The organism is Abyssibius alkaniclasticus, assembly GCF_020447305.1.
Taxonomy (GTDB): Bacteria; Pseudomonadota; Alphaproteobacteria; order Rhodobacterales; family Rhodobacteraceae; genus Abyssibius; species Abyssibius alkaniclasticus.
This window is the reverse complement of sequence record NZ_CP095732.1, coordinates 2658163-2712561: the sequence shown is the minus strand read 5'-3', so window position 1 is coordinate 2712561 and position 54399 is coordinate 2658163. Positions and strand designations below refer to the sequence as shown.

Sequence of the window (54399 nt, the reverse complement as noted above, 5' to 3'; positions counted from 1 at the left end):
CTCATCGCGCGGCAGGGTTTCGGGCAGGTGCATCGGGTTGGCGCGCATCCGCGCGGATTGAAACATTGAAACGGCGGTTTGCGCGACAGTGCTGCCAGCAATGGTAACGCCGGGCGTTGCACCATCAAAGGCAAGGCGGAAAAAGCTGATCTTGTCGCGTGCCGCCCGTGCGCTTTGCGCGATCAGGTCCAATTCCGGCGAGCGGCCATTCACCTCGCTCAGCAGTTCAACGCCGTTGCTGATGGCCCCGATGGGCGAAATCAGATCGTGGCAGATACGCGCAATCGCTTGCGATTCAATGTTGGGTCTCGTCATATAGGCTTTGGTCCGCAATGGAGGGGTTGAATGTTTATCGTGCCGGGTGCCTTGGTCAATCATCCCTTGCAGCCTGCTTGGGGGGTGGGGCAGGTTCAATCTGTCATTGGCAACCGGGCGACTGTCAATTTCGAACATGCGGGTAAAGTAGTCATTAATACCGACCGGGTGACGCTGGATATTTTTGACGGGGTTGCACCTGATGGCAAGAGCGGGCAAACCGACAATGGATGAGCTGAAATATCGCATTGATTCAGTAAATGGAACGTGAATATATCCGCGCCAAACCCGAACCGCTTGCGCAAGGGCCTTCAATCGGGTGAAATTCGCCCCAAAGAGTTAGCCGAGCAGCCCGTGAGCATAGGCGATTTTAGTGTGAAGATGGATGCAAACAGATTTGAGGTGCGCCTGGCCAATGGCCCCGATGATTTGCGCGCCGCCCAGAAATTGCGCTATCGGGTTTTTGTGCAGGAAATGGGTGCCAAGGTCAGCGATGAAGACGCCGCCGAAGGTGTGGAGCGCGACCGGTTTGATGCCTATTTCGACCATTTGCTGCTGATCGACCGCACCTTGCCGCAAGATGCATCGGGCCAGCATGTTGTGGGCGTTTACCGCCTGCTGCGTGACGAGGTGGCGCGCAAGGGGCCGGGGTTTTACGGGCAGACCGAATATGACCTGACGCCGCTGCTCAACTCCGGCCGCCGTGCGGTCGAGCTTGGGCGCTCGTGCCTGGACAAGGCCTATCGTGGCGGGGTTGGAATGCATTTGCTGTGGGATGGGTTGGGCGATTATGTCACCGAACGCGGCATCGAGGTGCTTTTCGGTGTCGCCTCCTTCCACGGCACCGACCCCGATGAAATTGCGCAGGCGCTTTCATACCTGCATTACAACCACCTTGCGCCGGAAGATCTGCGGGTTACGGCCCATGCGAACCATTGTGTCAGCATGGCGCGGGTTGCGCCCGACAGCATTGATGCGCGCGCCGCGGTGCGCCAGATCCCCTCGTTGATCAAGGCCTATTTGCGGCTTGGCGGCTTTGTCGGGCAGGGCGCCTATGTTGACGCGGAATTCAACACGATCGATGTCTGCCTGCTGATGGATACCAGCCGCATGGTGCAGCGATACCGCGAGTTTTACGCACGAAAACGGGGTGGCTGATGGCCTGGGGTGAGGGAACGGAAGCGCCATTTGCGAAAATTGGCGTGCTGGGCGGGCTGCGCTTCGGGCTGTTTGCGGTAATCTTCGTGCTTGGCACGCTGCCGCTGATCAGCCTGACCTTGCTGTCATATATGGTCGAACGGTTGACCGGCGGGCGGGGGCTTTCAGATGTGTTCATCAAGACATGGGGCCGGATGGGGCGGCTGCTGTGCGGGCTCAAGCTGGAGATCCGCGGCACAGAACTGGCCCAGGGCGGCGCGATGGTCGCCAACCATGTCTCTTGGTCCGATATTTTTGTGCTGCATGATGCGGCGCATATCCATTTCGTTGCGAAATCCGAGGTGAAATCCTGGCCGGGCATCGGGTTTCTGGCCAATGCAACGGGAACAATCTTTATTGAACGCCGCGCGACCGAGGCCAAGCGCCAGCAGCAGCAACTGAAAGAACGGCTGCAAAAGGGCGACAAGCTGTGCTTCTTCCCCGAAGGCACAAGCAGCGACGGGCGGCGGGTGCTGCCCTTCAAATCGGCGCTGTTTTCAGCCTTTCACACGCCGGAATTGCTGCCGCATATGTGGGTGCAGCCGGTAAGCGTGACCTATTTTGCGCCAAAATCACAAGCGCCACGCTTTTTTGGCTGGTGGGGGAATATGAGCTTTGGCGGCCATATGCGCACGGTTTTTGCGCTGGGGCGCGGCGGGCGTGTGCGTGTTACCTTCCACGCGCCCGTGCGCGCCGCCGATTTTGCCGACCGTAAATTGCTGGCCGCCCATTGCGAAGCTGCGGTACGCGCCGGAATGGCGGCCGATCTGGCCGAAGTCGGGCAGGAAATGGCGGTGGATTAGGCCGCCATCATGCCAAAGCCGCGCAATAGGCTTTGAAGGCGGCAACAGGGTCATTGCTCCCCCAGATCTCGGCGCCAAGCGACACAAAATCGACCACGTCTTTTATGTCGGCAAGCGCGTCAAGCCCGACACCGCCCATTGCGACAACCGGCACCTCGATCATTTCCGACCACCAGGCGAATAAATCGCGCGGGGCAAGCGTGCCATCGCCAAGGCCGGTTGCATCGCTGAGCGGGCCAAAAGCAATGTAATCGGTGCCGATTTCAGCGGCGGTCATCCCCTCGTGGCGGCTATCAGCGCAAAAGGCACCGACTATGCCGTCGGCCCCCAGCAATTTGCGCGCCTCGCGCACGTGGCGCGCACCGTCGGTGAGGTGAACACCATCCAGCCCCAGCGGGGTGACAAGGCGGAAATGGTCGTCGATCACCATAGCGACATCGTGCTTGTGGGCCACGTCGCGGCAGGCATCGGCGGCGCGCGAAATATCTTCGCGGGCCTCGGCCACAAGGGCAAGGCGCAGGCAGGCCACCGGGCCGGCAGCCAGCACCCTGTCGAGCAGCGGCACAAATGTGGCAATGTCAAAGCTGGGCGGGGTGGCCAGATAAATCTGCGGCCCGGTGAAAGCGTCTTGCGCCATGTCGATTATCCTGAAAGCGGGGCGCGGCACGGGGCCGCGCCCGAAAGTTTAGCGGGGCAGAACCGAACGCCCGGCGAAGCGCGCCGCCGCACCAAGCTCTTCTTCGATGCGGATAAGCTGGTTGTATTTCGCCAAACGGTCAGAGCGCGACAGCGAGCCGGTCTTGATCTGCCCGCAATTGGTGGCCACGGCCAGATCGGCGATGGTCGCATCTTCGGTTTCGCCGGAACGATGGCTCATCACCGCCGTCATCCGCGCGCGATGCGCCATGTCAACCGCATCAAGCGTTTCGGACAGGCTGCCGATCTGGTTGACCTTGACGAGGATCGAGTTGGCGCAGCCCTCTTCAATGCCGCGCGCCAGACGCGCGGTATTGGTGACGAACAGATCATCGCCGACAAGCTGGCACCGGTCGCCGATCAGCCCGGTCAGGGCTTTCCAGCCCGCCCAGTCATCCTCGGCCATACCGTCTTCGATGGAGATGATCGGGTAGCTGTCGACCAGGGCGGCCAGATAGGCGGCATTCTCGGCGCTGCTTAGAACCTTGCCTTCGCCCTTCATGTTGTATTTGCCATCCGAAAAATACTCGGTGGCGGCACAATCAAGCGCAAGGTAGATATCCTCGCCCGGTTTGTATCCTGCCTTTTCGATAGATTTCATAATGAAATCAAGTGCGTCGCGGGTAGAGTTCAGGTTTGGCGCAAAGCCGCCCTCATCGCCGATGCCGGTATTGTGGCCCGCGGCGGAAAGCTCTTTCTTCAGCGTGTGGAACACTTCTGCACCCATGCGAATGGCCTCGGCGCAGCTTGTCGCGGCGACCGGCATGATCATGAATTCCTGAATGTCGATCGGGTTATCGGCATGTTCGCCACCATTGATGATGTTCATCATCGGCACGGGCAACACGCGGGCATTGGTGCCGCCGATATAGCGATACAGCGGCTGGCCGGTCGATTCTGCCGCCGCCTTGGCCACAGCCAGCGATACGCCCAGAATGGCATTGGCCCCAAGGCGCGATTTGTTCGGCGTGCTGTCAAGCTCGATCATCGCGGCGTCAATCTCGGCCTGCTCGGTGGCGTCCTGGCCCGCCAGCATTTCGTAGATTTCACCGTTGACCGCATCAACCGCGTTCTGCACGCCCTTGCCGCCATAGCGCGACTTGTCGCCATCACGCAGTTCCACGGCTTCATGCGCTCCGGTCGAAGCCCCCGAGGGCACGGCGGCGCGGCCAAAGCTGCCATCTTCCAAAATAACGTCGACTTCAACGGTCGGGTTGCCGCGGCTGTCCAGAATTTCGCGTGCGGTAATGTCCAGAATGGCGCTCATCTCTTGATGTCCTTTGCTTCGGGGCGGGCCTGTTGGCCTGCACATAGCGCATTCGGCGAAGGTGTGAAAGAGCGTTGATCAGGGGCGCGGATTGGTGCCAAGCGGCGAGCGCGCGGCGGGAATGAGGTTTTTGCGGCGCAAACGCTGCTCGCGCATGAAGGTATAAACGCCCGATACGATGATGATGGCCGCGCCAAGCAGCGTCCAGAAATCCGGGCGTTCGGCAAAGACGAAATAGCCAACCGCCATTGCAAATATCAGGCGCGAATACCGAAATGGCGCGATGACCGAAACCTCGCCCAGCCGTGTGGCCAGAATGACCGCGTAATAGGAAACAGCCCCGATTGCGACAGCCGCCAGCAGGTAAAGCGCATTGGTCGTGCCGGGCATTTTGGGCGTGCCGGTGAACAGGCTCAGCACGGCACCCGTGGGGATGATGATGATCAGCGCAACCGCCGCCAGCCGCAGGCTGGAGATGGATTTGGGCACTTGCCGCGTGGACAAATCGCGCATGGCAAGGCCCGCAACCCCGATCAGCGCGAAAATGGAATAGGCGTTGAAGCCTTCCAGCCCCGGGCGCACGATCATCATCACACCCATGAAGCCAATGGCAATCGCGCTCCAGCGCCGCCAGCCCACGGTTTCGCCCAGAACCAGCGCCGCCCCCAGTGTTACCGCCAGCGGCGTGGCCTGCAAAATGGCCGAGGCCGAGGAAATGGGCATGAGCGCCAGTGCCGACACAAAGCCGACCGAGCCGATCACCTCGCCCAGATTGCGCAGGTTCACGGCAGCCGACAGCAGGTCGCGGCCCCAGAACCGTTCGCCGCGAATGCGCAGCGCAAGCAAAAAGAAAACCGCACCGCCAATGCCGAGCGACATAAGGATCTGCCCGACCGGCACCTCGTTTGCGGCGAGTTTGATGAACATATCCTCAACGGCAAAGCCAGCCATCGAGGCGACCATCAAGATGATGCCGCGCAGGTTTTCCATGATATTCGCTCGTCTTTACAGAAGGTCGGGTTCGCGGTTCAAACGCCGTGCAAGGGGTGCAATTGTCAACCCCTGAACCACGATGGAAAACACCACAACGATATAGGTCATGGCCAGAAGCAGCGGTTTATACTCGCTTTCCGGCAGGCTCAGGACCAGCGCCACAGAAATGCCGCCTTTCAGCCCGCCCCATGTCATGATCGGCACAACATCGCGGCCGACCTTGCGCCAGCGCGCGAGCGCAAGCGTTGGCACCGCAACCGCGCCAAGCCGCGCCACAAGCGACAGACCAATCGCCAAAGCCCCGGCCAGAAGCGTGGAAGCCTCGAATGTCACGGCGAAAACCTCGATGCCGATAAGCAAAAACAGCAGGGCGTTGAGAATTTCGTCGATCAGCTCCCAAAACGCGTTGAGGTAGCGGCGCGTGGTTTCCGACATGCCGTGCTTTACCCCGACCTCGCCAATGAACAGCCCCGCCACCACCGCCATGATCGGGCCGGACAGGTGCAGTTCTACCGCCAGCGAATAGCCGCCCAGCACAAGGCCAAGCGACAGCAGCACTTCAAGCGCGTAATCGTCAATCCGCTTCATAAGCTGGAAGGTCAGCCAGCCGGCAAGCGCACCCAGAAGCGCGCCGCCCAGTGCCTCTTGGAAGAACAGTTGCAGGGCAGCGCCCAGCCCGCTTTCGGTGGCAGAAGCCGCCGGAAAGGCAAGGCTGACCAGCAACAGAAACACCACATAGCCGACACCATCGTTGAACAGGCTTTCACCGGCAATCTGGGTTTCAAGCGATTTGCGCAGGTTGGCCGTGCGCAGCACACCCAGCACGGCCACAGGGTCGGTGGGCGAGATCAGCGCGCCCCAGACCAGCGCCACAAGCATTGGCACGCCCAGTGCCCAGCTTAACCCAAAGCCGGCGATTGCCGTGGAAACGGCCACACCCAAAGTGGCCATCAGCGCAACCGAAACCCCCTGTTCGCGCAGATCGTCAATTTTGACATGCAGCGCACCGGCAAAAAGCAGCAGGCCCAACATGCCTTGCAGCAATGTGTCTGAAAACTCTGCCTCCAGCACCAGCGCGCGCGCGGTATCGCGTATGCCATAAGCGGGCACAAGCGTGTCGATCCCCATCATCACCAGTGACACGATCAGCGCGACGACCAGAATGCCGATAGACGAGGGCAGGCGCAAAAAGAAGTAATTCACGCAGCCGAAGGCCCCGGCCAGAACGATAAGGATTGAGGCGATCTGTAGCGCGTCCATGCGGGCTCCTGTTGTTCAGGCCTGCCTAGCACTCCGCGCGGCGCTGCGCAGCAAAAATTTGCCACGCCAAAAAGCAGCGGGCCAGAGTTTCCCCCGGCCCGCCAGCCAATTTGCCCTGAAGGCCTATTCGTCGAAATTGACCTGTTCGATCAGCCGCACGGCATCGGCGCGCTTGGCGGCAACCTCGGTCAGCGAAATCGCATCCGGCGTGAAGCTGCCCCAGCTTTGCACCAGTTCGCTTGGGCTGACCGCGGGGTTGAGCGGGTATTCATAGTTGACTTCGGCATAAAGCGATTGCGCCGTTTGCGATGTCAGGAATTCCATCAGCGCCAGCGCATCGTCGCGGTTAGGGGCGCTTGCAGTCATCGCCATGCCCGACACGTTTACATGCGCGCCACTTCCACCCATGATCGGGAAGACGATATTTGTGGAATTGGCCCATTCGGTTTGTTCAGGGTCTTCCAGCATTTTGCCCATGTAATAGGTGTTTCCAAGGGCAACATCGCATTCGCCAGCCCAAATCGCCTTGACCTGCGCACGGTCATTGCCTTGCGGGCTGCGGGCAAGGTTGGCCTTCAGGCCTTCCAGCCAAGCCAGGGTTGCCTCTTCGCCATTATGTGCAAGAAAGGCGGCAACCATTGCCACGTTATAGCTATGCAGGCCGGAACGCGTGCAAATGCGGCCCTGCCAGCGCGGGTCGGCAAGGTCTTCAAATGTGGTGATCTCGCCCGCTGCCACGCGCTCGTTTGAAACATATGCAACGCGGGCGCGCGAAGTCAGCCCGATCCAGTTTCCCTCCGGGTCGCGGAACTGGGCGGGGATATTGGCATTGATCAGATCGCTCACCACCGGTTGGGTCACGCCTGCTTCCGCGATTGCCGTCAGGCTGGCAATGTCGACTGTCAGCACAACATCGGCCGGCGAGCGCGCGCCTTCGGCTTTCAACCGCTCGATCATTCCGTCTTGCAAGAAAACGATATTCACATCGATGCCGGTTTCGGCGGTAAAGGCGTCGAGCATCGGCTGGATCAGCTCGGGCTGGCGGGCGGAATAGATATTCACCTCGGCAGAAAGCGGCAGGGCGGCCGCACAGACAAGGGTGGTTGCTAGGGTCAGATTGCGCATCAAAGTCTCCATCAGTTGATGGCGACTCAGTATCTGACTAATTTAGTCGGGTCAATAGTCGAGTGTTCTACTTTGTTATTTTTCCCGCACCCTTTCATCGGCCTTGACCGCATCCCAAAGCGCATCCATTTCCGCCAGGTCAGACTGGGCCGGGCTTTTGCCCATAGCGGCCAGTTTGCGCTCGACCCCCTCAAAGCGGCGGGTGAATTTGGCATTGGCGGCGCGCAAGGCGGCTTCGGGGTCGATTTTCAGATGCCGTGCTATATTGGCGATCACGAACAGCAAATCGCCAAACTCCTCGAACCGGTCTTCGGGGGTGGGGGCGGTGGCCAGCTCGGTGGCCTCCTCGGCCAGTTTGGCGATAACGGGCGTAATATCCGGCCAGTCAAACCCCACGCGCGCGGCGCGGTTTTGCAGCTTCACCGCGCGGGTCATTCCCGGCAGGCCCAGCGCCACGCCTGCCAGCGCGCCGGATGCAACACCACCACGTTCGGCCGCCTTGATCTTTTCCCAATCGCGGGTTTGCTGGCTGGCCGATTTGTCGCGGCTTTCATCGCCAAAAACATGCGGATGGCGGGCGACCATTTTATTGGAAATCTCCGTCACCACATCATCCCAGCCGAAATGCCCCGCCTCGGCGGCCATTTGCGCATGGTAAACCACCTGCAACAGCAAATCACCCAGCTCGCCACGCAGATCATCCATTTCACCGCGCGCAATCGCATCGGCCACCTCATAGGCTTCCTCAACCGTGTAGGGGGCGATGGTTGCAAAGGTTTGCTCGATATCCCACGGGCAGCCGGTTTGCGGGTCGCGCAGGCGGGCCATGATTTCCAGAAGCCGGGGCAGGCCGCCGGTTTCATCATGCACCAAGGCATCGGAATGCGGGGTGGGGCGGGGGCTGTGGGGAATCGGGTTTTTCATGGGCCAAAGGCTAGCGCGCGGGATTGACGCCGCCAATGGCCAAGGCTCATATGGCGCGGAAATTCAGGAGCCTTTATGCCAGTTACCAACCGCATCGCCGATTATGCCGCCGATATGAAGGCATGGCGCCGCCATTTGCACCAGCACCCCGAGCTTGGCTTTGACACGGTTGAAACCGCCGCTTTCGTGGCCGCGCGTCTGCGCGAATTCGGCGTTGATGAGCTGCATGAAGGCATTGCGAAAAACGGGCTGGTGGCGATTATCCGCGGGCAGGGCGATGGCCCCACAATTGGCTTGCGCGCCGATATGGATGCGCTGCCGATTGTCGAGGAAACCGGGGCCGCCCATGCCTCGCGCACCACGGGCAAGATGCACGCCTGTGGGCATGACGGCCATACCACCATGCTGCTGGGTGCCGCGCGCTATTTGGCGGAAACGCGCAATTTTGCCGGCAGTGTGGCGCTGATCTTCCAGCCCGCCGAGGAAGATGGCGGCGGCGGGCAGGTCATGGTGGCCGAAGGGATATTGGAGCGGTTCAACATCGCACAGGTTTATGCGCTGCACACCGTGCCGGGCCTGCCGCTTGGGCATTTCTTTACCAATCCGGGCGCGCTGATGGCGGCGGATGATACGTTTCACATCACCATAAAGGGGCGCGGGGCCCATGCCGCCTATCCCGAAGAGGGGATCGACCCGATTCCCGTTGCCATGCAGATGGTGGGTGCAATCTACAATCTGCGCAGCCGCGTGTTGGCGGGGCTGGACAATACGGTCATATCGGTCACGCAGGTCCATGCGGGCAGTGCTGACAACATCATCCCCGATACGGCTTTTGTGGGGGGCACATTTCGCACATTATCGCCCGAAACACGCCGAAAACTGGCCGAAATGCTGCCCGAACTGGTTGCCAATTGCGCGGCCAGTTTCGGGGCAACGGCCGAACTTGCCTTCATCCCCGGCTATCCGATCACCTATAACAATGCCGAAAAAACCGCTTTCGCGGTCGATATTGCCCGCCGGATTGCAGGGCATGACAATGTCGATGACGCTATTCCACCGGAAATGGGGGTGGAGGATTTCTCGTATTTGCTGGAACAGCGCCCCGGTGCTTACCTGTTTCTGGGGCAGGGCGATGGGCCGGGCTTGCACCACCCGAAGTTTGACTTCAACGACGAGGCCGCCCCGATTGGCGCAAGCTTCTTTGCGCAACTGGTCGAGGCGGCGCAGCCTGCCGCCCGCTAGGCGCTTGTCAGCATCAGCCGCTCCAGCCCATGAAAATGGTAGCGGTTGGCATATAGCGGCGCTGCGGCCAGTTGGAGCCTTGGCAGGCGGCTGAACAGAATGGGCAGCGCATAGGCCAGTTCCAGCCGCGCCAGCGGCGCGCCCACACAAAAATGCAGCCCAGCGCCAAAGCTGGTATTGCCAAGACCGCCGCGCACCGGGTCAAACGCATTGGGCTTGGCGTATTTTGTGGCGTCACGATTGGCACCGGCCAGCAGCAGGCCCACGACCTGCCCCTTGGCGAATTGCTGTCCGAATACCTCGATATCTTCCATCGCGAAGCGGGTGAACATGTGCAAAGGCGGGTCATAGCGCAGGGTTTCCTCGATCACGGCGTCGGAAATTTCGCCCCTGTATTCCAGCTCCAGCAGGGTTTTGGTGGCATTGCCAATGGCGTGGACCGTTGCTTCATGCCCGGCATTGAGCAGCAGCACCGATGTCGAGATCAGCTCATCTTCGCTGAGCCTGTCACCGTCATCGCGCGCGGCAATGAGGCTGGACAGCAGGTCGTTGCCCGGGGCTTTGCGGCGTGCGGCGATAAGGTCGCGCAGATAGGCGGAAAAGGCCAGCGTGGCGGCCACCGCGTCATCCTCGATCTTGCGGCTGCGCCCGGCCTGATACATGGCGACCATATCATGGCTCCAGCGCAGCAATTGCGGGGCCATCTCCTCGGGCACGCCCAGCAGCCGGGCGATCACGATCACCGGAATGGTTTCGGCATAGTGCTGCAACAGGTCGAATTGGCCATCAGGAAACCTGTCGACCAGTTCATGGCACAAAGCCTCTATTCCCGGCGCCAGTGCCGCAATCTGGCGGCTGGTAAAGGCGCGCACCACAAGGCTACGCAACCGCGTATGGGTGGGCGGCTCGCGCTCCAGCATGGAATGAGATTCAAAATCATAGAACGGTTTCAGGTGGTCGGGAATATCGCGCGACAGGCCCGCCGGAAGCTCGCGCCCAAAGCGACGATCGCGCAACAGGGCCGAGACGACCTCGTAACTTGCAGAACACAAGTGGCCATAATCGGCCCAGTCGAAGAAAGGGCCGGTCGGGCGCGCGCGGTCATAAAACGGATAGGGGTTCTGCACAAATTCCGGCGCGGTTGGCGATTGTTCAAAACGCGTGGTCATAGATGTTCCAATGCTTGTTCCAGATCGGCAATCAGATCATCCGCGTCTTCAATGCCCACCGAAAGCCGCAAAAGCGTGTCGGGCACAATGGAATGCGGCCCTTCAACCGCCTTGCGATGCTCGATCAGCGATTCAACCCCGCCAAGGCTGGTAGCGGGCAGGAAAAGCTGGGTAGAACGGGCAATATGGCGCGCATCGGCACCAGAATGCGCAAGCAGCGACAGCATACCGCCAAAGCCGTGCAGCATCTGGCGCGCGGCAATGGCGTGGCCCGGATGGCTTGGCAGGCCGGGGTAAAGCACAGCGGTGATTTTCGGATGCGCTTCAAAATACCGGGCGATGCGCAGCGCATTGGCCGAGGCGCGCTCGAACCGCACGAACAAAGTGCGCATCCCGCGGATCAGCAACCATGCCTCGAACCCCGCCATGACGCTGCCCATCAACGTGCGGATCTTGCGCAACTCATCCCATTCCGCGCCGGTTTTGGCGGTGGAAAGCACGCCGCCGGTAATATCGGAATGCCCGTTCAGGTATTTGGTGGCCGAGTGGAAGACCATATCCGCCCCAAGCGCGAGCGCCTGCGTGGTGCAGGGCGAAGCGGCCGTGCAATCCACCACCAGTTTCGCGCCAACCGCATGGGCGGCCTTGGCCGAGGCGGCAATATCGACCACATCCCAATTGGGGTTGATGGGGGTTTCTGTCCAGACAAGCGCCACATCGCCGCCCGCAAGCACGCGCGGCAGGGCCGATGGGTCGGCGGCATCAAAGGTGGTCAGCCGCAGAATGCCGCGCGCGGCCTGCCGGTGCAGCCATGTCAGCACGCCATGATACATGACATTCGGCGCCACGACATGCGCGCCAACCGGCAGGCTTTCAAACAAGGCCACCGCCGCCGCCATGCCCGAGCCGAACAGCAAACTGCCCGCAGCACCATCCAGATCGGCCAGAACCACCTCGGCATGTTCTACGGTCGGGCCACCGTCGCGCGCATAGATATAGCTTTGGCGCGGGTTGTATTCGGCATCGCGCGCAAAGGTCGAGGCCAGCGCGATATCGGGCACAACCGCGCCGGTAATCTCGTTGATGCGGTGCAGCGCCTGTGCGGCGCGTGTTGCAGGGGAAAGCTGCAATTGGCTTGGTTTTCTGCTCATTCTACCCTCGTATTTCGGGCCGGATCATGCGGCGCGAAACGGGGGAATGTCCAGCCTAGTCTGTGCCGCGAAACGGCTGGACATATTGCAGCGCCATATCCCAGGGAAAGAAGATCCAGGTATCCTGGCTGACTTCGGTGATGAAACTGTCAACCATCGGTTTGCCCGCCGGTTTGGCATAAACGGCAGCGAAATGCGCCTTGGGATACATCTCGCGCACCAGTTCCAGCGTTTTGCCGGTATCCACCAGATCATCGACAATCAGAATGCCGGTGCCATCGCCCATGATTTCGGCATCGGGGTGTTTCAGCACTTCGGCTTCGCGGCGCTGGTCGGCCGCGCCGCCGCCCGAATGGTAGGATTTTACCGAGATCGTATCGACCGTGCGAATATCCAGCTCGCGCGCCACAATCATTGCCGGTGCCATGCCGCCGCGCGTTATGGCCACAACCGCGCGCCAGCCACCCGCATCCGGGCCCTTGCCATCCAGCCGCCAGGCAAGCGCGCGCGCATCGCGGTGGATCTGGTCCCAGCTGATATGGAAGCCTTTTTCATGCGGCAGACGGTCGGTCATGGCTCAGTCTCCCAGCGCGATATCGGGGGCGTCTTCGGCCTTCATGCCCACAATATGATAGCCCGAATCGCAGTGATGGTTTTCACCCGTCACACCCGAAGACAGGTCGGACAGCAGATACATGCCCGATTTGCCCACATCATCGGTGGTGACATTGCGGCGCAGCGGCGAGTTCAGCTCGTTCCATTTAAGGATATAGCGGAAATCGCCAATGCCGCTGGCGGCCAGCGTCTTGATCGGGCCGGCGGAGAGCGAGTTCACGCGGATATTCTTCGGCCCCAGATCCATCGCCATATAGCGCACCGAGGCTTCAAGCCCGGCCTTGGCCACGCCCATAACGTTGTAATGCGGCATCACACGTTCCGAGCCGTAATAGGTAAGCGTGAGCATCGCGCCGCCATCGGGCATCATCTTTTCGGCGCGCTGGGCGACGGCGGTAAAGCTGAAAATCGAAATATTCATTGTCAGCGCGAAGTTATCGGCGCTGGTGTCAATGTAACGGCCACGAAGTTCGTTTTTATCGGAAAAGCCAATAGCGTGAACCAGAAAGTCAATCTTGCCCCATTTGGCTTGCAATGCGGCAAAAACAGAATCGATCGAGGCGCCATCGGTAACATCGCAAGGCAGCACAATTTCTGCACCAATACTTTCCGCCAGTGGCTTGACCCGTTTGCCAAGCGCATCGCCCTGATAGGTAAAGGCCATTTCGGCGCCCTGTTCGTGGCAGGCCCGCGCAATTCCCCATGCGATGGATTTGTCATTTGCCACGCCCATGATCAGGCCGCGCTTGCCGCTCATCAATCCTGCACCCATGGTTTTTCCTTTTTCTTGATGCCGTGTTGAATTGGGTTTACGTCAAAGCTGGGCGCGCATCAAGAATGTAAGACCCAAGGGAAAGGTTCATTTCATGGGTGACAAAACCGACCGTAGCGGAATTTTTGCCGGCGACGACCCGTTTGCCATTGCCCGCAACTGGCTGGCCGAGGCGGAACAGACCGAGCCGAATGACGCAAACGCCATTGCGCTGGCCAGCGTCGACGGGCGCGGCCTGCCCAATGTGCGCATGGTCCTGCTCAAGGAAATAGAGACCGATGCCTTTGTTTTTTATACGAATTATGAAAGCGCCAAGGGCCAGGAGCTTGCGCAGTCGGGCAAGGTCGCCTTCGTGATGCACTGGAAATCCTTGCGCCGGCAGTTGCGTGTGCGCGGGCTGGTCAGCCGCGAAGACGGGCCGCAGGCCGATGCCTATTTCGCCAGCCGTGGGTTGCAAAGCCGTATCGGGGCCTGGGCGTCGGACCAGTCGCGCCCGCTTGCCTCGCGCGCGTCTTTGGTGGCGCGGGCGGCTAAATTTGCGCTCAGCAAGGGGCCAAACCCCGCGCGCCCGCCCTATTGGGGCGGATTTCGAATCCACCCGCTTGAAATCGAGTTCTGGGCCGATGGTGCGCACCGGTTGCATGATCGCTTCCAATGGCGCCGCGAAGTTGTTTCCGCTTCTTGGGAAATAACCCGTCTCAACCCGTAACCGGCGGAAAATCCGCTCATAATCTCAAATATCTATGCAGCCCGCTTGCACCTAATGCACAGTTGCGCGATATTGCCTACTCGGTTGGCGTATCGTCGAGTTTGTAATGAGTGTGCTGCGCTGAAACAAATGCAAACAAGACAGGCACCTGCTATATGATTAAAGGACTGGTCAAATGGTTCGACGCCGGTAAAGGCTATGGCTTCATCCTTGTCGAGGATGATGGCGGCGATATTTTGTTACATGCCAATGTGTTGCGCAATTTCGGCCGTGGTTCTATCTCCGAAGGTGCCGAGGTCAGTTTTTCGGTTCAGCAAACCGAGCGTGGCCGTCAGGTTGCCGAGATTTTTGAAATTTCCGCACCCGTCGAGGCCGAGGCTGACGAAGAGGCCCGCATGACCATGCCCGATGTGGGCGATGCACCGCTTCTGCCGGCACGCGTGAAATGGTTCGACAAGGTCAAGGGGTTTGGCTTTGCCAATGTCTTTGGCAGTTCGGACGATATTTTCCTGCATATGGAAATTCTCCGGCATTACGGTTTTTCCGATCTGGCCCCCGGCGAGGCGCTGAGCCTTCAGGTGGTTGACGGGCCGCGCGGCCAGATGGCCGGCGCGATTTATTCATGGGACAGGCCCGTTTTGCTGGCCAGATCGGGGCAAAAATGAAAATACTTCCAGTCCTTGCGCTGCTGGTTGCGTTTGCCAGCAGTGCCGTGGCGCAGGTCTGCGATCCGCAATTTCTGGATGTGCGCGGCGATGGCGTTTCGGCACGGTTTGAAGTTGAGGTGGTTGAAACACCGCAAGACAAGGCGCGCGGGCTCATGTTTCGTGAAAGCCTGCCAATGTTCAGCGGAATGCTGTTTGTCTATGACCGTCCGCAGCGCGTTTCCTTTTGGATGCGCAACACGCTCATTCCGCTTGATATGATCTTTATCGGGGCCGATGGGGTTGTGCGCAATGTCCATGCCAATGCCAAGCCGGGCGATGAAACCGGCATTCCCGGTGGATCGGATGATATTCAGTTCGTGCTGGAGGTAAACGGCGGTTTGGCGCGGATGCTGAACATCGTGCCGGGCGTTGAAATCCAGCATCCGGCCATCGATGCCAGCCTTGCCGCATGGCCTTGCGAAATAGCCGCAGAATAGCCTTTTCATTCCGGCCCAAAGCCGCTAGATGATGCGCGTCGGGGCGTAGCGCAGTCTGGTAGCGCGGCGGTTTTGGGAACCGTAGGTCGTAGGTTCGAATCCTATCGCCCCGACCATTCCTTCATATCGTCAAAGCAAATCGGCCCCGCCAGCGCAGCCTTTTGCGCGCCACCTGCCAGTAAATCGGACTGGACTGAAACCCGTTATTTGGGTCTAATGCATCAATAGTCATGTATTCGTCGGTTTCGGAGCGGGCCGTGTCATCGCAGTGGTTTTTTGACAATATCTCGGTGCTGTTACGGCGGCTTTATGCCAGCATCAACACACCGCCCGTGCTGGATATGGAAGAATTCTTCCCCGCACATCGGCAGATTCTCGACAATTTCGAGGCCATCCGCGATGAGGCAGTGGCGATCTTTCAGGCCAACCCGAATGTGCCGCGATTTCACGACATTTCCTCGACACAATACCGTATTTCCGACAATGACGGTAAAAACTGGCGGATGTTCCTGGTAAAATCCTACGGGCGGCTGATCCGGGGCAATGCCGATATGACCCCGACACTTACCCGGTTTTTGCGCGCCAACCCGCATGTGACAACCGCCGCCTTGTCCTATCTGGACCCCGGCAAGCATATTCCGCCGCATAAAGGCCCGTTTCGCGGCATTTTGCGCTATCACATTTGCCTTATGGCGCCCGATACGCAATCCGACAATCCGCCCTGGCTGGCGGTGGATGGCACCCGCTACCCCTATGCCGAGGGGGGCGATCTGCTGTGGGACGATACCTTCCTGCACGAGGTGCTGAACCCCGGCCCCAACCCGCGGATTGCGCTTTTGCTGGACGTAAAGCGCCCCGTGCCGCGCCTGTTTCACAAGGCGCTGTTCAACATCACGCTGTTTGGCGGCTGGGTCTATACCCGCGTGAACGAGCGGAGCTTGCGCATCACGACCAGCCAACCCGCGCCTGAAAACGGTTGATCTGGCGGCCCCGCCCGGCTGCGGGGCCACCGGGGTTTACGCAGCGCCCAGCTTGCTTAACACCCGCACCCAACTGCGAATGCCCTTTTGAAAGCTGGCAAGGTTGTATTTCTCATTCGGCGAGTGAATCGCGTCATCATCCAGCGCAAAGCCGATCATGACCGAATTCATGCCCAGAATTTCCTTGAAATGCCCAACAATCGGGATGGAGCCACCACCGCCGGTGAACACCGACGCATTCGGCCATTCATCGCTAAGCGCCGCCGCTGAAAGCGCAAATTCGGCTGAATCGCTGGGCAAAACCGTGGCTGGTCCGCTGCCATGTTCTTTAAACGTGGCGGTGCAATCGGGCGGCAGCATGGCGTTGACATGCGCGCGAAAGGCGCTGCGCACTTTCGCAGGGTCTTGCGTGCCGACCAGCCTGAAGCTGACCTTGGCATGGGCCTTGGCGGGCAGCACGGTTTTGAAACCCTTGCCGGTATAGCCGCCCCAGATGCCGTTGATCTCTGCCGTGGGCCGCGCCCAGTTCTGCTCCAGCGCGCTAAAGCCCTGTTCGCCTGCCAAATGCGACAGGCCGACCGCGCCCAGAAAGGCGGCTTCGTCGAAGTTCAGGCTGTCCCATTGTGCGCGGGTGGCGTTGGAAATCGGCGCGACCCCGTCATAGAACCCGTCCAGCGTGACGCGGCCATCCGCATCATGCAGCCCCGCCAGAATATGCGACAGCACGCGCAGCGGGTTCACGGCAGGGCCGCCATAGCCGCCCGAATGCAGGTCGATATCGGCGCCCTGTATCGTGACCTCTTCGCCCACCAGACCGCGCAAAGTGGTGCAGATGGCGGGGGTATCGGCATCCCACATGCCGGTATCGCAGACCATTGCAAAATCGGCGCGCAGCTCATCGGCATTGGCCTTCAGAAAGGGGGTCAGCGAGGGCGAGCCGCTTTCCTCCTCACCCTCGAACAGAATGGTGATCTTGCAGGGCAGGGCGCCGGTTTCAGCCTTCAGCACGCGGCAGGCCTCGACAAAGGTCATCAACTGGCCCTTGTCATCGGATGCGCCGCGCGCGCGGATGACCTTGCCCTTCGGCGTGTCTTCCAATTGCGGGTCGAACGGGTTGGAGTTCCACAATTCCAGCGGGTCAACCGGCTGCACATCGTAATGACCGTAAAACAGCACATGCGGGCCGGGGCCATCATGATGGGCCACAACCATCGGATGGCCGGGCGTGTCGCGCCGGCTTGCGGTAAAGCCGATGCTGGTCAGATCCTCCACCAGCCAATCGGCCGCCGCACTGCAGGGTTCGGCAAAGGCGCTATCGGTTGAGATGCTTTGAATGCGCAGCAACTCGAACAAACGGTCAAGTGCTGCGGGCATGGCGGCGTCGGCGGCTTCAAGAATTTCGGGTTTCATGCGTGGTCCTTCCTGTGGTCAGTCTTTCAAAATGCCAAGCCCGCGCAGGTAGATGCCCGTGCCGCTTTCCAGCAATTCATCGGGCGAGAACGGGGCGCGGCCACCGGGTGTGCCGCGGGCGAAAAGCTCGACAATGCCGTGGCTCAGCGCCCAGATATGGTGGCTGACCATAATCGCGGGCGGGCGTTTGGCAATGGGGATATGCTCCATCAAGGCTTCGGCGGCGCGGGTCAGCACGGCCATAGCGCGGTTGGAGACATGGGTGAGTTCGGAGTTCCCGGCAATGGAGACACCGCTTTCAAACATCGCGATATAGTGGCCGGGGTAGCGGCGCGCAAAAGCCAGATAGGCGCGCCCAACCCGGTAAAACGCTTCCAGCGGCGAGCCGGTCGGCCCCTTGGTGAAGGCGTGTTCAAGCAGGTCGGCGAACATGTCAAAGCCGATCAGCGCAACTTCTTCGATCAGCTCTTCGCGACCCTTGAAGTGGCGGTAGGGCGCGGCGGCAGACACACCGGCATGGCGCGCGGCTTCGGCAAGGGTAAAGCCCGTTGGGCCCTTTTCAGTGATCAGCTCAAGCGTAGCATCCACCAGCGCGGCGCGAAGATTGCCGTGATGGTAGGATTTACGCTCACCCCCGCCTTCATCGCTCATGCCGTGCCGTCGCCTTCGAAGCCCATGTCTTCGGGCGCGCCAACAAGGGCAGGGTCGGGTGCGCCGATGAGGGATTCATCTTTGCCAGCATAGTCAAACTGCGACAGAACCAGTCTGATGATTGCCAGCCGCGCGCGGCGTTTGTCATCCGAGCGGACCACATGCCAGGGCGCGACGTTATGGTGCGAGCGCGCGAACATCATGGAAATGGCGGCGGAATATTCTTCCCACAGTGACAGGCCTTTCACGTCAATCGAGGAAAGCTTCCACTGTTTCAGCGGGTCGGATTCGCGCGCCAGTATCCGGCGCAACTGCTCGGCGCGGCCCACGGTCAGCCAGATTTTGACAAGGCGGATGCCGTCTTTCACGATCAGGTCTTCAAATTCCGGCACCTGCTCATAAAAAGCATCGCGCTGCGCTTCGGTGCAAAAGCCGAAAACCGGCTCGACCACGGCGCGGTTATACCAGCTCCGATCAAAAGCGATGATCTCGCCCTTGGTGGGCATATGCGCGATGTAGCGCTGGAAATACCATTGGCCCTGCTCGGCCTCGGTTGGTTTTTGCAGGGCGACCACATGGGCCGCGCGCGGGTTCAGGTTTTCGGTGAGCCGCTTGATCGAGCCACCCTTGCCCGCCGCATCGCGCCCCTCAAACACCACGGCCAGGCGTTCGCCGCTGTCGCGCAGCCAGGATTGCAGCTTTGCCAGCTCTATTTGCAGCGCCGCATAATCACGCTCATATTTTTTGCGCGACAGCCGTTCCCGGTAGGGAAAGGCCGGGTTGAGCATATCGTTTTTGTCGGCACGCTCAATCGCTTCGCGCACGGCTTTCGGCGCCTCATCGGCGTAGAATTTCGATATCGCCCCGTCAAACGGCTTTGTAAACGGCATGGCACGCTCCCTCTATCCAGGCCCAACTATGGACATTGCCAAAGACAGGGGCAAGCCAGCTACTGGCCGATTGCGCGCATATCGTAGGGGGTTGTCTGGTAAATTTCGTTGATCCAGTTGCCGTAAAGCAAATGCGCGTGGCTGCGCCAGCGGTTTTGCGGCGTTTTGCGCGGGTCGTTGTTCGGGTAGTAATTCGCAGGCACGTTGATCGCGGCATTTGCGGCGACATCGCGGTCATATTCTTCCTTGAGCGTGGTCGAATCATATTCGAAATGGTTGAAAATATGCAGCGCGCGGCGGGTCGGGTCATCGACCAGGCAAATGCCGCTCTCATCGGAATTGAGCAAAATTTCAAGCGGCTTGCCCGCCAGATCGGCGGCACGGATTTCGGTCCAGCGGCTGACCGGCACGACGAATTCATCGGAAAAGCCGCGCAGATGCGGGTTGGCGGGGGCAAGGTTCTGGTGGCGGAAGCAGCCAAACAGCTTGGCGTCGAGCATATGCTTTGGCACACCGTGGAAATGGTTGATCAGCGCCATGCCGCCCCAGCACACACCAAAGGTGCGATGCACATTGGTTTGTGTCCAGTCCATCACCTCGCGCAGCTCGTCCCAGTAGGAAACTTCCTCAAACGGGAGGTGTTCGATTGGCGCGCCGGTTATGACCAGCCCGTCGAATTTCTCGTCCTTCACCTCGGCAAACGAGCGGTAGAAGGCGTCCATATGTTCTGACGGTGTGTTGCGGGTCTGGTGTTCGCTCATCCGTATCAGATGCAGGTCAATCTGCAGCGGGCCTGCACCGATGAGCCGCGCAAACTGCGTTTCAGTCTGCACCTTCTTCGGCATCAGGTTCAGCAGGCCGATCTTGAGCGGGCGGATATCCTGATGGTCGGCCAACTCATCCGCCATAACCATAACGCCCTCGCGCGACAGCACGTTATAGGCGGGCAGGGTCGAGGGCAGGCGAATGGGCATGGTTTCAGGCTTTCTTGCGCGCGATGGCCGCGCCGATCAGGGTGTCAAAGTCTTGGGCGTCACGCAGGGCGGCCGCCTCGGCGGCTTCAATCGTCACACCCCAGTTTTGCGCCATTCTGGCGTAAATGGGCAGGCGATGTTCCAGCAATTGCCGAAAGCCCCAGCGAATGAAGTCATCCGGGTCAACGGCATCGGGGGCGACATCGCGCGCTTTGCAGTATTCGGCCCATTTTTCGCGCAGGAACGCCTCGTTGTAATACATCGGCTTGGGGGCGGCGGAAAAACGTTTGACCAGCTCGTCGACCAGCGTTTCCGTGCCGCGAATCCAGACCGGCAGCGCCGTTTGGCTGAGCGCGGTCAGCACAGGGTCGGCGGCATCATCGGGGGCCACGACCTCGCAGAGCGAGCCGGAACAATCGGCGATGAAATGCGCATAGCCATAGATATCGGCGGCTTTTCTGGCGAACAGGCCCGCATCGATCGTAGCGGCGATTTCGGCGCTGCGGTGCTGGCGCTGACGGGCGATATAGGTTTCCAAGTCAATGCCGCCGCGCGCCGTATCGCCGGGTTTGCCTAGATAGGTGGAAAGCGGCGCCAGATTGTTGAAGCTGATATTGGAGGCGATATAGATGGAATCGCTCATCAGAAGCTCGCGCAGAAACGCGTCTTGCATGGCGTGATGCTTGAAATTATCGACGATATGCTCGCCCATATAGCGCGTGCCAATGCGAAAATCGACCGAGTAGTGGAACCAATCCCCCGTGGCGCGCAGCATGGTGGCGATATGGGTTTTCCCAAGGCCGGACATGCCGAACAGCGCCACGCGGCGGTGGGGGGCATCGGCCCAGGCGGTTTCATTGGCATAGATCATTGTGGCACCCGGTTTGTATGTCTTGTGACATAGACGAGCGGCGCGCGCTTGAAAAGACCATGCAGGCAGTTCAGCGGAATAGCCCGTGCCGGGCTATGCTGCTTTTAGCGCGCAAGCGCGCGGCGGGCAAGGCGGCGCAGGAAGCGCCCGTCAAGCACCAGCATCCCAAGCGCAATGAGGCCAAGGCCGGCATAGGAGCGCAGCGGCAGGCGTTCGCCCAGCACTGCCGCGCCGAAGATGATGGCGAAGGGTGGAATAAGCAGGGTGACGAGCATCAGGTTTGCCGCCCCGGCCCGCGCCAGAATGCGGTAGTAAAGCAGATAGGCGCCCGCCGTGGCGATGAGCATGATGAACAGCAGCGCGGCGATGCTTTCAGGGGCGGGGATTTTCGCGGGCAGCCCGTCGTAAGCCAGCGCGAGTGGGAGCATGATGAGCGTGGCGGCGCTGAGCATCCCCGCTGCGGCAAGTTCGGGGCGCAGATGGCCAAGGCGTTTGCGCGCCCAGACACCGGCACATGCGTAAGACAGCGTGCCAGCGATGACCGCAAGCTGGGCGAGGCTGCGGATGTCGAAACTGCGCAGGCTTTCCCAGCCAAGCGCGATGACAACGCCGCCAAGGCCAAGCAGCACGCCACTGGTTTTGCGCGCGCTCAGCCGTTCATCGGCCAGCATGGCGGCGGCGGTGATCACGCCGAAGAAGGCGGTCGAGGCATTGAAAATGGCGGTGAGGCTGCTTTCGATATGGGTTTGACCCCAGGCCATGAGCGCGAAGGGGATGACATTGTTGAGCAGGCCCATGCCCAGAAACCCGACCAGTTCCGCCCGGCCCAGTTGGATGGGAATGCGCCGGATGAGCAGATAGGCCCAAAGCGCCAGCGCGCCGCCACCAACCCGCGCGGCAACCAGCGTGAATACCGGAAGGTCGCGCAACACGATGGCTGTGGCCAGAAACACCCCGCCCCAGATGGCGGCGAGCAGCAGGATTTCTGCCCAGTCGAGTGAGGTCATGGTTTTTTGCTGTGTCATGGGGCAGCCTTGCCACAGCTTCGGCGGGCGTGCGACCCGGTTCATGCGCAAACTAGCGCGACACAGCGGCAAAGCGCAGGGCTTCGTCCAACTCCTCGTAGAGGGCGAGGCGCTCTTCGGGGGTGAGATAGGCGCCCAGCTCGATGCGGCGGTTGTTGCCTGCCAGCGTCAGATAGTTTTCGGGCGGACCATCGGGGCTGATATGCAGGCGCAATTCTTGCGGTTTGGCGCACCAGTGGCGCTGCGTTCCATCGGGCTCGTAGCGGGTGACTGACAGGCAATCGGGCCAGAGGCGCACTATTTCACAAAGCCGCGCATCGCGCATGTTGCGTGCAAAGGCAATGGCCAGTGCGGCCAGTGTGAGCCCGGCAAAGAGCAGCACAAGGCTTGCCGCCCCTTGCAGCATGAGCGGCAGAATCGGCAGGGCGAGGCCCGCCACGGCAAACCACACCACCTTGCGCTGCGCATTCGCGCCCAGCGAGCGGTGCGGGGCGAGCCGCTTTACATAGCGCGGCGGCGCGCCGTCTTTCGGGCAATGGCAAAGGGCCGGGGGTTGCGCCCCGGCCCTTGCTTCACTGTCGCCATCGCGCGGCATCAGTGGCGTTGCTTGTCCCACATATCGGGTGTGGGCAGGGTTTCGAATGTATGCTCGGCAGGCGGGTTGGACAGGGTCCATTCCAGCGTGTCGGCATATTCGCCCCAATAGGCGGGCTCGGTAATCTTTTTGCCCCAGATCAGCGAATAGAACATCACGCCGATGAAGAAGACGAACGAGGCAAATGTCAGGAAGGCGCCATAGGACGAGATTTCGTTCCAAAAGGCATATTCCACCGGGTATTCGATGATCCGGCGCGGCATACCCTGCAAGCCAAGGAAATGCTGGGGGAAGAAGGTGACATTCGCGCCGATGAACATGGCCCAGAAATGCACCTTGCCGGCCCATTCCGGGTATTGGCGGCCCGACATTTTTCCGAACCAGTAATAGATCCCCGCGAAGATACAGAACACCGCGCCAAGGCTCATCACATAGTGGAAATGCGCAACGACATAATAGGTATCATGCAGCGCCCGGTCGACACCGGCTTGCGACAGGATGATGCCGGTCACACCGCCAACGGTAAAGAGGAACAGGAAGCCGAAGGCCCAGAGCATGGGGGTTTTGAATTCGATCGAGCCGCCCCACATGGTTGCGATCCAACTGAAAATTTTCACACCCGTTGGCACCGCAATGACCATTGTCGCCAGCATGAAGTAGCTTTGCTGGGTCAGCGACATGCCCACCGTATACATGTGATGCGCCCAGACCACGAAGCCAAGCACGGCAATCGCAACCATTGCATAGACCATTGGCAGATAGCCGAAGATCGGCTTTCTCGAAAAGGTCGAGATCACATGGCTGATAACGCCAAAGCCGGGCACGATGATCATATACACTTCCGGATGGCCGAAGAACCACAGGATGTGCTGATAGAGGATCGGGTCACCACCACAGCTTGCCTGGAAGAAGCAGGTGCCGAAGTTACGGTCGGTCAGCAGCATGGTAATGCCACCGGCCAGAACGGGCAGGGAGAGCAGGATCATGAAGGCTGTGACGAAGATCGACCACGCAAAAAGCGGGGTTTTATGCAGTGTCATGCCCGGGGCGCGCATGTTCAGGAAGGTGGTGATCATGTTGATCGCACCCAGAATGGAGGACGCGCCCGAGATATGGACCGCAAAGATTGCAAGGTCCATCGAATAGCCGCCTTCAGCGGTGGAGAGCGGCGCATACAGCACCCAGCCAACACCCGAGCCAAGCTGCCCGTTGCCACCCGGCGACAGAAGCGAGGCTACCGCAAGCGAGGAGCCAGCAACATACATCCAGTAAGACAGGTTGTTCATGCGCGGGAAGGCCATGTCAGGCGCGCCAATCATCAGCGGCATGAAGTAGTTGCCAAAGCCGCCGAACAGCGCCGGAATAACCACGAAGAACATCATCAGAATGCCGTGGCCGGTGATCAGAACGTTCCACAAATGGCCGTTCGGGTCACCATCAAGCGTGTCAAGCAGGCTGTAAAGCAGCGGGCGCTCGGCATCGCCCGCAGTGGCAATGGCAGCGTTCATCGCGTCCATCATATCGGCACGCATGGCGCCGGAAATGACGGTCTGCGCCGAACTGCCGTCAGGCCCGGCAACCGCCGCTGCGACAAGCGTGTCTTGCAGACCGGTTACAGCCGAAGGCACATCGGCACCGAGTGCGGCATAGGCCGTTTGCAGATCGCTGAACAAAGCGTTGATCCGGTCAACGCCAAGCTCGGCCGCCAGATACATATATTGCACACCCGGCTCCATAAGCTCCATGCGCATATAGACGGTGAAGCCCACAGAGACGAAGCCCAGAATGGCCGCGGTGAACAGATAAAGGATGCCGATATCCTTGTGGTTCGTCGACATGAACCAGCGCGTAAAAAATCCGCGCGTGTCGTGATGCTCGTCGGCGTGAGCGGCTGCGTCTGCCATGTTATTCTCCTGACACGTCTTTCAAGCGATGCGAATCCGCCACAGCGTTCGCACCGATACAGGGTTCTGTGTAACCAATGGGGCGGTCAGGCTCAACTATCATATGTGTCGCAGCCGCGCTGTTGGGTAAGTTTATTGCGCAGACAGGCTGCGCAGATAGGCTGCAATGTCTTCGGCGCCATCGGCAAGCTTGAAGGTCATGCGTGTGCGCGGCGCAGAATCACCCAATGTGGTTTCCAGAAAAGCGCGCGGATCGCTGACCCAGGCAATGAAATTCGCGTCATCCCAGACCGTGCCAGCCTCGGCCAGCGCCACCAGCGCATCGGAATAGCGAAAATCGGAAGTGGCGACGGGGTTGTCCATGATGCCAAAGAGATTGGGGCCGGTGCGCCCGCCGCGCACGATGACATTGTCACCATCGGCAATTGTATGGCACGATTTGCAGCTTCTGAACAAATCTTCCCCGCGTGACGCATCGCCCTGGGCAAAAACGGGGGTTGCGGCAAAAAGCGCGGCGGCAATAACTAGCGGTTTCATGGTGTTTCCTTTGCGTTATTCTGGGCGCAGAATATCCCACTACAGCGCGTTGGCAACACGCAGAAATGTCGCGGCTAGCCGCCGAAAAATTTCATAAAGTTACGCTTTAACGCAATATCGACATCGGCCATCGTGACCGGAAGGCCAAGGTCGACCAGGCTGGTCACGCCATAGCCCGAAATGCCGCAGGGCACGATGCCGTTGAAATGTCCAAGGTCCGGCTCCACGTTCAGCGCAATGCCGTGAAAGCTGATCCAGCGGCGCAGACGAATGCCTATGGCGGCGATTTTGTCTTCGGCCGGGCTGCCATCGGGCAGGGGGGGCTTGTCGGGGCGCGCAACCCATACGCCCACGCGCCCGCTGCGCCGCTCGCCCTTCACGTTGAAATCGGCCAAGGTAGCGATGATCCAGTCTTCAAGGCGGCAGACGAATTTGCGCACATCGCGGCCGCGCGTGTTCAGGTTGAGCATGGTATAGGCAACGCGCTGGCCGGGGCCATGATAGGTGTATTCGCCCCCGCGCTGGCTGGTGAATACCGGAAACTGGTCGGGGTGCAGCAAATCGGCAGGCTTGGCCGAGGTGCCGGCCGTATAAAGCGGCGGATGCTCGACCAGCCAGACCTGCTCATCCGCCGCGCCCGCATGAATGCCCGCCACGCGCGCTTCCATTGCTTCAACCGCGGCTGGATAAGCGGTTAAACCGTCAGATATTCGCCATTCCATCGCCGTGCCCTGCTTCATGTAACCCGCACCAACACATAAAGCGCGCAGGCGGCAATAAAAAGAGGAACAAACCGCTTCACATGGCAAATTGGCGGTGCTATACGGCGCCCACCTTATGCGGTCGTGGCGGAATGGTAGACGCGCTACGTTGAGGTCGTAGTGGGGTAACTCCCGTGGAAGTTCGAGTCTTCTCGACCGCACCAAAAACCCGGCCAGTTGCGCCGGGTTTTTGCTTTTATGGGGTAATAAGATTGCCGGCACGCAAAAATCATGCCGCATTTCAATAGTGTCGCGGCACTTTCATATTGCTTGAGCCTGGGCCATTGTGGACCGAAAAATAACTTTAGAGGTTCCTATGAGTATTCCGGGTTATCAGACTTTTATGCTGCCGGTTCTGCGCAAATCTGCGGAAGGCGAAGCAAAAATAAGCATCGTCATAGACGAGTTGTCAGACGCGTTTGGCCTGACAGAAGACGAAAAAGCGGAGTTGCTTGCAAGTGGAAGGCAAACGGTTGTTGCAAACCGCATCCATTGGGCGAAAACCTATCTTAAACAAGCGGGTCTCGTCGTGCCAACCCGGCGCGGGCACTTTCAAATAACAGCGCGCGGTCGCGAGGTTCTGACGGGAAATCCGAAATCTATTGATAGTCAGCTGTTGGAGAGTTTTGAGGAGTTCCAAGAGTTCAAGGCCCGCAAGCGCACGCAAGTGAGTGCAGAACAAGACGGCCTCGTTGCTCAAGGTTATGAGACCAACGACGCTCAAACGCCGGACGAAATAATGAGATCCGCACACAGCCTCATAGAAAACGCGCTGCGCCAGGAAATGCTCGAGAAAATCAGAGAAGCGTCACCAGCGTTTTTCGAAGGGTTGGTTGTCAATCTGCTGGTGGCAATGGGTTACGGCGGTTCTGTCACAAATGCGGGTAGGGCAATAGGCAGGGCAAGCGATGGTGGCATTGACGGGGTTATAGACCAGGACGCCTTGGGGCTTGACCGTGTTTACATCCAAGCCAAGCGTTATGCCGACGGGAACAATATCGGCCCCGGTGCGATCCGAGATTTTTTCGGAAGCCTTGATCGTTTCAAGGCAAATAAGGGGCTGTTTGTTACGACATCTTCGTTTACACGCGAGGCAACAGATACGGCGCAAATGCTGAGCAAACGGATTGTGCTTATAGATTCTGATACACTCACAAGGCTTATGGTCAGATACAATGTGGGATGCCGGGTTGAAGAAACGCTCTTTCTGCGCCGGTTGGATGAAGATTTCTTTCTGGACTGACAAATTCAACCGGGTTGAAAAGGCAGTCTATTTGGTCATCGGTGTTTGTTTTCACTGGGTGCCGACGACCAAAATGATGCTGGCAGAATAAAGCTGGCAGAATGAAGCTGGATAATCAGGCCCGACGCCATGCACCGGGCCTGTTTGAGTTTTGTTAATGCGCAATCATCACGTGGCGCACGGCGGTATAGTCTTCGAGCGCATACATCGACATGTCTTTGCCATAGCCCGATTGTTTCAGCCCGCCATGCGGCATTTCGTTGACCAGCATGAAATGCGTATTCACCCAGGTGCAGCCATAGCGCAGGGCCGCCGAGGTTTGCATTGCGCGGCCGATATCCTGTGTCCAGACCGATGAGGCCAGGCCGTATTGGCTGTCATTCGCCCAATCCACGGCCTGTTGCGCTTCGCTGAACCGGGTGATGGAGACAACCGGGCCAAACACCTCGCGCTGCACGATCTCGTCGGCTTGCAGCGCGCCGGCAATAACGGTGGGGCGGTAGTAAAAGCCGCCGCCATCGGGGGCAGTGCCGCCGGTTGTCACCTCCATATGGCTGTGTTCGGTTGCGCGCTGCACAAAGCTGGCAACCCGGTCGCGCTGGCGCAGCGAGATGAGCGGCGGAATCTCGTTGGTGCTGTCATCGGGCTGGTCATAGGCGATGCTGGCCGCGGCGTTGGTCAGGTCTGCGACGAGATTGTCGTAAATCTTTGGCCCGGCATAAATGCGGCAGGCGGCGGTGCAATCCTGCCCGGCATTGTAAAAGCCAAAGGCGCGCAACCCGTCAACCACGCGCGCAAGATCGGCGTCGTCAAACACAATAACCGGGGCTTTGCCGCCAAGTTCCAGATGCGTGCGTTTCACGGTTTTTGCCGCCGCTTGCAGCACCTTCTTGCCGGTCGCAATATCGCCGGTGATCGAGACCATATCGACATCGGGGTGGTTGATAAGCGCGTTGCCCACGCTGCCCCCTTGCCCGACAATCACATTGACCACGCCCGGTGGCAGAATTTCGGCCATCAGCTCGGCCATGCGCAGCGCGGTCAGCGGGGTCTGCTCGCTGGGTTTCAGCACCACGGTATTGCCCCCGGCCAGCGCGGGGGCCAGCTTCCAGGCCATCATCATCAGCGGGTAGTTCCAGGGCGCGATCGAGGCGACAACGCCAATCGCATCGCGCCGGATCATCGAGGTATGGCCCTCCATATATTCACCGGCCAGAGGCCCGTGCATATTGCGCACCGCGCCCGCGAAATAGCGGAAACAATCGGCAATGGCGGGAATTTCATCGTTGCGCGCGCAGCTTATGGGCTTGCCGCAATTCAGCGCCTCAAGTGCCGCCAGCTCGTCGCCATGCGACTCGACCGCATCGGCAATGGCCAAGAGCATTCCGGCACGGGTTGCGGGCGTGCTGCGTGACCAGGGGCCGAACGCGGCGCGGGCCGCCTGCACGGCCCGGTCTATCTGGCCCATATCCGCCTCGGGCATCTTGAGGATGAGTGCGCCCGTGCGCGGGTTCAGAATGGGTTCTTCAACCTCGTTGCCCGGCTCGAACGACGTTCCGATCAGCATTTTGGTTTGCATCACATACTCCTTGGTTTCATTTCCCCTGACCGGCCACCGTATCGGTGCCCCGCGTCAGGTAATAGGCGGCAAGAATGGGCAGGAAAGTCACCAGCACCACGACCATTGCCACAACATTGGTAACGGGGCGCTGGCGCGGGCGGACAAGCTCCTCCAGCATCCAGATCGGCAGGGTTTGCTGCTGGCCGGCGGTGAAGGTGGTTACAATCACTTCGTCAAAGGACAGGGCAAAGGTCAGCATCCCGCCCGCCAGCAAGGCCGTGGCGATATTGGGCATGATGACATAGCGAAAGGTTTGGAACCCGTTGGCGCCAAGGTCCATCGCGGCCTCGACCAGCGAGCCGGACACACGGCGAAACCGCGCAACCGCATTGTTATAGACCACAACCACGCAAAAGGTGGCATGGCCCAGAACAATGGTCCAGAAGCTGAACGGAATATCGGCAAGGTTGAAGGCCGAGCGCAGCGCAATGCCGGTGACAATGCCCGGCAGGGCGATGGGCAAGATCACCAGCAACGAAATGGTCTCGCGCCCGAAGAACCGGCTGCGGCTGACGGCAGCGGCGCATAGCGTGCCAAGCACCAGTGCAATCGCCGTGGAAATGCTTGCCACTTTCAGGCTGAGCCCAAGCGCGGCCCACACATCCGGGCGGTTCCAGGTTACGGCAAACCATTTCAGCGTAAGGCCGGGGGGTGGCCATTGGTAGGATTTATCCTCGGTGGTAAAGGCATAGGCAAAGATCAGCAGCAGCGGCAGGTGCAGAAACAGCAGCCCGGCGGTCGCAGCAATTTTAAGGCCCAAAGGGGCGCGGTCAGAGCGCATCAAAAGCCCCTTTGCGTTTGGCGGCCCAAAGGTAAAGCGCCATGATCAGGATCGGCACGACCGCAAAAGCGGCGGCCAGCGGAATATTGCCCGCCGTGCCCTGATGGGCATAGACCGCCTGGCCGATAAAGCGCCGCGACGTGCCAACAAGCTGCGGGATGATGTAATCTCCCAGGGTCAGCGAAAAGGTAAAGATCGACCCCGCGATCAGCCCCGGCAGCGCCAGCGGCAGCAATACATAGCGAAAGCTTTGGCGCGGTTTCGCACCCAGATCACCCGCCGCTTCCAGCATCGAAGGCGGCACCCGTTCCAGCGCCGACTGGATGGGCAGGATCATGAATGGCATCCAGACATAGACAAACACAATGAAAGTGCCGGTTACGCTGGTCGACAGCGAATTGCCGCCAAGCACCGGAATGCTCAGATAGGCATCGAGCAGCCAGCTCAAATGCAACCCCTCAAAGGCCCAGTTCAGAATGCCCTCTTTGGCCAAAATCAGTTTCCAGGAATAGACTTTGACCAGATAGCTCGACCAGAGCGGCAGCATGATTCCAAGGTAGAACACCGCCTTCCAGCGCCCGCGCGCATAGCGCGCCGCAAAATAGGCGATGGGAAAGGCGATGATGGCCGAGGCCAGCGTGACCGCCGCCGCCATTGTGACCGTGCGGATGATGATGTCGAAATTCGCCGGGGTGAAAAGCTCGCCATAGGTTTTGAGCGTGAATTCATAGCGGATCATCCCCGTGAATTCATCGATCGAGAAAAAGCTCTGCACGAGCAGCGCAAACAGCGAGCCAAGGTAGATGATGCCCAGCCACAGAACGGGCGGGGCAAGCAGCAACAGCAGCAACAGGCGCGGGCGGCGCCAGAGCGTATCGGAAATGCGGGCCAGGCTGCTCATGGCTGCGCCGTCATTTTGTGCAGGTCGCTGTCTTGCCAGCCTATGCACACTGTGCTGCCGACGGTGGGCACGGCGGCGTCTTTGGGCAACAGGGCGCTTAGCGTCGTATCGCCCAGCGCCAGTGTAATGCGGGTGGCGGTGCCCAGAAAGCTGGTGGCTTGCACGCGCGCCCTGTGCGGGGCGTCGGGTGCAATCATCACGGCTTCGGGCCGCAAGGCACCGTGGCCGTCATGGCCAGCAATCTGCGCCATAAGCGATGGCGGCAACACGTTGGATGAGCCGACAAAATCGGCCACAAACGGGGTTTCGGGGCGAAAATATACATCTTGCGGCGCACCGATCTGCGCGATCCTGCCTTCATTGAACACCGCAACCTGATCGGCCATCGACAGGGCTTCGGTCTGGTCATGGGTTACAAAAACAAAGGTGATGGCCAGTTGGCGTTGCAGGGCTTTCAGCTCTTCCTGCATTTGTTCGCGCAGCTTCAGATCGAGCGCCCCAAGCGGTTCATCCAGCAACAAGACGCGCGGTTTGTTGACCAGGGCGCGCGCAAGCGCGACGCGCTGGCGCTGCCCGCCGGACAGGGCCGAAGGCTTGCGTGCGCCATAGCCGGCAAGCTGCACCAGCTCCAGCGCCTCTTGTGCGGCGCGGTGGCGTTCGGCCTTGCTTTTGCCGGCCACCATCAGCCCGAAGGCCACGTTGTCTATCACGTTCAAATGCGGAAACAGCGCATAGTCCTGGAACACGGTATTTACAGCGCGCCGATAGGGCGGCACCCCGGCCATCGGGTTTCCAAAAACCGCAATTTCGCCCGATGTGGGCTGTTCGAACCCCGCGATCAACCGCAGGCAGGTGGTTTTGCCGGAACCCGAGGGGCCGAGCATGGCAAAGAACGTGCCCTCCTCGATGCTCAGGTCAACCTGATCGACAGCGCGCACGGGGCCGTAATGGCGTGAAACGCCCTGAAAATGAACTGCATGAGCCATGAGACTTCGCCTTTGTTGCCCGCCACCCCACAGGGGCAGCGGGCGGGTTGGATCAGCGGCCGCCGATCACACCAATATAATCAGACACCCATCGATAATAGGGCACACATTCGCCCTGGCTTTCGCAGGCCGAAACCGGGGTCTGCCAGAACTTGATCTGCTCGAAATTGTCGAACTGGTTGGCTGTGCAGCCTTCCGGCGTCAGCATCCCGCGCCCGTCGGTGCAGGCCGCTGGCACCGAAGGTGAGGCCCCGAACCAGACCGCAAGATCGGATTGAAGGTTTGACGAAAGCTGATGTTCCATCCACAGATAGGCGCAGGTCGGGTTCTTGGCATTGACATGCATCATCGTGGTATCGGCCCAGCCGGTAACACCTTCAACCGGAATAACGCTGGCAACATTGACATCGGCCGCCTGCAAAAGCTGCACCATGAAGGGCCAGGAGCCGGATACGGCCATGCCTTCATTGGTGAAATCGTCGATCTGGATAAAGGCATCGTGCCAGTAGCGCGCCACAAGCTGGCGTTGTCCGCGCAGCAGGTTCAGCGCGGCGTCATATTGTTCCTGGTTCAGCTCGTAAGGCGAGGTGATGCCAAGCTCGGGCTGATGATACATCAGGTAATTGGCCGCATCGGCAATGTAGATCGGCCCGTCATAGGCCTGCACACGCCCGACATTGGATTGCCCGTCCGCCAGTGTCTGCTCTTCAAAAACCGCGCTCCACGATGTGGGCGGTTCCGGGTAAAGATCGGTGTTATACATCAGCACATTCGCGCCCCACATATAGGGGGTGCCGTAATGCACACCATCGACCGTGTGCCATTCGGCGTTTTGCAGGCGCGGGTCGATCGTATCCCAGCTTGGAATAAGATCGGTATTGATCGGCTGAACACGGTCGCCCGCAATCATCCGCAAGCTGGCATCGCCCGATGCGGTTACAAGGTCAAAGCCGCCCTCGTTCATCAGCGCGACCATCTCATCCGAGGTATTGGCGGTTTTCACGCTGACCATGCAGCCGGTGGCTTCCTCAAACCCTGTCACCCAATCAAAGGCCGGATCGGTTTCGCCGCGCTCGATATAGCCAGCCCAGGCCACAATGCTCAGCTCGCCTTCGGGGGTTCCAAGCTCGGTGAGCATTTCACCGGCCACGCCCTGGTTTGCCAGGCCAACCGCCATTGTAAGTATCGTGCAGGATTTCAGTATATGTATCATGCTTACGCTCCCTGATTGAACGGCATTTCTCTGCCATTGAGCCCAAGCGTGACTCCGGATCAGCGTTTTCGCAAATTCAAAAATCAGAATTACGATATCGGAAAAATAGTGATCATGCGTTCAGCGCGCGCCTATTGGCTGATTGGCTTGCGAAATGGCAATGAAATCGCGCGCTGCCGCGCTGAGAGGCGAGCCGCGCCGCCAGACAACACCGACCTGAACCACCGGCAGCGCGCCCGAAACATCGCGTGATTCGATGCGATCCCCCTCCAGCGACCAGGGCCGATACACAAGGTCAGGCAGAAGCGCGACACCGGCACCCGTTGCCACAAGGCTGCGCACCGCCTCAACCGAGCGCGTGCGAAACGCCACGCGGGGGCGCGTGCCAAGTGCGGAAAGCAGGTTCACCGCCTCTTCTTCCATCTCATCGACATTCAGCATGATCAGCGGTTCGGCGGTGACATCGGCAAGGCTGATACTGTCCTGATCGGCAAGATGATGGCCAAGCGGCAGCCAAAGCCTGTAGGGCGAAACATCGAGAATTTCCATTTGCAGCGCGGTCTTGTCACGCAGGTTCGATGTGACCATCACAGCCACGTCCAGTTCGCCGCCCACCAGCAAATGTTGCAGATACTCGCCGCTATCCTCGATTGCGCTGACCACAACATCGGGGTTGGCGCGGCGGTATTTCGACAAAATATCCGACATGACATAGCCCGCCATCAGCGAGGTGACACCAAGCTGCAACTGCCCGGTTATGGCATCGTCTTGCGTATCAAACGCGCGGCGCGCACCGGAAACCGCGGCCAGAATATCTGTCGCGTGGCGCAAGAACTGGTGGCCGCGAATGGTAATGTTCAGCCCGCGCGAGTGGCGTTCAAACAGCTTGACGCCAAGATCGCCCTCCAGATCCTTTATTGCGGCGGTGACGGATGATTGCGAAATCGCCAGGGCATGGGCGGCATGGGATACCGAGCCATGCTCGGCCACGGCCACAAAATAATGCAACTGGCGCAAGGTAAAGGACATGGCCAAGCATTGGCTGAAAGCGCGACGAAAGGCAAACCCTGTGCGCGTTAACGCAATGGTGATGCGCCAAATGCGGCAATCCGGGGTAACATTTCTGAAAAGGAGGACGCGCCATGCGCCGTTTGATTGTTGTCTTTATACTGTTTATTGCACCCGCGCTGGGCCAGGCGCAGTCTGCGCCCGATGCCGAAATCCGCGATATTATCACCCGCCAGCTTGAAGCCTTCCAGCAGGATGATTTTGCAACGGCCTTCACCTTCGCTTCGCCCGCCTTGCAGGGTATTTTCCAAACGCCGGAACGCTTTGGCGATATGGTTACAGGCGGCTACCCGATGGTCTATCGCCCGCAGGATTACCGCTTTGACAGCCTCAGCGAGGCCGCCGGAAGCTCGCTGCAAAAACTGCTGGTCTGGGATAATAACGGCCGCGGGTTTCTGGTGGAGTATCAGATGATTGAAACCGAAGATGGCTGGCGCATCAACGGCGTATCCGTAACACCCTTACCCGATGTTGCCGTGTAGCTGGAGCGGGTGAAGGTTGAAAAGATATGTCGACCTATTGGAGTGGTTGATCACATTTCGCTGATGCAAAAAGGCGCACTAGAATGGCATCTCGGCACTATTCTCGTTTGTGATAGTGTCCGGATCACGTTGCAAAATGACCGACTCGATTTTTTCGGGAACACCCCAGGAATACTTAACCTGTGAATTATTCGTAATGGCGTCACGAAGCCTTCCCTTGTATTCAGGTTTCCAAATCTCTAGTTCTTCTACCTGACTACAAAGTTCCTTTGCCTCCCAGAACGATCCGCTACTGCAAAAACGATCTATGATTATGTCCGAAAACTTTTGGCGTGTTTTTGGATGTTTGCGATAAGCTTCGCACAGCTCTTTCGCTATGATATTTACGTCTTTTGCTTTTCCATTAAATGCTTGTTTCTTTCCGAACAACCCATATGGCGCCATTTCAAGCCGCACGGAAAAAACGGGAACACCTCGTCCAAGGGCATACCCAACTTCTTGATCGGTCCAAGTGCTTTCATTGAAGCCTTCGTTCAGAAGCGCAACTAGGGCGTCACAAGTGCGAAGCGCTTTCTCAATTTCTTCCTGCCATTCAGTGTCGGGTTCAATGTCTTCGTGTGCAACAAACGAGCAGATTCCGTATACAGCAAGAGCCAACTGTAGTTCGGAAGCGAAGACTTTGTGTTTTGCTAGGTGTGAAAGAAAAATCCACAAATGTCCCTCTGTCCAGAACTTAGGTGGGTCGGCGACGCTGTCTTCGCCAGTTTCTATGTTAAGATGGTTTGCTAGTTGTTGAAGAGGGCCATCTGAAAGCCCCTTTATCATGGTAACAACGTAAGAAAACAGATCACTATTCCAAGTTGCCGCAGTATCAGCGCCAAACTCGCCTAATATCACGTCAACTTCTGCCCACGATAGTGGAGACAGTCGGTGTGCAATTTCCGTTTTGTATGTTACCCGTTCGGAAGGTGTAAGTGCCATAAGCATAATCTAACGGAACGGCAGATAATCACATTGGAGCGGGTGAAGGGAATCGAACCCTCGTCGTAAGCTTGGGAAGCTTCTGCTCTACCATTGAGCTACACCCGCCTTGCGCCACCGATTAGACCGCCACGGCCAAACGGTCAAGCGAAATGACTAGCCGCGCCGTCGTCTGCGGCCGCCATCTTCATTGCCGGGTTTGATGTTGAAGCTCACATCGGGCAGGGGGGCGATGGCGCGCAGGCGGCTGAACGGGTCGACCGCGTTGGGAATGGCGGATGCGTTTACGAAATGCTCCTGAAACTTCGGCTCTATCGCGGTTTCAACCTTCTGGATCTGGCGCACGACCGTTTCAATTTCGCGCCGCTGGCCGATATTGAGCAGCGCTATGCGCGCCCCCGTGCCCGCCGCATTGCCCGCCGACGTGACCTTGGCGACTTCGCAATCGGGGATCATCCCCAGAACCATTGCGTGTTTGGGTGAGATATGCGCACCAAAGGCGCCCGCCAGAATGACACGGTCCACCTCGCTTACGCCCATCTTGTCCATCAGCAGTTTCGCGCCCGCATAAAGCGCCGCCTTGGCAAGCTGGATGGCGCGAATATCGCCATTGGTGACCGAAATCAGCGCCCCACCGCTTTCGCGCGCGTCATGCAGCACATAACTGTTGGTGCGCCCTTCGACAACGCAACGATCCGAGCCGGTTTGCGCCGCACTGCCGATCAGCCCCGAAGCATCGACCAGACCTGCCATGCGCATTTCGGCCACGGCTTCAATAATCCCCGAGCCGCAAATGCCGGTCACGCCCGATGACAGCGTGGCTTCGACAAAGGCTGGGTCATTCGACCAGATATCGCTGCCGATGACCCGAAAGCGCGGCTCTTTTGTTACCGGGTCAATTTCAACACGCTCGATTGCTCCGGGTGCCGCGCGCTGGCCCGAGGAAATTTGCGCCCCCTCAAAGGCCGGGCCGGTGGGCGAGGAACAGGCCAGCAGCTTGTGCTTGTTGCCAAGCTGGATTTCGGCATTGGTGCCCACATCGACAACCAGCACCAGATCTTCCGATAAATGTGGCGATTCCGACAGCGTGACAGCGGCCGCATCGGCCCCGACATGGCCGGCAATGCAGGGCAGGATATAGCCGCGCGCATTGGGGTGCAGGCGCAGGCCAACATCGGCGGCGCGCATGTCAATCGAGTCTGCTATGGCCAATGCAAAGGGCGATTGGCCAAGCTCGACCGGGTCTATCCCCAAAAACAGGTGGTGCATGACCGGGTTGGCCACCAGCACGATTTCAAAAATCGAATCTGGCGCGACAAGCGCTTCGGTTGTCAGTTGCTGCACCAGCGCATTCATCGCCTCGCGCACGACGCTGGTCATCTCAACATCGCCGCCGGGGTTCATCATGGCATAGGAAACCCGGCTCATCAGGTCTTCGCCAAAGCGGATTTGCGGGTTCATCACCCCGCTGGAGGCGACAACCTCGCCGGTTTGCAGGTTGCACAAATGCGCAGCAATGGTGGTCGAGCCAAGGTCGACCGCCAGCCCGAAAATCGGCGCGTCATAAAAGCCGGGCCAGACATGCAGAATTTGCGCCGCACCATCGGCGCGGGGGCGATGCACTGCGCAAGTAACCTGCCATTTGCCCTTGCGCAGCGCCTTTTGCAAATGCGGCAACACGGCCAGGTCGGCGGTCACGTCTTCAAGCTGCCATTGTTCGCGCAGCGCGTCGATCAGCCGTTCGATATCGCCCGAAGGCTCGTCCATATCCGGTTCGGCGACTTCCACGAAGAACAGCCGCGTGGCCGGGTCCATATGAATTTCGCGCGCTTCGGCGCGTTTGCGCACCACCTGCTTATGCACTTGGCTTTCGGGCGGCACGTCGATCACGACATCGCCCTGCACGGTGGCCTGGCAGCCAAGACGGCGGCCATCGAGCATACCGCGGATGGATTTGTAGCGTTCCTCGACCGCGTTCCAGGGGCTGAGCGCACCTTCTTTAACGCTGACCCCATGTTTGGAAAACTCGCCATAGCCGGGGCTGACCTGACATTTGGAGCAAATCCCGCGCCCGCCACAAACCGAGTCAAGGTCGACGCCCAACTGCCGTGCGGCGGTCAGAATGGGTGTGCCGCTTGCGAAATGCCCGCGTTTGCCCGAAGGGGTGAAAATGACAAGATGTTCGGCAGCCATAGAAAACCCCAGTCTTTTGTATCAGTCTAGCCCGCAACGCGGCGCAGCTTGGCATAAGGGCGGCGTTTTCGGGTGAATTCGCGCCATGAACCGCTTTTACATATCCGTTTCGGGCGCGGCCAGCATAATCCGGATGATCAGGTATGTGGCCGCGTGCAGCACCACGAACCCCAGCACGATCGGCACGACCGAGCCTTGAAAGGTTTGCCCGATAAGCCCGCCTATGCCCGCCGAAAGCAGGGTCGATGTGCTGCCAAGCACCGCCGAGCCGATGCCGGCAATATGGCCAAGCGGCACCATGCCGATCGAGAAGATATTGCCGAACATGATGCCAAGGCAGAAAAACGTTGGCAGCGCCCAGATCATGAAAATGACCACATTATTGCCAATGGGCAGGGTGAGCAGGGCAATCAGGTAGATCATGCCGAATGTGGTTGAAGCCGCTGCCGCCATGCGCGACAGGAACCGCATTCCGTAGCGCACCACGACCCGGCTGTTGACCACCGAGGCCGCGCCAATGCTCAGCGCAATGGCACCAAAGAAATAGTGGAAATAGTCGCCCAGATTGAACGCATCGGCAAAGATTTGCTGCGAGGCGCCAAGATAGCCGAACAATGCCGCCGAAGACAGGCCGGCCGCGAAAATGGCGGCGACACAATCGCGGGTGGTCACAACTTCAACCGCGCCCTTTACAATATTGGCAACATTGAATTTATTGCGCTTGCCGCGTGGCAGGGTTTCGGGCTGGCGCACGGCTAGCCAAATGAGAACGGCAAAGCCAAAGACCAGAATAAGCACAAAAATCAGCCGCCAACTGCCAATGCTGAGAATGGCCACGCCCAAGGTGGGCGCTATGGCCGGCACCAGAATGAACACCGCGCTGACAATCGACATCACGCGCGCCATTTCACGGCCCGCATAAAGGTCGCGCACCAGCGACATGGTTATCGCGCGCGGGGCCGAAACGCCCACGCCCTGTATAAGTCGCCCGATGATCATCGTGTTGTAATCTGTTGAAAATGAACAGATAATCGAGCCAGCCAGAAACAGCATCATGCCTGCATAGATCATCGGTTTGCGGCCAAATGAATCCGAGGCGGGGCCAAAGAACAACATGCCAAAGCCCATGCCCAGCAGGTAATAGGTTACGGTCAGCTGGATTGTGTTTGGGTCGCTCAGCCCAAGTTCTGCCGACATTGCCGGCATGGCGGGCAGAATGGCATCAATCCCCAGTGCCAGAATGGAGGTAATGGCCGCAATCAACAGCGTGAATTCAACCAATCCCGGCTGACGGGTAGGCGTAAACATAGAAGTATCCCGAAAAAAACGGGGCCAGAATGGCCCCATTTCCGAACATTAGGTCGGGATTTCCGGCTTGTCCAGACGCGGCGTTACCCGCGACGGCGTGCGCCCCGGCCTTCGCGCCCGCCCCGGCCCGCCCCGCCGCCCGAGGCGATTGTGGCCGAGGCTTCCGCAAAGGCCGCACCCTCTTTTACAAGGTCGGTTACACGGCTGAACTTGATCCAGTCGGCGCCATTTGCATCATTGTTCATCAGCAGGTTGGCGGCGCGGATTGCCTCCATTTCCACATGGCGCGTGGGGTTCATGATGGCGCTGGTCATGCCCGCCGCAATGGCCATAGGCAGAAAGGCGGCGTTGATGCCGTGGCGGTGGGGCAGGCCGAAGCTTACATTCGACGCCCCGCAGGTGGTGTTCACCCCAAGCTCGTTGCGCAGGCGGCGCACAAGCGCAAACACCTGTTGGCCCGCATCGGCAAGCGCGCCAATCGGCATGACCAGCGGGTCGACCACAATGTCATGCGCGGGAATGCCGAAATCGGCGGCACGTTCAACGATTTTCTTGGCAACGGCAAAGCGCACGTCCGGGTCCATCGAAATGCCGGTATCATCGTTGGAAATGGCCACGACCGGCACGTTGTATTTGGCGATGAGCGGCAGAACCACTTCAAGCCGCTCTTCCTCACCAGTGACCGAGTTTACCAGCGGGCGGCCTTTGCACACTTCAAGCCCGGCCTTCAGCGCACCGGGCACCGAGCTATCAATACAAAGCGGCACATCGACCAGCCCCTGCACCAGTTCGATCATGGAACGCATCAGCGGCGGTTCCGTCTCGTTCGGGTTGGGGTTGGAGTTATAGACCACGCCCGCATTCACATCGAGCATCGTTGCCCCGCAAGCGACCTGTTCCAGCGCGTCCTTCTCGACGGTCGAAAAATCGCCCGCCTCAAGCTGTGCCGCCAGAATTTTGCGCCCGGTTGGGTTGATGCGTTCGCCAATCACGCAAAACGGCTGGTCAAAGCCGATGATTGCGGTTTTGGTGGCGCTTTCGACAATCGTGCGGGTCATACAAATATGGTCCTTGGGGTTTGGTGTTCAGGCTTGCACAGCGGTGTCGCTGCTTTCGCCGGTCAGGAGAGGTTTCAGAAACTCGGCCGTGGCGTTGATGCCGCCGAGCGGAAAGAAATGCACCGATTCGATGTTGAAACCGGGGGTAGCAGCCTTGTGAACGGCCAACTCACCCAGAATTTCCTCGGGCGTGAAGGGCATGATCAGCTTGGTCACGTCCTTGGCGCGGCGCTGCAGCACGCGCAGACTGGGGCCAACGCCGCAGGTCAGCGCGAATTTGATCATGGTTTGCAGCTTGGCGGGGCCGGCAATGCCGATATGGATTGGCAGATCGATGCCTTCGGCTTTCAGCCGGTTGGCCCAGTCAATAACGGGGGCCGATTCAAAGCAGAACTGCGTGGCAATCGCCATTTTCGCATCGGTCCGGTTCGAGAAATCCTGCTTCCAGCGCAGCGCCTCCATCACGACAGAATCGCCGCCTTTCGGGTCGATATCCTTGTTGCCTTCGGGGTGGCCGGCCACATGCAGGCGCTTGAAGGCGTGCTTGTCGAACAGGCCGGTTTCCATGAGCTGCATGGAGCAATGGAAATCGCCGCGCGGCACATCAACCCCGCCCGCCAGCAACAGCGCCTGGGACACACCAACATCGGCGTAACGCTTAATCCAGTTTTCCAGCGTCGCGGCATTCTCGATAATGCGGGCCGGGAAATGCGGCATCACCTCAAAACCCTCGCCTGCAATGCGCTTGGCGGTGGCAACCATGTCTTCAATCGGCGTGCCGTCGATATGGGCGATGTAAACGCGGGTGCCCTTGGGCAGAATCGCGCGGAAATCGGCGATTTTCTCAGCCGTGCGCGGCATCACTTCTATCGAGAAGTTCTGCAGAAATGACGACATCGCGGCCTGCGGGGCAGGGGCGGTTTGCGGCTTTTTGCGGCCAAAAGGCAGGATCGACGCCATGAGCTTTCTCCAGTCCATCAGGTGCGGCTAGGCCGCGTTCCAACCATCATTGCCGATCAGCACCTTGATGCGGTCCTGATCGAATTCGGCTTCCAGACGGGCTGCTTCCGCACGGGCCACATCTGCATCGTCACCGTCAACCGCATAAGGCTCTGCGCGGCGCCACTCGGCCAGATAGGCATCGGAGTCGCGTGCGCCAATCTTCATGGCGCAGCGGTCGATTGCCTGCTCGAACCGTTCGGGCAATTGCACCTTGGCCGCACGCCGCCCCTTGCCCACAATTACCTGGGCAGGGATGTCGCGCCAAAATACAATAACCACGTCAGCCATTACAGAATCCTTCGGTTTCCTGCCGCCATTTGCGCCCAATTGCAGGGTTGCATATGGAGAATGGCGACTTTCGCAGATGCAGAAACGACAGATGGCGAATTTACGACGCGGGTGCAAGGCAAGATTGTCGTAAATAGGGCTTGAATGGTCGCTCGGAACGTGCGATTTCTGAAGCGTAGCAACACTCATTGACGGTTTGGACCGATGCAAGACACAACACAAGGGCAGGCCGTGCGCCTGTCGTTCGAATTCTTTCCCCCACATTCCCCCGAAGCGAACCTGCGCCTATGGCGTTCGGTTGAGCGTTTGGCGCCGCTTGGCCCCGAATTTGTTTCGGTCACCTATGGCGCAGGCGGCACGACGCGTGACCGCACGAATGCAGCGATCGCCACAATCCGCGATCGTGCGCGCCTGAATGTGGCTGGCCACCTTACCTGCGTTGGTGCCAGCCGCGCCGAAACACTGGCCACGGCGCGCAGCTATGCGCGCATGGGCGTGCGCCACATCGTGGCGCTGCGCGGCGATGCCCCAAAGGGTGCAAGCCACTTCACCCCGCACGCGCACGGGTTTGAAAGCGGGGCAGACCTGGTGGCTGGATTGCGCACGCAAGGCGGTTTTCGTATTTCGGTGGCGGCTTACCCCGAAAAGCACCCCGATTCCGCCGATCTGGCTGCCGATATCGCCAATCTGAAGCGCAAATTCGATGCGGGGGCCGATCAGGCGATTACGCAGTTTTTCTTCGAGGCCGAAACCTTCCTGCGCTTCCGCGATGCCTGTGTGGCGGCGGGTATCACGCAGAAAATCATCCCCGGTATTCTGCCGGTTGAGGATTTCGGCAAGATGGCCGGTTTTGCCGCGCGCTGCCAGGCCACGGTGCCCGACTGGATGCACCAGGCCTATCGCAATTGCGCCGACGCGGCCCAAACCGCATTGCTTTCGGTCGCCATGACATCCGAGCTTTGCGATGATCTGCGCCAAGAGGGTGTGGAGGATTTCCACCTCTACACGCTCAACAACCCAGACCTTGCCTATGACATTGCCCGCGCCATTGGCGTGCAGCCAATCGCGCCCGCTATGGCTGTGGGAAATGCGGTTGCCTAGCCAATTGTGAACAGTCCCTGCTTGCAGGGCTGCGGCGGATAGGTTAGCCTTTTATCCAAAGGCTGCCGAACCGGCGGCTAGGATTGGTATATTGACCGATATCGGCGATCAAAGCCGACAAACGGGCGCCCGCAGGCAGCGGCGGCGCTCGCCGCGCGGGGACGCGCCGGCACCTCTTTACGCTGCATTGGATCTGGGCACGAATAGCTGCCGAATGCTGGTTGCCCAACCCAACGGGGCGCATTTCGACATTGTCGATGCGTTCTCCAAATCTGTCCGCCTTGGTCTGGAGCTGGAGCGCACGGGCGCGCTTTCGAACGCGGGCATTTCACGCACCCTGCAAGCACTGCATGTCTGTTCGCGCAAGCTCAAAAAGCTGGGCGTGCGGCGGATGCGGCTTGTGGCGACCGAGGCGTGCCGGCGCGCGACCAATGGCAAGGCATTCCTGGAACAAATCCGCCACGAAACCGGCTTGCGGCTTGAGGTGATCCGCCCCGAGGAAGAGGCGCGGCTCGCGGTTATTTCCTGTGCGCCGCTCGTCTCGCCCGATGCGCGGCAGGTGCTGGTGATCGACATTGGCGGCGGCTCGACCGAGCTGGTCTGGATCGACCTGTCCGAGGTCGAGGCCACGACCCGCATCAAGGCCATGATCGGGCTGCAACCCGGCAAGCAGGCACAGGCGCTGCTGGAAGCGCGCGGCGCGCGGGTGATCGACTGGATTTCGGTGCCGCTTGGTGTGGCGACCCTGCTGCAACGCTATGCCGATGTGGAGGATGATTCCGCCCGTTTTGCGCTGATGTCCTGTTACTTCGAAGAGCAGATGGATGCGTTTTCCCCCTATTCCACCGGCACAAACGGCCAATGGCTTGATGGTTTGCAGATGATCGGCACTTCGGGCACTGTCACCACCGTGGGTGCCATGCATCTGGGCCTGCGCCGCTATGACCGGCAGCGCGTTGATGGTATGGGGATGGGGGCCGCCGATGTTGATGTGGTCATCCGCAAGTTTCTCGACCTTGGCCCGGAAGGGCGGCGCAACGAGCCGGGCATCGGGCGCGACCGGGCCGAGCTTATCATGTCGGGTGCGGCGATATTGCAAACGATCTTGCGGATCTGGCCCACACAGAATATCCGCGTGGCCGACAGGGGGCTGCGCGAAGGCATCCTGTTTTCAATGATGAGCGCGGATGGCGTGCTGAGCGAAGGACAGTTGGTAGCATGAGCGCATCGGGCAGAGGGCAACGCGAACTCCGCGTGCGGGTTAAAACCGCCAAGGGCCGTAAAATATCATCGACACGCTGGCTAGAGCGCCAGTTGAACGACCCCTATGTCATTCGTGCCCGCAAGGAAGGCTTTCGTGGCCGCGCCGCCTACAAGATCATGGAGCTTGATGACCGCTTCCGCTTTCTGGTGCCGGGCGCGCGGGTGGTCGACCTTGGCTGCGCCCCCGGTGGCTGGTGCCAGATGGCGGTGCATCGCACCAATGCGCTTGGCACGCGGCAGGGCAAAAAGCAGGGCTATGTGCTGGGGGTTGACCTGCAAGAGGTAGAGCCCATTCCGGGCACCGAACTGCATGTGCTTGATTTTCTTGAAGAAGATGCCGATGACAAGGTGAAAGCCTGGCTTGGCGGCGGGGCCGATGTTGTGATGTCGGACATGGCTGCGGCTGCCTCCGGCCACCCGCAAACCGACCATTTGCGCATTGTCGGGCTGGTCGAGGCGGCATTGATGTTCGCGCTGGATGTGCTGGAGCCGGGCGGCACATTCGTGGCCAAGGTGCTGGCGGGCGGGGCCGAGGCGACGGTGCTGAACCTGCTGAAGAAGAACTTCACCAAGGTCTACCACATGAAGCCGCCCAGCTCGCGCAAGGATTCCAGCGAGAAATTCGTCGTGGCGATGGGGTTCAAGGGCGCATCATCTGCGCCCGAGGAGCCGGTCGAGCGAGAATAGCCCGCCGCCCTTGATGACCAGATAGAGCAGCACAAACACCCAAAACGCGCGCAAATCAAGAATGCGGGCGTTTTCCACCCCGTCGAAAAACGCGCCGATCGTGCTGGAATCAGCCATATGGCCGTAAATATCGGTCAGGCTTTGCACGATGATGAAGCCGATCATGCCAAGCGCGGCCAGCCGTGTGAACAGGCCAAGCACGATCAGCGCGGGCAGCACAAACTCGGCCAGTGCACCCGCCCAGACGATAAGCGTGGCCAGCAGGCCGAACTGGCTGGAATCATAACCATAGGCCTCGGCCTGCTGCGGGAATATCTGCACGTAGGCATTGGGCGACAGGCCAAACCCGTCGAGCTTGGTGCCGGCCGAATTCCAGTAATACACCAGCAAGACGGCGGCAAATGTCAGCCGTGCGGCGCTGGGCAGCAGCCAGCAATGCGTGGCACGCTCGATGCTTTCGAAAACCCTGTCATGCAGGCTGAATAACCCCGAAATTACAGTCATGTCTTTCCCCCGTTTATCTGCTTTGCCTGGTTGGCCCCTGGTTCAATCGTGACATTGGCAAGCAGGCGGGCCTGCAGGATTGCGGCAAGCGCCGCGCCAAGGTCAAAACCTTCGGCCTGTGCCATATGGTCAAGTGCTGTGCCCAGTCTTTCCTGTGCAAGATGCTGCAGGAATACATCGTGATGTCGAGCAAGGGCGTGCATGTTCACCCGCGTCTGCGGCCGTGCGATCAGCACCGTCTGGCCGCCTGCTGGCAAAGCAAGCTCCGGCGTTTCAATGGTTTTCTGCCAGATTGCCAGCACCGGAAAGGGCGAACTGATCACCGCCATCGCCGGAATGAAATGCAGCCGTGCATCGGGCAAATCGCCTTCGGGAATGCGCGCCAGCACATCGGGCGCGGCGGGTGTTGCATCGGCGGCATGATATGTCTTGCGGCGCAGCCATTCGAGACGCGCAACATCGGGCAGATAGGGCAGGCGGGCGGCAGGCGCGAACCCTTCCAGCCAGATGGCAAAATCATCGCCATATTGCTGGATTATCGGGGTTTTCGGCGGGTTGGCGCGCACATAGACACTGGCCATCGCCTTGAAAAATGCGTCGCCCACAATGTGCTGCACGGCAGGGTAGGCATCGGCCATCGCCTGACACAGCGAGGCGATGACATTGTTGCGATAGACATCGAACCGCCGCCCCGCCGGGCGGCCTTGCGGGTCGATAATGCCCGCGGGCACCGGCGCATCGGCATTCAGCAACGCATGGGCAAATTCGGGCTGGTTCATGATATTTCGGCCGCTACGGGTGCAAGAACAGCCGCCGCGCGCGCGGCCTCGGCCTCCAACACAGCCCATTCGGGAATGTCGCTATCCCATTCTATCAGCGTGGGGCGAGGGCCGGCGCGGGCAATGGTGCGCGCATAAAGCGCCCAGACAGGGTCGACCACCGCCGCATCGTGGCTGTCAATCAGCAGCGGCGCGCCGTGGTCGTCGACCTGTTCGTCATGCCCGCCAAGGTGGATTTCGCCGACATGTTCCACCGGGAAGGCATCGATAAAACCTTCGGGCGAATAATTCTGGTTGGTGGCGGAAACGAACACATTGTTCACATCCAAAAGCAGCCCGCAGCCCGTGCGTGCCTGAACTTCGGTCAGAAAGCCGATCTCGTCCATCGTGGATTCGGCGAATGCCACGTAAAGCGAGGGGTTTTCGAGCAGCATCTGCCGCCCGATTGTGGTTTGCACCTCGTCAATATGCGCGGCCACGCGTTTGACGCTGGCCATGTTGTAGGGCAGTGGTAGCAGGTCGTTCAGATAGCCCATATCATGGGTCGACCAAGCCAGATGTTCTGAAAACAGTGCGGGTTTCAGCCAGCCGACGAGTTTTTTGAGCCGCGCCAGATGCTCGCCATCCAGCCGCCCCTCACCGCCGATCGACAGGCCAACCCCGTGGCAGGAAATTGGGAAGTGTTCGCGCAAATGGCGCAGCTGGGCCAGATGCGGCCCGCCTTCGCCCATATAGTTTTCGGCATGAATTTCGAGCCATTTCACCGCCCCCGCATTGGCCAGAATCCCGGCCAGATGTTGCGGTTTATAGCCAACGCCGGGGGCGTTTGGCATGGGGCCATGTGGCTGTGAATCAAGCATTTTCGGCCTTTCAGCTAAAGGCGGCAGGGCCGAGCGGCCCTGCCGGAAAACACCGCATTATGCGGGCAGGTCACGCTCAAGTGCTTCAAGCGAGCCCATGCGCGCCATGCCGTCTTCCATTGCGGGCAATTCGATTGTTTCGCAGGTGCCCGCGGGCACCAGCATCCAGGCATTGCCCTGATAGTCAACGGTCGAGGTGCCGGCACAGGTTGTGCCCGGGCCGGCTGCGCAGCCATTTTCGCCAGCCAGCGATACACCGAAGCATTTTTCCTGTTCTTGCGCCGTTGCCGCACCCGAAAGCGCCGACATTGCAGTGGCGATCGAACCGGCAATCGCCATTCCTTTTAGAATTTTTGCAGACATGTGAAATTCCTTTTTGTTATGGTGTCCGTCGATGGTCTCGACATCTCAATGGGTAGTGCAGGTCGCCGATCACAAGCGACTCACAAGCGCTTGACCTCACAGCAGAGTGACGAACTGTAACATTTGCACGCGATTTTTTCGCCTCTGGTCGAAATTTTGCCATGTTTAAGGGCGTTTATTGGCCGCAAGTTTGGTTGACGGCGCTGTGTAGCAAGGGTAAACCGCTGATGTATCACAACGCTTGGCTGAACCCGGCGAAGGCAGCAATCGCGGTGAAAACCGCGATTTGGCGCAAGGAGTAGACATTTGGAAGACCTGCTGCGCGAGTATCTTCCCATTATCATCTTTCTGGGGCTGGCGATTGCGCTTGGTCTGGTGTTGATTTTGGCCGCAATCATTTTGGCTGTTCGCAACCCCGACCCTGAAAAAGTGTCGGCCTATGAATGCGGGTTCAATGCTTTTGACGACGCGCGCATGAAGTTTGACGTTCGCTTCTACCTTGTGGCGATTCTGTTCATCATCTTCGACCTTGAAATCGCATTCCTCTTTCCCTGGGCGGTGGCCTTCAAGGATATTGGCCTGCTCGGATTTTGGTCGATGATGGTGTTTTTGGCGGTGCTGACGATCGGTTTCGCTTATGAATGGAAGAAAGGGGCGCTTGAATGGTCATGACTGCGGCCGCATCGCCTGCGGGCAGCATCAGCGCCGGGGCCGACAAGGACTCGGCCACAGGGCTGTTGAATGCCGAACTGGCCGATAAGGGGTTCATCCTGACATCGTCTGAATCCGTCATCAACTGGGCGCGCACCGGCAGTCTGCACTGGATGACCTTCGGACTGGCCTGCTGCGCGGTTGAAATGATGCATACCTCGATGCCGCGTCTGGATGTGGAACGCTTTGGTGTCGCGCCGCGCGCCACACCACGCCAATCCGACCTGATGATCGTGGCCGGCACGCTGACCAACAAGATGGCCCCCGCCCTGCGCAAGGTCTATGACCAGATGCCAGAGCCGCGCTATGTGCTGTCGATGGGCTCATGCGCCAATGGTGGCGGTTATTACCATTACAGCTATTCGGTCGTGCGCGGCTGTGACCGGATCGTTCCGGTTGACATTTACGTGCCCGGCTGCCCGCCAACCGCCGAAGCCCTGCTTTACGGCATTTTGCAGTTGCAGCGGAAGATCCGCCGCACCGGCACCATTCAGCGATAGGGGAAGACTATGGCAAACCCCCTGCAGGAAATGGCCGAATTGCTGGTTGCCCGCCGCGATGACGCAGTGCTGAACACCAGCATTTCACATGGCGAGCTGACCGTAACAATCGTGCCCGCACGGCTGGTCAGCTTTCTGGAATTCCTCAAACAGGATAACGCCACGCATTTTTCGCAACTGGTCGATATTACCGCGGTCGACTATCCGGAGCGTGAAAAACGCTTTGAGGTGGTCTATCATCTGCTGTCGCTGGTGCAGAACCAGCGCATTCGCGTGAAGGCGGAATTGCCGGTTGATATTGCCATTGCCAGCGTCATGTCGGTCTATCCTTCGGCCAATTGGTATGAGCGTGAAGTGTTCGACATGTATGGCATTGTCTTCACCGGCCATCCCGACCTGCGCCGCCTGCTGACAGATTACGGCTTTCGCGGCCATCCCTTGCGCAAGGATTTTCCGACCACCGGCTATGTCGAGCTTCGCTATGACGAGGTTGAAAAGCGCGTGGTCTATGAACCCGTTTCGCTGGTTCAGGAATACCGCCAGTTCGACTTCATGTCGCCCTGGGAAGGGGCCGAATATATCCTGCCCGAGAAAGAGGGGGCGAAATGATGGATGGCACCCAAGGCGATATGCTGAGCGGCGAACAGCAGATCCGCAATTTCAACATCAACTTCGGCCCGCAACACCCGGCAGCACATGGCGTTTTGCGCCTTGTGCTGGAGTTGGACGGCGAGATTGTCGAGCGGGTTGATCCGCATATCGGCCTGCTGCATCGCGGCACCGAAAAGCTGATGGAAAGCCGCACCTACCTGCAAAACCTGCCCTATCTGGACAGGCTGGACTATGTTGCGCCGATGAACCAGGAACATGCCTGGTGCCTGGCGATCGAGCGGTTGACCGGTACGGAAATTCCGCGCCGCGCCAGCCTGATCCGCGTTCTCTATTGCGAAATTGGCCGCGTGCTGAACCATCTGATGAATGTGACAACGCAGGCGATGGACGTTGGCGCGCTGACCCCGCCGCTTTGGGGGTTTGAAGAGCGCGAAAAGCTGATGGAGTTTTACGAGCGGGCCAGCGGCGCGCGGCTCCATTCCGCCTATTTCCGCCCCGGCGGCGTGCATCAGGATCTGCCCGTTGCGCTGTTGAATGATATTCTGGCCTGGACCGAGACCTTCCCCAAAGTGCTGGACGATCTGGGCACATTGCTGACCGAAAGCCGCATCTTCAAGCAGCGCAACGTAGATATCGGCGTGGTGAATGCCGCCGATGCACAGGCCTATGGTATGTCGGGCGTGATGCTGCGTTCGGCGGGCATTGCCTGGGATTTGCGCCGCAACCAGCCCTATGAATGTTACAACGAGTTCGAGTTCGACATTCCGGTCGGCACGCGCGGCGATTGTTACGACCGTTACATGATGCGCATGTATGAAATGGTGCAAAGTGTTCGAATCATTCGCCAATGCATCACCAAGCTGGGTGAGTGCGAGGGCGATGATGTTCTGGCGCGCGGCAAGATTGCACCGCCCAAACGTGCCGATATGAAAACCTCGATGGAAGCGCTGATTCATCACTTCAAGCTATATACAGAAGGCTTTCACGTGCCCGAAGGCGAGGTTTATGCCGCTGTCGAAGCCCCCAAGGGCGAGTTTGGCGTGTATTTAGTCGCGGATGGCAGTAATAAGCCTTACAAGGTAAAGTTGCGCGCGCCCGGATTTCCGCATCTTGCGGCATTGGAGCATCTGGGGCGTGGACATCAATTAGCGGACGTGTCGGCCATAATCGGCACGCTCGATATCGTGTTTGGGGAGGTTGACAGATGAAGAAACTACTCGCGCTCTGTGCTATACTGATTAGCGGTGCGACTGGCGTTTATGCGCAAAGCGGGCTGACTGACCAGTTGGTCGGCGCGTTGCGTGCAAATGAATGCACAATGCGCATGGGTGTGCTTGTATCCCAGTTTACAGCCAACGGCGCGGCAGAGGGCGATATCCGCCGTTCGGCGGGCGAATTGGTGAATAACGGCCAGCTGGGCTATGATTTCGCGACCGACATGCTAACCCTCGACGCTGCTGTCTGTGTGGTGGCTGAAGAAGAAGCGACCAACCCGCTGCTTGCCAAGCCAGAGATTGCAACCTTCGTTTCTGTTCTGTCGGCCAATGGCTGCGCAATTGCCGAAGCCGATGTTGACGAGATGTTCGCCAATACCGACCTTCCGTCCGATGACGCATTCGTTGCCGGTTCGCGGCTTGTCATGGCCGGATTGGCGGCGTTCGACCCAGGCTCGCAGATGCTGGTGCTGGACGGGTCTATCTGTGATCCGAATGCACCGGCTGTTGCGTCGGCGCCGATCACCGAAACACCGATCGCCGCGCCTGAACCCGCCCCTGTTGCCGAGGCGGCACCCGCCGCAACGGAGGCACCCGCGCCAGCGGTATTCAGCGCTCGCGACCTGCTTGTCGCCTTTATCGAGCTGAATGGCTGTGCGATTCACATGCACGAATTCGTGCGCCTGCTGCCCGAACAGGGCCTGTCGATGAACGAAGCCTCGGTTCTGGTTGCCGAATTGTCCGCCGAGGGCAAGATCCAGTTCCTGCCGAACGCCAGTGCGCTCATCCTCAAAGGGACATCGGGGTGTAGCTGATGCTTCGGCGCCTTCATAAAGACCAGCCCTCATCCTTTGCCTTCACCCCGGCCAATCAGGCCTGGGCGGAGGCCCAGATGGCCAAATTTCCGGCCGGACGCCAGGCCAGCGCGGTTATCCCGTTGCTGTGGCGCGCACAAGAGCAGGAAGGCTGGCTGACCCGCCCCGCCATTGAAGGCGTGGCCGATATGCTTGGCCTTGCCTATATGCGCGTGCTGGAAGTGGCGACCTTCTACTTCATGTTCCAGCTTCAGCCGGTTGGCGCGGTTGCGCATGTGCAGGTTTGCGGCACGACATCGTGCATGATTTGCGGTGCCGAAGACCTGATCTCGGTGTGCCGCGAAGAGATTGCGCCCAATGCGCATGACATTTCGGCCGATGGCAAGTTCAGCTGGGAAGAGGTGGAATGCCTTGGTGCCTGCGCCAATGCCCCAATGGTGCAGATCGGCAAGGATTATTACGAAGACCTGACGGCGGAGAAGTTCCGCGAATTGCTGGCCGCCTTTGGCCGTGGTGAAGTGCCCAAACCCGGCCCGCAGAATGGCCGCTTTTCGAGCGAACCGGCCGGCGGGCTGACCGCGCTGACCGCGTTTACCGGGCAAGACCATAACGGCTCGGTCGCGCGCGCGCTTTCAATCGGCGACACGATCAAACGCATTCAGGGCGATGAAGTGCCCTTGCTCAAGCGCAAACCCCCCGCCAACAAGGCCGCCGCGCCAAAGGCAGAAGCCAAGGCAGAGCCAGCCGCGCCGGTGAGCAAACCCAAGCCCGCAGCCAAGGCCGCCCCCAAGGCCGGGCCGGAACCTGTGGTGGATGACAGCGCCAAGCCAGCCACCCTTGCGGCGGCACGCGAAACGGGCGCCGATGACCTGAAGCGCATCAGCGGCATTGGCCCCAAGCTTGAAAAAATGCTGAACGGCATGGGTTTTTACCATTTCGACCAGCTTGCCGCCTGGACCGAGACCGAACTCGCCTGGGTTGATCAGAACCTGGACGGGTTCAAGGGCCGGGCGAGCCGCGATGAATGGGTGGCACAGGCGAAGGTTTTGGCGCAAGATTAGCGCCTGAAATGGGTCTGGCGCGGCTGCGCCGGCCCGTATAACCAACTTTGCGAGGTACATGATGACACATGATGAACGCGCAAGTTACGAATGCGGCGTCTGCATTGGCGTGGCACTCACGGCTGTTGTTTCACTCAGCGGCATTCTGGGGCTGATCCTGGCCTCGTTCCTGCCGGATTTTCTGGCGCTGATCATCATGGTTACGGTGATCATCGCGGCAAGCTGGGCTGCGCTGCGCTATTGCGTGGCCGAACATCCCGGCGCGGGCATTTCCGTGCCCGAAATGCCAAGCGTTTCGCGCATTGCCGATGAGGCAGATGAACCCGTTGAAAAGGTTACAGAAAACGAGGTAGCCGCCGATGTGCCGGGCGATCATGGCGGCCCCGATTATGATGGCGACGGCCTTGACGAAGGCGCCGATGAAGGCAGCCGCCCCGCCAGCCTCATGGTGCCGATGAGCGGCGGCGCCGATGACCTCAAGCGCATCAAGGGCATTGGCCCGGGGCTGGAGCGGATGCTCAACGGCATGGGCTATTTCCACTATTCGCAAATTGCCAGCTGGACCAAAGACGAAATTGCCTGGGTCGATGCCAATCTTGAAGGCTTCAAAGGGCGTGTTTCGCGCGATAATTGGGTGGAACAAGCCCGCGATTTGGCCGATACAGGGGCAAGCTGAATGAACAAGCGTGACGGGGATTCGGACACCTCGCCGCCCGGGGCCAGGCAGGTGCGGCTTGCGGCCTATGTCATGCTGGCTTCGGCGGCGCTGTTTTTCGGCGGTGCCTGGCTTTCGGCGCAGCTTGGCCTGGCGCAACGCTGGGCGGTTATATTCGATCTGGTTGCTATGGCGGGCTTCGCCTTTGCAATCATTGTGTTGTTTCAAGTCTGGCGATTGCGCCAGCGGCAGGGAGACTAGGTATGCTGGCCGATAAGGACCGGATTTTTACCAATATCTACGGTATGCATGACCGCTCGCTTGCGGGGGCCAAATCGCGTGGGCATTGGGATGGCACGGCTGGTTTTCTGAAACAGGGGCGCGACTGGATCGTTCAGCAGGTGAAGGATTCCGGGTTGCGCGGGCGCGGTGGTGCGGGCTTTCCGACCGGCTTGAAGTGGAGCTTCATGCCCAAGGAAAGCGACGGGCGCCCGTCCTATCTGGTGGTCAATGCCGATGAATCCGAACCCGGCACCTGCAAAGACCGCGAGATCATGCGCCACGACCCGCATACGCTTGTCGAAGGCTGCCTGATTGCCGGTTTCGCAATGGGGGCCAATGCCGGCTATATCTACATTCGTGGCGAATTTATCCGCGAGCGCGAAGCCCTGCAAGCCGCGATTGACGAGGCTTACGATGCGGGCCTGCTTGGCAAGAACGCCGCGAAATCGGGCTATGATTTTGACCTATACCTTGCCCACGGGGCGGGGGCCTATATCTGCGGCGAAGAAACCGCGCTGCTGGAAAGCCTTGAGGGCAAAAAGGGTATGCCGCGCATGAAGCCGCCCTTTCCGGCGGGGGCGGGGCTTTATGGCTGCCCGACCACGGTGAACAACGTGGAATCCATTGCCGTTGTGCCAACCATTCTGCGCCGTGGCGCGGGCTGGTTTACAAGCTTTGGCCGCCAGAACAACCACGGCACCAAAATTTTCGGCATTTCCGGCCATGTGGTGAACCCATGTGTTGTGGAAGAGGCAATGTCGATTCCCTTGCGCGAATTGCTCGACCGGCATTGCGGCGGCGTGCGCGGCGGCTGGAAGAACCTCAAGGCAATCATCCCCGGCGGCTCGTCGGTGCCGTTGCTGCCTGCGGATATGTGCGATGATGCGATCATGGATTTTGACTGGCTGCGCGAACAACGCTCAGGCCTTGGCACGGCGGCGGTGATCGTCATGGACCAGTCGACCGATGTGATCAAGGCCATCTGGCGGCTGAGCAAGTTCTACAAGCACGAAAGCTGCGGGCAATGCACCCCCTGCCGCGAAGGCACCGGCTGGATGATGCGCGTGATGGACCGTTTGGTGACCGGCGATGCCGAGCCAGAGGAAATTGACATGCTGCTCGATGTGACCAAGCAGGTCGAGGGCCACACGATTTGCGCGCTTGGCGATGCAGCGGCCTGGCCCATTCAGGGCCTCATCCGCCATTTCCGCGACGAAATTGAAGACCGGATCAAACACAAGCGCACGGGCCGGGTTTCGGCCGTGGCGGCGGAGTAAGGGCATGAGCAACCTCAAGAAAATCAGCATCGACGGCAACGAGATCGAAGTCGACGGCACCATGACCATCTTGCAGGCCTGCGAGGTTGCGGGCATCGAGATTCCGCGCTTTTGCTACCATGAACGGCTGACGATTGCCGGCAACTGCCGCATGTGCCTGGTCGAGGTTGTGGGCGGGCCGCCCAAGCCCACCGCAAGCTGCGCCATGCAGGTGAAAGACCTGCGCCCCGGCCCGGAAGGCCAGGCGCCGGTTGTCAAGACCAACTCGCCAATGGTGAAGAAGGCCCGCGAAGGGGTTATGGAGTTTTTGCTCATCAACCACCCGCTCGATTGCCCGATCTGCGACCAAGGCGGCGAATGCGATCTGCAAGATCAGGCAATGGCTTACGGCGTTGATTTCAGCCGTTTCCGCGAGCCCAAGCGCGCCAGCCTCGACCTCGACCTGGGCCCGCTTGTCGCCACCACGATGACCCGCTGCATTTCCTGCACCCGTTGTGTGCGCTTCACCACCGAAGTGGCGGGCATTACGCAAATGGGCCAGACAGGGCGCGGCGAAGATGGCGAGATCACCTCGTATCTGAACACCACGCTCGACAGCAACCTTCAGGGC

Annotated in this window: 60 protein-coding genes and 3 tRNA genes (2 of these 63 cut by a window edge); 25 read left to right on the top strand and 38 right to left on the bottom strand. The window is 59.5% G+C overall.

The annotated features are described in order from the left end of the window. On the bottom strand, positions 1-315 hold the 5' portion of the coding sequence (locus LGT41_RS13525) for a histidine phosphotransferase family protein (RefSeq protein WP_274127436.1). Its footprint begins 288 nt before the window's first position; only the first 315 of its 603 coding nucleotides appear in the window; the start codon lies at positions 313-315; its stop codon lies off the left edge, out of view. A 30-nt stretch (positions 316-345) separates the two neighbouring features. Between LGT41_RS13525 and LGT41_RS13520 the strand changes: the two genes are divergently transcribed. From LGT41_RS13520 to olsA, 3 genes are all read left to right on the top strand, one after another. After that, positions 346-549 (top strand): DUF3553 domain-containing protein, encoded by a 204-nt coding sequence (locus LGT41_RS13520; protein WP_274127435.1) that lies wholly within the window; start codon positions 346-348, stop codon positions 547-549. A 147-nt stretch (positions 550-696) separates the two neighbouring features. Then, positions 697-1473: an L-ornithine N(alpha)-acyltransferase gene (gene olsB / locus LGT41_RS13515; protein WP_274127434.1), complete on the top strand. Its 777-nt coding sequence runs from the start codon at positions 697-699 to the stop codon at positions 1471-1473. Next, complete coding sequence (gene olsA / locus LGT41_RS13510) at positions 1473-2315, top strand: lyso-ornithine lipid O-acyltransferase (RefSeq protein WP_274127433.1); 843 nt, start codon at positions 1473-1475, stop codon at positions 2313-2315. Before olsB ends, olsA begins: the two co-directional genes overlap by 1 nt. A 7-nt stretch (positions 2316-2322) precedes the next feature. Here olsA and LGT41_RS13505 read toward each other — a convergent pair whose 3' ends face one another. From LGT41_RS13505 to mazG, 6 genes are all read right to left on the bottom strand, one after another. Continuing rightward, positions 2323-2952: a thiamine phosphate synthase gene (locus LGT41_RS13505; RefSeq protein WP_274127431.1), complete on the bottom strand. Its 630-nt coding sequence runs from the start codon at positions 2950-2952 to the stop codon at positions 2323-2325. 48 nt (positions 2953-3000) lie between these two features. After that, positions 3001-4278, bottom strand: coding sequence for a phosphopyruvate hydratase (gene eno / locus LGT41_RS13500; protein WP_274127429.1), 1278 nt, complete (start codon positions 4276-4278; stop codon positions 3001-3003). Positions 4279-4356: 78 nt separating this feature from the next. Next, the gene (locus LGT41_RS13495; RefSeq protein WP_274127428.1) at positions 4357-5268 is read right to left on the bottom strand and encodes a DMT family transporter; all 912 of its coding nucleotides are present in this window, start codon (positions 5266-5268) and stop codon (positions 4357-4359) included. Between the two features lie 15 nt (positions 5269-5283). Then, positions 5284-6531 carry a cation:proton antiporter gene (locus tag LGT41_RS13490; RefSeq protein WP_274127426.1) on the bottom strand — a complete coding sequence of 416 codons (1248 nt, stop codon included), beginning with the start codon at positions 6529-6531 and terminating at the stop codon, positions 5284-5286. Positions 6532-6654: 123 nt separating this feature from the next. Then, positions 6655-7656: a Fe(3+) ABC transporter substrate-binding protein gene (locus tag LGT41_RS13485; RefSeq protein ID WP_274127425.1), complete on the bottom strand. Its 1002-nt coding sequence runs from the start codon at positions 7654-7656 to the stop codon at positions 6655-6657. A 75-nt stretch (positions 7657-7731) separates the two neighbouring features. Beyond that, positions 7732-8580, bottom strand: coding sequence for a nucleoside triphosphate pyrophosphohydrolase (mazG, locus tag LGT41_RS13480; RefSeq protein WP_274127424.1), 849 nt, complete (start codon positions 8578-8580; stop codon positions 7732-7734). A gap of 75 nt (positions 8581-8655) precedes the next feature. Here mazG and LGT41_RS13475 point away from each other — a divergent pair, with 75 nt between their 5' ends. After that, entirely contained in the window at positions 8656-9822 is a 1167-nt protein-coding gene (locus LGT41_RS13475; RefSeq protein ID WP_274127423.1) for a M20 aminoacylase family protein, read from the top strand. Here LGT41_RS13475 and LGT41_RS13470 read toward each other — a convergent pair. From LGT41_RS13470 to fabI, 4 genes are read right to left on the bottom strand one after another with little or no spacing between them, the layout of a single operon-like run. Then, positions 9819-10991, bottom strand: a complete 1173-nt coding sequence (locus LGT41_RS13470) for a cytochrome P450 (protein ID WP_274127422.1) — start codon at positions 10989-10991, stop codon at positions 9819-9821. The genes LGT41_RS13475 and LGT41_RS13470 overlap by 4 nt on opposite strands. Further along, positions 10988-12142 carry a trans-sulfuration enzyme family protein gene (locus LGT41_RS13465; protein WP_274127421.1) on the bottom strand — a complete coding sequence of 385 codons (1155 nt, stop codon included), beginning with the start codon at positions 12140-12142 and terminating at the stop codon, positions 10988-10990. Before LGT41_RS13465 ends, LGT41_RS13470 begins: the two co-directional genes overlap by 4 nt. Positions 12143-12197: 55 nt before the next feature. Further along, positions 12198-12716, bottom strand: a complete 519-nt coding sequence (gpt, locus tag LGT41_RS13460; RefSeq protein WP_274127420.1) for a xanthine phosphoribosyltransferase — start codon at positions 12714-12716, stop codon at positions 12198-12200. A 3-nt stretch (positions 12717-12719) separates the two neighbouring features. Then, on the bottom strand, positions 12720-13529 hold the full coding sequence (gene fabI / locus LGT41_RS13455; RefSeq protein WP_274127419.1) for an enoyl-ACP reductase FabI: 810 nt from the start codon (positions 13527-13529) through the stop codon (positions 12720-12722). Positions 13530-13623: 94 nt separating this feature from the next. On the opposite strand from fabI, the gene pdxH reads away from it, so the two are divergent. The 5 genes from pdxH (at position 13624) to LGT41_RS13430 (ending at position 16362) form a co-directional block, all read left to right on the top strand. Beyond that, complete coding sequence (gene pdxH / locus LGT41_RS13450) at positions 13624-14238, top strand: pyridoxamine 5'-phosphate oxidase (protein WP_274127418.1); 615 nt, start codon at positions 13624-13626, stop codon at positions 14236-14238. 155 nt (positions 14239-14393) lie between these two features. Further along, entirely contained in the window at positions 14394-14903 is a 510-nt protein-coding gene (locus tag LGT41_RS13445) for a cold-shock protein (RefSeq protein WP_274127417.1), read from the top strand. Next, positions 14900-15382 carry a DUF192 domain-containing protein gene (locus LGT41_RS13440; protein WP_274127416.1) on the top strand — a complete coding sequence of 161 codons (483 nt, stop codon included), beginning with the start codon at positions 14900-14902 and terminating at the stop codon, positions 15380-15382. The genes LGT41_RS13445 and LGT41_RS13440 overlap by 4 nt, the downstream gene beginning before the upstream one ends. A 39-nt stretch (positions 15383-15421) precedes the next feature. Further along, a tRNA-Pro gene (locus tag LGT41_RS13435) sits at positions 15422-15498 on the top strand. A 114-nt stretch (positions 15499-15612) separates the two neighbouring features. Next, positions 15613-16362 (top strand): aspartyl/asparaginyl beta-hydroxylase domain-containing protein, encoded by a 750-nt coding sequence (locus LGT41_RS13430; protein WP_274127415.1) that lies wholly within the window; start codon positions 15613-15615, stop codon positions 16360-16362. Between the two features lie 36 nt (positions 16363-16398). On the opposite strand, the gene LGT41_RS13425 is transcribed toward LGT41_RS13430, so the two are convergent. The 10 genes from LGT41_RS13425 to lipB all read right to left on the bottom strand — a co-directional run bounded on the left by LGT41_RS13425 (position 16399) and on the right by lipB (position 25959). Continuing rightward, entirely contained in the window at positions 16399-17772 is a 1374-nt protein-coding gene (locus LGT41_RS13425; protein ID WP_274127414.1) for a dipeptidase, read from the bottom strand. A gap of 18 nt (positions 17773-17790) precedes the next feature. Continuing rightward, complete coding sequence (locus LGT41_RS13420; RefSeq protein WP_274127413.1) at positions 17791-18423, bottom strand: TetR/AcrR family transcriptional regulator; 633 nt, start codon at positions 18421-18423, stop codon at positions 17791-17793. Beyond that, on the bottom strand, positions 18420-19313 hold the full coding sequence (gene ppk2, locus LGT41_RS13415) for a polyphosphate kinase 2 (protein ID WP_274127412.1): 894 nt from the start codon (positions 19311-19313) through the stop codon (positions 18420-18422). The genes LGT41_RS13420 and ppk2 overlap by 4 nt, the downstream gene beginning before the upstream one ends. A 59-nt stretch (positions 19314-19372) precedes the next feature. Continuing rightward, positions 19373-20287 carry a homoserine O-acetyltransferase MetA gene (gene metA / locus LGT41_RS13410; protein ID WP_274127411.1) on the bottom strand — a complete coding sequence of 305 codons (915 nt, stop codon included), beginning with the start codon at positions 20285-20287 and terminating at the stop codon, positions 19373-19375. A gap of 4 nt (positions 20288-20291) precedes the next feature. Further along, positions 20292-21158, bottom strand: a complete 867-nt coding sequence (locus LGT41_RS13405; protein ID WP_274127410.1) for an ATPase — start codon at positions 21156-21158, stop codon at positions 20292-20294. Positions 21159-21262: 104 nt separating this feature from the next. Continuing rightward, complete coding sequence (locus tag LGT41_RS13400; RefSeq protein ID WP_274127409.1) at positions 21263-22183, bottom strand: DMT family transporter; 921 nt, start codon at positions 22181-22183, stop codon at positions 21263-21265. 52 nt (positions 22184-22235) lie between these two features. Then, positions 22236-22778: a DUF2244 domain-containing protein gene (locus LGT41_RS13395; RefSeq protein ID WP_274127408.1), complete on the bottom strand. Its 543-nt coding sequence runs from the start codon at positions 22776-22778 to the stop codon at positions 22236-22238. Further along, the gene (locus LGT41_RS13390) at positions 22778-24682 is read right to left on the bottom strand and encodes a cytochrome c oxidase subunit I (protein WP_274127407.1); all 1905 of its coding nucleotides are present in this window, start codon (positions 24680-24682) and stop codon (positions 22778-22780) included. Before LGT41_RS13390 ends, LGT41_RS13395 begins: the two co-directional genes overlap by 1 nt. Before the next feature lie 132 nt (positions 24683-24814). Beyond that, complete coding sequence (locus LGT41_RS13385) at positions 24815-25219, bottom strand: c-type cytochrome (RefSeq protein ID WP_274127406.1); 405 nt, start codon at positions 25217-25219, stop codon at positions 24815-24817. 74 nt (positions 25220-25293) lie between these two features. Further along, positions 25294-25959 (bottom strand): lipoyl(octanoyl) transferase LipB, encoded by a 666-nt coding sequence (gene lipB, locus LGT41_RS13380; RefSeq protein ID WP_274127405.1) that lies wholly within the window; start codon positions 25957-25959, stop codon positions 25294-25296. A 99-nt stretch (positions 25960-26058) separates the two neighbouring features. On the opposite strand from lipB, the gene LGT41_RS13375 reads away from it, so the two are divergent. Further along, positions 26059-26144 (top strand) — tRNA-Leu (locus LGT41_RS13375). Positions 26145-26296: 152 nt separating this feature from the next. Continuing rightward, a complete protein-coding gene (locus LGT41_RS13370) occupies positions 26297-27223 on the top strand; it encodes a restriction endonuclease (RefSeq protein WP_274127403.1) in 927 nt (308 codons plus the stop codon). Positions 27224-27377: 154 nt separating this feature from the next. Here the strand turns inward: LGT41_RS13370 and LGT41_RS13365 are convergent, their stop codons facing one another. The 6 genes from LGT41_RS13365 to LGT41_RS13340 form a co-directional block, all read right to left on the bottom strand. Then, on the bottom strand, positions 27378-28802 hold the full coding sequence (locus LGT41_RS13365; RefSeq protein WP_274127402.1) for a gamma-aminobutyraldehyde dehydrogenase: 1425 nt from the start codon (positions 28800-28802) through the stop codon (positions 27378-27380). Between the two features lie 16 nt (positions 28803-28818). Next, on the bottom strand, positions 28819-29625 hold the full coding sequence (locus LGT41_RS13360; RefSeq protein WP_274127401.1) for an ABC transporter permease: 807 nt from the start codon (positions 29623-29625) through the stop codon (positions 28819-28821). Further along, on the bottom strand, positions 29615-30526 hold the full coding sequence (locus LGT41_RS13355; protein ID WP_274127400.1) for an ABC transporter permease: 912 nt from the start codon (positions 30524-30526) through the stop codon (positions 29615-29617). Before LGT41_RS13355 ends, LGT41_RS13360 begins: the two co-directional genes overlap by 11 nt. After that, on the bottom strand, positions 30523-31512 hold the full coding sequence (locus LGT41_RS13350; protein WP_274127399.1) for an ABC transporter ATP-binding protein: 990 nt from the start codon (positions 31510-31512) through the stop codon (positions 30523-30525). Before LGT41_RS13350 ends, LGT41_RS13355 begins: the two co-directional genes overlap by 4 nt. Before the next feature lie 52 nt (positions 31513-31564). Continuing rightward, on the bottom strand, positions 31565-32725 hold the full coding sequence (locus LGT41_RS13345; protein WP_274127398.1) for an ABC transporter substrate-binding protein: 1161 nt from the start codon (positions 32723-32725) through the stop codon (positions 31565-31567). Between the two features lie 120 nt (positions 32726-32845). Then, positions 32846-33754, bottom strand: a complete 909-nt coding sequence (locus LGT41_RS13340) for a LysR family transcriptional regulator (protein WP_274127396.1) — start codon at positions 33752-33754, stop codon at positions 32846-32848. 113 nt (positions 33755-33867) lie between these two features. On the opposite strand from LGT41_RS13340, the gene LGT41_RS13335 reads away from it, so the two are divergent. Then, a complete protein-coding gene (locus LGT41_RS13335) occupies positions 33868-34275 on the top strand; it encodes a DUF4864 domain-containing protein (RefSeq protein WP_274127395.1) in 408 nt (135 codons plus the stop codon). A 78-nt stretch (positions 34276-34353) separates the two neighbouring features. On the opposite strand, the gene LGT41_RS13330 is transcribed toward LGT41_RS13335, so the two are convergent. The 7 genes from LGT41_RS13330 to LGT41_RS13300 form a co-directional block, all read right to left on the bottom strand. Then, complete coding sequence (locus LGT41_RS13330) at positions 34354-35256, bottom strand: toll/interleukin-1 receptor domain-containing protein (RefSeq protein WP_274127393.1); 903 nt, start codon at positions 35254-35256, stop codon at positions 34354-34356. 34 nt (positions 35257-35290) lie between these two features. Next, positions 35291-35364, bottom strand: a tRNA-Gly gene (locus tag LGT41_RS13325). Positions 35365-35412: 48 nt separating this feature from the next. Further along, a complete protein-coding gene (locus LGT41_RS13320) occupies positions 35413-37449 on the bottom strand; it encodes an ASKHA domain-containing protein (RefSeq protein ID WP_274127392.1) in 2037 nt (678 codons plus the stop codon). Between the two features lie 96 nt (positions 37450-37545). Further along, complete coding sequence (locus LGT41_RS13315; protein ID WP_274127391.1) at positions 37546-38757, bottom strand: multidrug effflux MFS transporter; 1212 nt, start codon at positions 38755-38757, stop codon at positions 37546-37548. Positions 38758-38840: 83 nt separating this feature from the next. Then, positions 38841-39815 carry a methyltetrahydrofolate cobalamin methyltransferase gene (locus LGT41_RS13310; protein WP_274127390.1) on the bottom strand — a complete coding sequence of 325 codons (975 nt, stop codon included), beginning with the start codon at positions 39813-39815 and terminating at the stop codon, positions 38841-38843. A gap of 27 nt (positions 39816-39842) precedes the next feature. Continuing rightward, positions 39843-40775 carry a methylenetetrahydrofolate reductase gene (locus LGT41_RS13305; RefSeq protein ID WP_274127389.1) on the bottom strand — a complete coding sequence of 311 codons (933 nt, stop codon included), beginning with the start codon at positions 40773-40775 and terminating at the stop codon, positions 39843-39845. 27 nt (positions 40776-40802) lie between these two features. Further along, entirely contained in the window at positions 40803-41105 is a 303-nt protein-coding gene (locus LGT41_RS13300) for a virulence factor (protein ID WP_274127388.1), read from the bottom strand. Positions 41106-41309: 204 nt separating this feature from the next. Between LGT41_RS13300 and metF the strand changes: the two genes are divergently transcribed. The 3 genes from metF to LGT41_RS13285 all read left to right on the top strand — a co-directional run bounded on the left by metF (position 41310) and on the right by LGT41_RS13285 (position 44156). Then, positions 41310-42206 carry a methylenetetrahydrofolate reductase [NAD(P)H] gene (gene metF / locus LGT41_RS13295; protein ID WP_274127387.1) on the top strand — a complete coding sequence of 299 codons (897 nt, stop codon included), beginning with the start codon at positions 41310-41312 and terminating at the stop codon, positions 42204-42206. 100 nt (positions 42207-42306) lie between these two features. Continuing rightward, positions 42307-43428 carry a Ppx/GppA phosphatase family protein gene (locus tag LGT41_RS13290; RefSeq protein ID WP_274129733.1) on the top strand — a complete coding sequence of 374 codons (1122 nt, stop codon included), beginning with the start codon at positions 42307-42309 and terminating at the stop codon, positions 43426-43428. Next, entirely contained in the window at positions 43425-44156 is a 732-nt protein-coding gene (locus tag LGT41_RS13285; protein WP_274127386.1) for an RlmE family RNA methyltransferase, read from the top strand. Before LGT41_RS13290 ends, LGT41_RS13285 begins: the two co-directional genes overlap by 4 nt. Here the strand turns inward: LGT41_RS13285 and LGT41_RS13280 are convergent. From LGT41_RS13280 to LGT41_RS13265, 4 genes are read right to left on the bottom strand one after another with little or no spacing between them, the layout of a single operon-like run. After that, positions 44121-44651: a DoxX family protein gene (locus LGT41_RS13280; RefSeq protein WP_274129732.1), complete on the bottom strand. Its 531-nt coding sequence runs from the start codon at positions 44649-44651 to the stop codon at positions 44121-44123. The two genes, LGT41_RS13285 and LGT41_RS13280, sit on opposite strands and share 36 nt — an antisense overlap. Positions 44652-44656: 5 nt before the next feature. Continuing rightward, a complete protein-coding gene (locus LGT41_RS13275) occupies positions 44657-45439 on the bottom strand; it encodes an HvfC/BufC N-terminal domain-containing protein (protein WP_274127385.1) in 783 nt (260 codons plus the stop codon). Further along, positions 45436-46299, bottom strand: a complete 864-nt coding sequence (gene bufB, locus LGT41_RS13270; protein WP_274127384.1) for an MNIO family bufferin maturase — start codon at positions 46297-46299, stop codon at positions 45436-45438. The genes LGT41_RS13275 and bufB overlap by 4 nt, the downstream gene beginning before the upstream one ends. A 57-nt stretch (positions 46300-46356) precedes the next feature. Next, entirely contained in the window at positions 46357-46662 is a 306-nt protein-coding gene (locus LGT41_RS13265) for a BufA1 family periplasmic bufferin-type metallophore (protein WP_274127383.1), read from the bottom strand. 306 nt (positions 46663-46968) lie between these two features. Between LGT41_RS13265 and LGT41_RS13260 the strand changes: the two genes are divergently transcribed. The 10 genes in view from LGT41_RS13260 to nuoG are tightly spaced (at most 58 nt apart) and all read left to right on the top strand, a layout consistent with a single transcriptional unit that may run on beyond the window. Continuing rightward, on the top strand, positions 46969-47334 hold the full coding sequence (locus LGT41_RS13260; protein ID WP_274127382.1) for an NADH-quinone oxidoreductase subunit A: 366 nt from the start codon (positions 46969-46971) through the stop codon (positions 47332-47334). Next, the gene (locus LGT41_RS13255; RefSeq protein ID WP_274129731.1) at positions 47331-47873 is read left to right on the top strand and encodes a NuoB/complex I 20 kDa subunit family protein; all 543 of its coding nucleotides are present in this window, start codon (positions 47331-47333) and stop codon (positions 47871-47873) included. Before LGT41_RS13260 ends, LGT41_RS13255 begins: the two co-directional genes overlap by 4 nt. Positions 47874-47882: 9 nt before the next feature. Further along, positions 47883-48482 (top strand): NADH-quinone oxidoreductase subunit C, encoded by a 600-nt coding sequence (locus LGT41_RS13250; RefSeq protein ID WP_274127381.1) that lies wholly within the window; start codon positions 47883-47885, stop codon positions 48480-48482. Further along, positions 48479-49693, top strand: coding sequence for an NADH-quinone oxidoreductase subunit D (locus LGT41_RS13245; protein WP_420720187.1), 1215 nt, complete (start codon positions 48479-48481; stop codon positions 49691-49693). Before LGT41_RS13250 ends, LGT41_RS13245 begins: the two co-directional genes overlap by 4 nt. Continuing rightward, positions 49690-50514, top strand: coding sequence for a hypothetical protein (locus tag LGT41_RS13240; protein WP_274127380.1), 825 nt, complete (start codon positions 49690-49692; stop codon positions 50512-50514). Before LGT41_RS13245 ends, LGT41_RS13240 begins: the two co-directional genes overlap by 4 nt. Beyond that, on the top strand, positions 50514-51575 hold the full coding sequence (gene nuoE, locus LGT41_RS13235; RefSeq protein ID WP_274127379.1) for an NADH-quinone oxidoreductase subunit NuoE: 1062 nt from the start codon (positions 50514-50516) through the stop codon (positions 51573-51575). The genes LGT41_RS13240 and nuoE overlap by 1 nt, the downstream gene beginning before the upstream one ends. A gap of 58 nt (positions 51576-51633) precedes the next feature. Further along, positions 51634-52251: a hypothetical protein gene (locus LGT41_RS13230; RefSeq protein ID WP_274127378.1), complete on the top strand. Its 618-nt coding sequence runs from the start codon at positions 51634-51636 to the stop codon at positions 52249-52251. Then, a complete protein-coding gene (locus LGT41_RS13225; protein ID WP_274127377.1) occupies positions 52252-52491 on the top strand; it encodes a DUF5337 family protein in 240 nt (79 codons plus the stop codon). A gap of 2 nt (positions 52492-52493) precedes the next feature. Continuing rightward, positions 52494-53789: an NADH-quinone oxidoreductase subunit NuoF gene (nuoF, locus tag LGT41_RS13220; protein WP_274127376.1), complete on the top strand. Its 1296-nt coding sequence runs from the start codon at positions 52494-52496 to the stop codon at positions 53787-53789. A 4-nt stretch (positions 53790-53793) separates the two neighbouring features. Beyond that, positions 53794-54399, top strand: partial view of an NADH-quinone oxidoreductase subunit NuoG gene (nuoG, locus tag LGT41_RS13215; RefSeq protein ID WP_274127375.1) — the 5' portion only. The gene runs 1407 nt beyond the window's last position; the window shows 606 of its 2013 coding nt (coding positions 1-606); its start codon is at positions 53794-53796; its stop codon lies beyond the right edge, outside the window.

What these genes read in the sequence shown, in the direction of transcription:
- pdxH (WP_274127418.1), top strand. Translation starts at nt 13,624, where the DNA reads ATGGGTGACAAAACCGACCGTAGCGGAATTTTTGCCGGCGACGACCCG.
- LGT41_RS13490 (WP_274127426.1), bottom strand. Translation starts at nt 6,531, where the DNA reads ATGGACGCGCTACAGATCGCCTCAATCCTTATCGTTCTGGCCGGGGCC.
- gpt (WP_274127420.1), bottom strand. Translation starts at nt 12,716, where the DNA reads ATGACCGACCGTCTGCCGCATGAAAAAGGCTTCCATATCAGCTGGGAC.
- olsB (WP_274127434.1), top strand. Translation starts at nt 697, where the DNA reads ATGGATGCAAACAGATTTGAGGTGCGCCTGGCCAATGGCCCCGATGAT.
- LGT41_RS13335 (WP_274127395.1), top strand. Translation starts at nt 33,868, where the DNA reads ATGCGCCGTTTGATTGTTGTCTTTATACTGTTTATTGCACCCGCGCTG.
- LGT41_RS13330 (WP_274127393.1), bottom strand. Translation starts at nt 35,256, where the DNA reads ATGGCACTTACACCTTCCGAACGGGTAACATACAAAACGGAAATTGCA.
- LGT41_RS13370 (WP_274127403.1), top strand. Translation starts at nt 26,297, where the DNA reads ATGAGTATTCCGGGTTATCAGACTTTTATGCTGCCGGTTCTGCGCAAA.
- LGT41_RS13360 (WP_274127401.1), bottom strand. Translation starts at nt 29,625, where the DNA reads ATGCGCTCTGACCGCGCCCCTTTGGGCCTTAAAATTGCTGCGACCGCC.
- LGT41_RS13245 (WP_420720187.1), top strand. Translation starts at nt 48,479, where the DNA reads ATGATGGATGGCACCCAAGGCGATATGCTGAGCGGCGAACAGCAGATC.
- LGT41_RS13470 (WP_274127422.1), bottom strand. Translation starts at nt 10,991, where the DNA reads ATGACCACGCGTTTTGAACAATCGCCAACCGCGCCGGAATTTGTGCAG.
- mazG (WP_274127424.1), bottom strand. Translation starts at nt 8,580, where the DNA reads ATGAAAAACCCGATTCCCCACAGCCCCCGCCCCACCCCGCATTCCGAT.
- LGT41_RS13520 (WP_274127435.1), top strand. Translation starts at nt 346, where the DNA reads ATGTTTATCGTGCCGGGTGCCTTGGTCAATCATCCCTTGCAGCCTGCT.
- bufB (WP_274127384.1), bottom strand. Translation starts at nt 46,299, where the DNA reads ATGCTTGATTCACAGCCACATGGCCCCATGCCAAACGCCCCCGGCGTT.
- LGT41_RS13390 (WP_274127407.1), bottom strand. Translation starts at nt 24,682, where the DNA reads ATGGCAGACGCAGCCGCTCACGCCGACGAGCATCACGACACGCGCGGA.
- eno (WP_274127429.1), bottom strand. Translation starts at nt 4,278, where the DNA reads ATGAGCGCCATTCTGGACATTACCGCACGCGAAATTCTGGACAGCCGC.
- LGT41_RS13320 (WP_274127392.1), bottom strand. Translation starts at nt 37,449, where the DNA reads ATGGCTGCCGAACATCTTGTCATTTTCACCCCTTCGGGCAAACGCGGG.
- LGT41_RS13400 (WP_274127409.1), bottom strand. Translation starts at nt 22,183, where the DNA reads ATGACACAGCAAAAAACCATGACCTCACTCGACTGGGCAGAAATCCTG.
- LGT41_RS13430 (WP_274127415.1), top strand. Translation starts at nt 15,613, where the DNA reads ATGTATTCGTCGGTTTCGGAGCGGGCCGTGTCATCGCAGTGGTTTTTT.
- LGT41_RS13425 (WP_274127414.1), bottom strand. Translation starts at nt 17,772, where the DNA reads ATGAAACCCGAAATTCTTGAAGCCGCCGACGCCGCCATGCCCGCAGCA.
- lipB (WP_274127405.1), bottom strand. Translation starts at nt 25,959, where the DNA reads ATGAAGCAGGGCACGGCGATGGAATGGCGAATATCTGACGGTTTAACC.
- nuoE (WP_274127379.1), top strand. Translation starts at nt 50,514, where the DNA reads ATGCTTCGGCGCCTTCATAAAGACCAGCCCTCATCCTTTGCCTTCACC.
- LGT41_RS13475 (WP_274127423.1), top strand. Translation starts at nt 8,656, where the DNA reads ATGCCAGTTACCAACCGCATCGCCGATTATGCCGCCGATATGAAGGCA.
- LGT41_RS13275 (WP_274127385.1), bottom strand. Translation starts at nt 45,439, where the DNA reads ATGAACCAGCCCGAATTTGCCCATGCGTTGCTGAATGCCGATGCGCCG.
- LGT41_RS13395 (WP_274127408.1), bottom strand. Translation starts at nt 22,778, where the DNA reads ATGCCGCGCGATGGCGACAGTGAAGCAAGGGCCGGGGCGCAACCCCCG.
- LGT41_RS13365 (WP_274127402.1), bottom strand. Translation starts at nt 28,802, where the DNA reads ATGCAAACCAAAATGCTGATCGGAACGTCGTTCGAGCCGGGCAACGAG.
- LGT41_RS13340 (WP_274127396.1), bottom strand. Translation starts at nt 33,754, where the DNA reads ATGTCCTTTACCTTGCGCCAGTTGCATTATTTTGTGGCCGTGGCCGAG.
- LGT41_RS13445 (WP_274127417.1), top strand. Translation starts at nt 14,394, where the DNA reads ATGATTAAAGGACTGGTCAAATGGTTCGACGCCGGTAAAGGCTATGGC.
- metA (WP_274127411.1), bottom strand. Translation starts at nt 20,287, where the DNA reads ATGCCCATTCGCCTGCCCTCGACCCTGCCCGCCTATAACGTGCTGTCG.
- ppk2 (WP_274127412.1), bottom strand. Translation starts at nt 19,313, where the DNA reads ATGCCGTTTACAAAGCCGTTTGACGGGGCGATATCGAAATTCTACGCC.
- fabI (WP_274127419.1), bottom strand. Translation starts at nt 13,529, where the DNA reads ATGGGTGCAGGATTGATGAGCGGCAAGCGCGGCCTGATCATGGGCGTG.
- LGT41_RS13285 (WP_274127386.1), top strand. Translation starts at nt 43,425, where the DNA reads ATGAGCGCATCGGGCAGAGGGCAACGCGAACTCCGCGTGCGGGTTAAA.
- LGT41_RS13420 (WP_274127413.1), bottom strand. Translation starts at nt 18,423, where the DNA reads ATGAGCGATGAAGGCGGGGGTGAGCGTAAATCCTACCATCACGGCAAT.
- LGT41_RS13505 (WP_274127431.1), bottom strand. Translation starts at nt 2,952, where the DNA reads ATGGCGCAAGACGCTTTCACCGGGCCGCAGATTTATCTGGCCACCCCG.
- LGT41_RS13265 (WP_274127383.1), bottom strand. Translation starts at nt 46,662, where the DNA reads ATGTCTGCAAAAATTCTAAAAGGAATGGCGATTGCCGGTTCGATCGCC.
- olsA (WP_274127433.1), top strand. Translation starts at nt 1,473, where the DNA reads ATGGCCTGGGGTGAGGGAACGGAAGCGCCATTTGCGAAAATTGGCGTG.
- LGT41_RS13310 (WP_274127390.1), bottom strand. Translation starts at nt 39,815, where the DNA reads ATGACCCGCACGATTGTCGAAAGCGCCACCAAAACCGCAATCATCGGC.
- LGT41_RS13250 (WP_274127381.1), top strand. Translation starts at nt 47,883, where the DNA reads ATGGCAAACCCCCTGCAGGAAATGGCCGAATTGCTGGTTGCCCGCCGC.
- LGT41_RS13465 (WP_274127421.1), bottom strand. Translation starts at nt 12,142, where the DNA reads ATGAGCAGAAAACCAAGCCAATTGCAGCTTTCCCCTGCAACACGCGCC.
- LGT41_RS13305 (WP_274127389.1), bottom strand. Translation starts at nt 40,775, where the DNA reads ATGGCGTCGATCCTGCCTTTTGGCCGCAAAAAGCCGCAAACCGCCCCT.
- LGT41_RS13300 (WP_274127388.1), bottom strand. Translation starts at nt 41,105, where the DNA reads ATGGCTGACGTGGTTATTGTATTTTGGCGCGACATCCCTGCCCAGGTA.
- LGT41_RS13230 (WP_274127378.1), top strand. Translation starts at nt 51,634, where the DNA reads ATGATGACACATGATGAACGCGCAAGTTACGAATGCGGCGTCTGCATT.
- LGT41_RS13255 (WP_274129731.1), top strand. Translation starts at nt 47,331, where the DNA reads ATGACTGCGGCCGCATCGCCTGCGGGCAGCATCAGCGCCGGGGCCGAC.
- LGT41_RS13440 (WP_274127416.1), top strand. Translation starts at nt 14,900, where the DNA reads ATGAAAATACTTCCAGTCCTTGCGCTGCTGGTTGCGTTTGCCAGCAGT.
- LGT41_RS13495 (WP_274127428.1), bottom strand. Translation starts at nt 5,268, where the DNA reads ATGGAAAACCTGCGCGGCATCATCTTGATGGTCGCCTCGATGGCTGGC.
- LGT41_RS13345 (WP_274127398.1), bottom strand. Translation starts at nt 32,725, where the DNA reads ATGATACATATACTGAAATCCTGCACGATACTTACAATGGCGGTTGGC.
- LGT41_RS13405 (WP_274127410.1), bottom strand. Translation starts at nt 21,158, where the DNA reads ATGATCTATGCCAATGAAACCGCCTGGGCCGATGCCCCCCACCGCCGC.
- LGT41_RS13315 (WP_274127391.1), bottom strand. Translation starts at nt 38,757, where the DNA reads ATGTTTACGCCTACCCGTCAGCCGGGATTGGTTGAATTCACGCTGTTG.
- LGT41_RS13225 (WP_274127377.1), top strand. Translation starts at nt 52,252, where the DNA reads ATGAACAAGCGTGACGGGGATTCGGACACCTCGCCGCCCGGGGCCAGG.
- metF (WP_274127387.1), top strand. Translation starts at nt 41,310, where the DNA reads ATGCAAGACACAACACAAGGGCAGGCCGTGCGCCTGTCGTTCGAATTC.
- LGT41_RS13385 (WP_274127406.1), bottom strand. Translation starts at nt 25,219, where the DNA reads ATGAAACCGCTAGTTATTGCCGCCGCGCTTTTTGCCGCAACCCCCGTT.
- LGT41_RS13485 (WP_274127425.1), bottom strand. Translation starts at nt 7,656, where the DNA reads ATGCGCAATCTGACCCTAGCAACCACCCTTGTCTGTGCGGCCGCCCTG.
- LGT41_RS13240 (WP_274127380.1), top strand. Translation starts at nt 49,690, where the DNA reads ATGAAGAAACTACTCGCGCTCTGTGCTATACTGATTAGCGGTGCGACT.
- nuoF (WP_274127376.1), top strand. Translation starts at nt 52,494, where the DNA reads ATGCTGGCCGATAAGGACCGGATTTTTACCAATATCTACGGTATGCAT.
- LGT41_RS13355 (WP_274127400.1), bottom strand. Translation starts at nt 30,526, where the DNA reads ATGAGCAGCCTGGCCCGCATTTCCGATACGCTCTGGCGCCGCCCGCGC.
- LGT41_RS13350 (WP_274127399.1), bottom strand. Translation starts at nt 31,512, where the DNA reads ATGGCTCATGCAGTTCATTTTCAGGGCGTTTCACGCCATTACGGCCCC.